The 57,189-nt window shown below is 63.4% G+C and carries 44 protein-coding genes, 3 tRNA genes and 1 CRISPR repeat array (1 of these 48 only partly in view); of the genes, 11 read left to right on the forward strand and 36 right to left on the reverse strand.

Annotated features, from left to right (window positions below; genetic code table 11):
* From ACE3QM_RS03170 to fdnG, 12 genes are all read right to left on the reverse strand, one after another.
* Positions 1-405: the 5' portion of a chemotaxis protein CheD gene (locus ACE3QM_RS03170; RefSeq protein WP_374420153.1), read on the reverse strand. 117 nt of this gene lie to the left of the window's left edge; only the first 405 of its 522 coding nucleotides appear in the window; its start codon is at positions 403-405; the stop codon falls past the left edge of the window.
* A 77-nt stretch (positions 406-482) separates the two neighbouring features.
* Positions 483-2,048 (reverse strand): methyl-accepting chemotaxis protein, encoded by a 1,566-nt coding sequence (locus tag ACE3QM_RS03175; RefSeq protein ID WP_374420155.1) that lies wholly within the window; start codon positions 2,046-2,048, stop codon positions 483-485.
* A gap of 6 nt (positions 2,049-2,054) precedes the next feature.
* Entirely contained in the window at positions 2,055-2,609 is a 555-nt protein-coding gene (locus ACE3QM_RS03180) for a chemotaxis protein CheW (protein ID WP_374420157.1), read from the reverse strand.
* 13 nt (positions 2,610-2,622) lie between these two features.
* Entirely contained in the window at positions 2,623-4,266 is a 1,644-nt protein-coding gene (locus ACE3QM_RS03185) for a methyl-accepting chemotaxis protein (RefSeq protein WP_374420159.1), read from the reverse strand.
* Positions 4,263-6,527, reverse strand: a complete 2,265-nt coding sequence (locus ACE3QM_RS03190) for a chemotaxis protein CheA (RefSeq protein ID WP_374420163.1) — start codon at positions 6,525-6,527, stop codon at positions 4,263-4,265. The genes ACE3QM_RS03185 and ACE3QM_RS03190 overlap by 4 nt, the downstream gene beginning before the upstream one ends.
* Entirely contained in the window at positions 6,517-6,867 is a 351-nt protein-coding gene (locus tag ACE3QM_RS03195; protein ID WP_374420167.1) for an STAS domain-containing protein, read from the reverse strand. The genes ACE3QM_RS03190 and ACE3QM_RS03195 overlap by 11 nt, the downstream gene beginning before the upstream one ends.
* A 13-nt stretch (positions 6,868-6,880) precedes the next feature.
* Positions 6,881-7,249 (reverse strand): response regulator, encoded by a 369-nt coding sequence (locus ACE3QM_RS03200; RefSeq protein WP_048409685.1) that lies wholly within the window; start codon positions 7,247-7,249, stop codon positions 6,881-6,883.
* Between the two features lie 17 nt (positions 7,250-7,266).
* Positions 7,267-8,250 (reverse strand): hypothetical protein, encoded by a 984-nt coding sequence (locus tag ACE3QM_RS03205; protein WP_374420174.1) that lies wholly within the window; start codon positions 8,248-8,250, stop codon positions 7,267-7,269.
* 149 nt (positions 8,251-8,399) lie between these two features.
* Positions 8,400-9,326, reverse strand: coding sequence for a formate dehydrogenase accessory protein FdhE (gene fdhE, locus ACE3QM_RS03210; protein ID WP_374420178.1), 927 nt, complete (start codon positions 9,324-9,326; stop codon positions 8,400-8,402).
* Positions 9,323-9,952, reverse strand: a complete 630-nt coding sequence (locus ACE3QM_RS03215) for a formate dehydrogenase subunit gamma (RefSeq protein ID WP_048409639.1) — start codon at positions 9,950-9,952, stop codon at positions 9,323-9,325. The genes fdhE and ACE3QM_RS03215 overlap by 4 nt, the downstream gene beginning before the upstream one ends.
* Complete coding sequence (fdxH, locus tag ACE3QM_RS03220) at positions 9,949-10,824, reverse strand: formate dehydrogenase subunit beta (protein ID WP_048409640.1); 876 nt, start codon at positions 10,822-10,824, stop codon at positions 9,949-9,951. Before fdxH ends, ACE3QM_RS03215 begins: the two co-directional genes overlap by 4 nt.
* Before the next feature lie 9 nt (positions 10,825-10,833).
* A complete protein-coding gene (gene fdnG / locus ACE3QM_RS03225; protein ID WP_156183832.1) occupies positions 10,834-13,890 on the reverse strand; it encodes a formate dehydrogenase-N subunit alpha in 3,057 nt (1,018 codons plus the stop codon).
* A 133-nt stretch (positions 13,891-14,023) separates the two neighbouring features.
* Between fdnG and fdhD the strand changes: the two genes are divergently transcribed.
* The 5 genes from fdhD to ACE3QM_RS03250 all read left to right on the forward strand — a co-directional run bounded on the left by fdhD (position 14,024) and on the right by ACE3QM_RS03250 (position 16,600).
* Positions 14,024-14,833 (forward strand): formate dehydrogenase accessory sulfurtransferase FdhD, encoded by an 810-nt coding sequence (fdhD, locus tag ACE3QM_RS03230; RefSeq protein ID WP_374420186.1) that lies wholly within the window; start codon positions 14,024-14,026, stop codon positions 14,831-14,833.
* 217 nt (positions 14,834-15,050) lie between these two features.
* Entirely contained in the window at positions 15,051-16,277 is a 1,227-nt protein-coding gene (locus ACE3QM_RS03235) for an aspartate kinase (protein ID WP_019103005.1), read from the forward strand.
* Between the two features lie 61 nt (positions 16,278-16,338).
* A tRNA-Ser gene (locus ACE3QM_RS03240) sits at positions 16,339-16,432 on the forward strand.
* Between the two features lie 7 nt (positions 16,433-16,439).
* Positions 16,440-16,516 (forward strand) — tRNA-Arg (locus tag ACE3QM_RS03245).
* A 9-nt stretch (positions 16,517-16,525) separates the two neighbouring features.
* Positions 16,526-16,600, forward strand: a tRNA-Glu gene (locus tag ACE3QM_RS03250).
* A 381-nt stretch (positions 16,601-16,981) separates the two neighbouring features.
* Here ACE3QM_RS03250 and ACE3QM_RS03255 read toward each other — a convergent pair.
* The 4 genes from ACE3QM_RS03255 to ACE3QM_RS03270 form a co-directional block, all read right to left on the reverse strand.
* Positions 16,982-17,941, reverse strand: a complete 960-nt coding sequence (locus tag ACE3QM_RS03255) for a GNAT family N-acetyltransferase (RefSeq protein ID WP_374420193.1) — start codon at positions 17,939-17,941, stop codon at positions 16,982-16,984.
* A 79-nt stretch (positions 17,942-18,020) separates the two neighbouring features.
* On the reverse strand, positions 18,021-20,699 hold the full coding sequence (locus tag ACE3QM_RS03260; RefSeq protein WP_374420199.1) for a TonB-dependent receptor plug domain-containing protein: 2,679 nt from the start codon (positions 20,697-20,699) through the stop codon (positions 18,021-18,023).
* Between the two features lie 239 nt (positions 20,700-20,938).
* On the reverse strand, positions 20,939-21,226 hold the full coding sequence (locus ACE3QM_RS03265; protein WP_231461033.1) for a type II toxin-antitoxin system RelE/ParE family toxin: 288 nt from the start codon (positions 21,224-21,226) through the stop codon (positions 20,939-20,941).
* Entirely contained in the window at positions 21,216-21,461 is a 246-nt protein-coding gene (locus tag ACE3QM_RS03270; protein WP_019103002.1) for a type II toxin-antitoxin system Phd/YefM family antitoxin, read from the reverse strand. The genes ACE3QM_RS03265 and ACE3QM_RS03270 overlap by 11 nt, the downstream gene beginning before the upstream one ends.
* Positions 21,462-21,515: 54 nt before the next feature.
* Positions 21,516-25,504: direct repeats of the CRISPR family, unit length 28 nt; unit sequence TTTCTAAGCTGCCTATCCGGCAGTGAAC.
* A gap of 206 nt (positions 25,505-25,710) precedes the next feature.
* On the opposite strand from ACE3QM_RS03270, the gene cas1f reads away from it, so the two are divergent.
* Together cas1f and cas3f are read left to right on the forward strand one after the other, a co-directional pair.
* A complete protein-coding gene (gene cas1f / locus ACE3QM_RS03275; protein WP_374420206.1) occupies positions 25,711-26,685 on the forward strand; it encodes a type I-F CRISPR-associated endonuclease Cas1f in 975 nt (324 codons plus the stop codon).
* Positions 26,682-30,026, forward strand: coding sequence for a type I-F CRISPR-associated helicase Cas3f (gene cas3f, locus ACE3QM_RS03280; protein ID WP_374420209.1), 3,345 nt, complete (start codon positions 26,682-26,684; stop codon positions 30,024-30,026). Before cas1f ends, cas3f begins: the two co-directional genes overlap by 4 nt.
* A gap of 226 nt (positions 30,027-30,252) precedes the next feature.
* Here the strand turns inward: cas3f and ACE3QM_RS03285 are convergent, their stop codons facing one another.
* The 5 genes from ACE3QM_RS03285 to ACE3QM_RS03305 all read right to left on the reverse strand — a co-directional run bounded on the left by ACE3QM_RS03285 (position 30,253) and on the right by ACE3QM_RS03305 (position 35,857).
* On the reverse strand, positions 30,253-31,026 hold the full coding sequence (locus ACE3QM_RS03285; protein ID WP_374420211.1) for an ABC transporter ATP-binding protein: 774 nt from the start codon (positions 31,024-31,026) through the stop codon (positions 30,253-30,255).
* A complete protein-coding gene (locus ACE3QM_RS03290) occupies positions 31,023-32,087 on the reverse strand; it encodes a FecCD family ABC transporter permease (protein WP_374420213.1) in 1,065 nt (354 codons plus the stop codon). Before ACE3QM_RS03290 ends, ACE3QM_RS03285 begins: the two co-directional genes overlap by 4 nt.
* Positions 32,084-33,193, reverse strand: coding sequence for an ABC transporter substrate-binding protein (locus ACE3QM_RS03295; RefSeq protein ID WP_048408875.1), 1,110 nt, complete (start codon positions 33,191-33,193; stop codon positions 32,084-32,086). The genes ACE3QM_RS03290 and ACE3QM_RS03295 overlap by 4 nt, the downstream gene beginning before the upstream one ends.
* Before the next feature lie 158 nt (positions 33,194-33,351).
* Entirely contained in the window at positions 33,352-33,642 is a 291-nt protein-coding gene (locus ACE3QM_RS03300; protein ID WP_227104831.1) for a DUF2218 domain-containing protein, read from the reverse strand.
* 109 nt (positions 33,643-33,751) lie between these two features.
* On the reverse strand, positions 33,752-35,857 hold the full coding sequence (locus ACE3QM_RS03305) for a TonB-dependent receptor domain-containing protein (protein WP_374420216.1): 2,106 nt from the start codon (positions 35,855-35,857) through the stop codon (positions 33,752-33,754).
* 323 nt (positions 35,858-36,180) lie between these two features.
* On the opposite strand from ACE3QM_RS03305, the gene ACE3QM_RS03310 reads away from it, so the two are divergent.
* Positions 36,181-36,492 carry a hypothetical protein gene (locus tag ACE3QM_RS03310; protein ID WP_048408873.1) on the forward strand — a complete coding sequence of 104 codons (312 nt, stop codon included), beginning with the start codon at positions 36,181-36,183 and terminating at the stop codon, positions 36,490-36,492.
* A 75-nt stretch (positions 36,493-36,567) separates the two neighbouring features.
* The gene (locus ACE3QM_RS03315) at positions 36,568-37,002 is read left to right on the forward strand and encodes a DUF411 domain-containing protein (RefSeq protein ID WP_048408872.1); all 435 of its coding nucleotides are present in this window, start codon (positions 36,568-36,570) and stop codon (positions 37,000-37,002) included.
* Positions 37,003-37,085: 83 nt separating this feature from the next.
* Here the strand turns inward: ACE3QM_RS03315 and ACE3QM_RS03320 are convergent, their stop codons facing one another.
* The 7 genes from ACE3QM_RS03320 to ACE3QM_RS03350 form a co-directional block, all read right to left on the reverse strand.
* Entirely contained in the window at positions 37,086-38,369 is a 1,284-nt protein-coding gene (locus ACE3QM_RS03320; protein WP_374420219.1) for a ferric reductase-like transmembrane domain-containing protein, read from the reverse strand.
* A gap of 87 nt (positions 38,370-38,456) precedes the next feature.
* Positions 38,457-39,872: an efflux transporter outer membrane subunit gene (locus ACE3QM_RS03325; RefSeq protein ID WP_374420221.1), complete on the reverse strand. Its 1,416-nt coding sequence runs from the start codon at positions 39,870-39,872 to the stop codon at positions 38,457-38,459.
* A complete protein-coding gene (locus ACE3QM_RS03330) occupies positions 39,869-40,969 on the reverse strand; it encodes an ABC transporter permease (protein WP_374420223.1) in 1,101 nt (366 codons plus the stop codon). The genes ACE3QM_RS03325 and ACE3QM_RS03330 overlap by 4 nt, the downstream gene beginning before the upstream one ends.
* Before the next feature lie 11 nt (positions 40,970-40,980).
* Positions 40,981-42,114, reverse strand: coding sequence for an ABC transporter permease (locus tag ACE3QM_RS03335; RefSeq protein ID WP_374420225.1), 1,134 nt, complete (start codon positions 42,112-42,114; stop codon positions 40,981-40,983).
* Positions 42,111-43,850: an ATP-binding cassette domain-containing protein gene (locus tag ACE3QM_RS03340; protein WP_374420228.1), complete on the reverse strand. Its 1,740-nt coding sequence runs from the start codon at positions 43,848-43,850 to the stop codon at positions 42,111-42,113. Before ACE3QM_RS03340 ends, ACE3QM_RS03335 begins: the two co-directional genes overlap by 4 nt.
* 1 nt (position 43,851) lies before the next feature.
* A complete protein-coding gene (gene hlyD, locus ACE3QM_RS03345; RefSeq protein ID WP_374420229.1) occupies positions 43,852-44,835 on the reverse strand; it encodes a secretion protein HlyD in 984 nt (327 codons plus the stop codon).
* A complete protein-coding gene (locus tag ACE3QM_RS03350; RefSeq protein ID WP_374420231.1) occupies positions 44,832-45,470 on the reverse strand; it encodes a TetR/AcrR family transcriptional regulator in 639 nt (212 codons plus the stop codon). Before ACE3QM_RS03350 ends, hlyD begins: the two co-directional genes overlap by 4 nt.
* A 284-nt stretch (positions 45,471-45,754) precedes the next feature.
* Here ACE3QM_RS03350 and ACE3QM_RS03355 point away from each other — a divergent pair, with 284 nt between their 5' ends.
* Together ACE3QM_RS03355 and ACE3QM_RS03360 are read left to right on the forward strand one after the other, a co-directional pair.
* Positions 45,755-46,489, forward strand: a complete 735-nt coding sequence (locus tag ACE3QM_RS03355; RefSeq protein WP_048408866.1) for an S-methyl-5'-thioinosine phosphorylase — start codon at positions 45,755-45,757, stop codon at positions 46,487-46,489.
* Positions 46,490-46,754: 265 nt separating this feature from the next.
* Complete coding sequence (locus ACE3QM_RS03360) at positions 46,755-47,336, forward strand: class I SAM-dependent methyltransferase (RefSeq protein WP_374420234.1); 582 nt, start codon at positions 46,755-46,757, stop codon at positions 47,334-47,336.
* 57 nt (positions 47,337-47,393) lie between these two features.
* Here the strand turns inward: ACE3QM_RS03360 and ACE3QM_RS03365 are convergent, their stop codons facing one another.
* The 8 genes from ACE3QM_RS03365 to ACE3QM_RS03400 form a co-directional block, all read right to left on the reverse strand.
* On the reverse strand, positions 47,394-49,175 hold the full coding sequence (locus tag ACE3QM_RS03365) for a glycosyltransferase (protein WP_048408864.1): 1,782 nt from the start codon (positions 49,173-49,175) through the stop codon (positions 47,394-47,396).
* A 66-nt stretch (positions 49,176-49,241) separates the two neighbouring features.
* Positions 49,242-50,636 carry a radical SAM protein gene (locus tag ACE3QM_RS03370; protein ID WP_374420237.1) on the reverse strand — a complete coding sequence of 465 codons (1,395 nt, stop codon included), beginning with the start codon at positions 50,634-50,636 and terminating at the stop codon, positions 49,242-49,244.
* A gap of 20 nt (positions 50,637-50,656) precedes the next feature.
* Positions 50,657-51,712, reverse strand: coding sequence for an alpha-ketoacid dehydrogenase subunit beta (locus ACE3QM_RS03375; RefSeq protein WP_048408863.1), 1,056 nt, complete (start codon positions 51,710-51,712; stop codon positions 50,657-50,659).
* The gene (locus ACE3QM_RS03380; RefSeq protein ID WP_374420241.1) at positions 51,709-52,677 is read right to left on the reverse strand and encodes a thiamine pyrophosphate-dependent dehydrogenase E1 component subunit alpha; all 969 of its coding nucleotides are present in this window, start codon (positions 52,675-52,677) and stop codon (positions 51,709-51,711) included. Before ACE3QM_RS03380 ends, ACE3QM_RS03375 begins: the two co-directional genes overlap by 4 nt.
* Positions 52,678-52,685: 8 nt before the next feature.
* A complete protein-coding gene (locus ACE3QM_RS03385; RefSeq protein ID WP_048408861.1) occupies positions 52,686-53,786 on the reverse strand; it encodes a radical SAM protein in 1,101 nt (366 codons plus the stop codon).
* Positions 53,787-53,799: 13 nt separating this feature from the next.
* Positions 53,800-55,317 (reverse strand): PfkB family carbohydrate kinase, encoded by a 1,518-nt coding sequence (locus tag ACE3QM_RS03390; RefSeq protein ID WP_374420246.1) that lies wholly within the window; start codon positions 55,315-55,317, stop codon positions 53,800-53,802.
* 1 nt (position 55,318) lies between these two features.
* The gene (locus ACE3QM_RS03395; RefSeq protein ID WP_374420250.1) at positions 55,319-55,888 is read right to left on the reverse strand and encodes an SIS domain-containing protein; all 570 of its coding nucleotides are present in this window, start codon (positions 55,886-55,888) and stop codon (positions 55,319-55,321) included.
* Positions 55,885-56,877, reverse strand: coding sequence for an SDR family oxidoreductase (locus ACE3QM_RS03400; protein ID WP_048408858.1), 993 nt, complete (start codon positions 56,875-56,877; stop codon positions 55,885-55,887). The genes ACE3QM_RS03395 and ACE3QM_RS03400 overlap by 4 nt, the downstream gene beginning before the upstream one ends.
* Positions 56,878-57,189: the final 312 nt, after the last annotated feature.

Here is a 57,189-nt window from a genome sequence, read left to right on the forward strand (position 1 = left end):
GCCCAAATCCTCCGCCTGCACCGATAGCCCGAGTTGCTTGACCAGTTGGTAGGCCATGTCGATATTGCGCGACGGCACATCATGCGGCTGGTCGCGCTCCACGCCGGCCAGCACCGCGGCGCCGCCCACCAGCTTGGCCTGGAATTCCTGCAACGGCAGCCCGGACGCCAGCACCTCGTGCAGCATCAGCAGCATCGCCTCGTCGCCGTAGCGCCCGGACAGCGCGGCCGAGCGGCGATCGGTGCGGCGCGCCAGCAGGTAGTGGCACATGCCGCCTAGCTTGGCCTTGGGATGCCACAGCGTGATGGAGACGCAAGAGCCGAGCAGGGTGCGGACCTTGTGGTGTTTGTCGCCGAAGTACCAATCGCCGGGGTGCAGGAATATTTCATTGTCTTGTTTTGTCATTTCCTGGGTCCTTGTGCCGGAGAGTCAGCCAGACGACCGCTTCGTTCGTTTCAATGTAGAACAGTTGCCGCGTCGTTTCAGGGCGGATTCGGCGCGCCGGCGTCCGGCCGTTCGATGGCGAAGTAGGCGATTTGCCGCCGCAGCCGCTCCGCCTGCTTGTCCACTTCGGCGGCGGTGGCCGCCAGCGCCTCGCTGCTGGAGGTGTTGCGCTGGGACACGGAGCCCAGGCTGCCCATCGTGTCGCTGACCTGGGCCACGCCGCGCGCCTGTTCCTGGCTGGCGGAGCTGATGCCGGCCACCAGTTCCGCCGTGGCCGCGCTGCGTTCCAGGATGCCGCACAGCGCGCGCGCCGCCTGGCTGGCCTCGCGCTGGCCGTGGCGGGTCAAGTCGCCGATGTCGCGGGCGGCGTGCTGGCTGCGCTCGGCCAGCTTGCGCACATCGCCGGCCACCACGGCGAAGCCGCGGCCGTGCGGCCCGGCGGTGGCGGCTTCGATGGCGGCGTTGAGCGCCAGCAGATTGGTCTGGTAGGCGATGTCCTCGACGATTTGAATGCGGGCGGAGATCTGCTCCAGCGCCTGCTCCAGGGTCTGCACCGCCTGCTTGCCGTCGGCCACCTGGCTCGCTGCCTGATGAGCGGCGGCATTGGTCTGCTCCGCCTGCGCCAGATTGCGCTGGCTGACCGCGTTCATCTGGGCGCAGCCATTGGCGGTGGTATCGACGCTGAGCGCGGCCTCCCAGCTGTTTTGCGCCAGCGCTTCGGCGGTGGCGCGGATTTCGCGCGCGCTGTCGGCCAATTGACCGGCGCTGTGGCTCACTTCGTGAAGGATGGCGCTCAGGTGGCGGCAGCTGTGGCGTAGGATGCCGTCCACGCTGCGGCGCGCGCCCGGCGCCGGTTCGCTTTCTTGCCATAGCCGGCCGGCGGCCATGTCGCGCATGCGCTGCGCCAGCGCTTCCGGTTCCGCGCCCAGCACGCGCCATAGCTGGCGGTGTATCGCCCAGGCCAGCAGCAGTCCGCTCAGCAGGCAGCCGCCGGCGAGCGCGCGCAGCAGCGCCGTCAGTTCCCGGCAGCGTTGTTCCGCGCGCTGCGCCGCCTGCTGTCGCAGCGCGTGGGTTTCGGTCTGCAGTTGGCGCAAGGCGGCGAGGAAGTCCGGCGTGGCGCGGCCCAGCACCTTGCGCGCCTCGTATTTCTGGTTGGCGGAGGCCAGGCGCATCGCCAGGTCCAGTTGGACGAAGGCTTCGACGCGACGGTTTTGCAGCCGCCGCAACGCCTGTTGCAGCCCGGCCCGGCCCGGCGCCTGCTGCCGCGCGATGCCGTCGGCCAGCCGCTGTTCCAGTTCCAGATAGCGTCCGCGCGCGCTCTGGTAGCGCTCGCGCCAGGCGTCGATGTCGCGGCGGGTGGAGACGATGATCAAGGAACGGTAGCCGATGCGCATTTCCTGGATTTGGCCGTACATCCGGTCGCTGATCCGCGCGTGACGGCCATAGACCTGGGTGATGTCGTCCAGTTGGCGGTGATATGCCTCCAGCCCGTACAGGCCGGCGCCGATCAGGCTCAGCAACAGCAGCAGCAGCATGCCGAAGCCCAGCTTCAGTTGCCGCGACACGGTCAGGCCGAAGGAGGGCTGCGCGTGAGGGGAGGACATTGCGGCTCAGGCCTTTTCCGGCAGGCTCTCGACGGCGGCTTCCTGCTGGCCCAGGCTGGAGATCAGCGCCATTTCATCGACGGACAGCACTTTGTTGACGTTGAGCAGCACGATGAAATGGCTGTCCAGCTTGGCCATGCCGGCGATGAAATCGACGCGGATCTTGCTGCCGAATTGCGGCGGCGGTTCGATGTCGGCGTCGGGGATGGCCAGTACTTCGTGCACCGCGTCCACCAGGATGCCGATCAGCTGCAATTGTTCCTCGCCCTCCACCTCGATGATGACGACGCAGGTGCGGCGGTTGATTTCGGTTTCGCCGCGCGCGAAGCGCAGCGACAGATCGATCACCGGCACCACCGAGCCGCGCAGATTCATCACGCCGCGGATGAAGGGCGGCATCAGCGGCACATGGGTGGGTTTCAGGTATTCCAGGATTTCGCGTATCGCCAGGATGCCGATGGCGAACACGTCGTCGCCCAGCTGGAAGGTCAGGTATTGGCTGACGTCGGCCTGCGGCTCGGCGCTGTGCTCGTGCTTGCGCTGCAAATGGAGCGGTTTCATGGCGGGCTCCGGTTCAGAAGCGGATGAAGTCAGACTCTTCCGCCAGCGGCGCGTGCAGCGGCGCGGGGAAGTGGCTGGATTCGTGCCGCGCGCGCTGGCGCGGCGCCGGGCGGAAGTCCTCGTTGGCGCTCAGCTGGAAGTAGCCCATCAGCTCATGCAGGTGTTCGGCCTGATCGTTCATCTCCTCGGCGGTGGAGGCCAGCTCTTCGCTGGCGGAGGCGTTTTGCTGGGTGGTCAGGCTCAGTTGCTGGATGGCGGAATTGATCTGGCTGACGCCGCTGGCCTGCTCGTTGGAGGCGGCGGCGATTTCCTGCACCAGGTCGGCGGTGCGGCTGCTGGAGCGCACGATTTCTTCCAGGAACTGGCCGGCCTGTTCCGCCAGCTTGACGCTGCTGCCGGCCACGCCGCTGATTTCCTGGGCGGCGATCTGGCTGCGTTCGGCCAGTTTGCGCACCTCGGCCGCCACCACGGCGAAGCCCTTGCCGTGCTCGCCGGCGCGCGCGGCTTCGATGGCGGCGTTGAGCGCCAGCAGATTGGTCTGGTAGGCGATGTCGTCGACGATGCCGATCTTGTCGGCGATCTGGCGCATCGCGTCCACGGTGCGGCGCACCGCCTCGCCGCCTTCGGCCGCTTCGCGCGAGGCCTTGGTGGCGATGCTTTCGGTAACGCGGGCATTGTCGTTGGTCTGGCTGATGGAGGAGGACATCTCTTCCACCGAGGCCGAGGTTTCCTCAATGCCGGCCGCCTGTTCGCTGGCGGCCTGGGATAGTGATTGCGAGGTGGAGTTGATCTGCTGCGCGGCGCTGGACAAGGCTTCGGAGCCGCTCTTGACCTCGGCGATGATGGTGCGCAGCCGTTCTATGGTGGCGGCGATGGCGGCGCACAAGCTGGTCTGATCGCCCGGACGCAGCCGGATCTCGGTGTCCAGCTTGCCGTCGGCCACCTGGCGCATCACTTCGGATACATAGTGAGGTTCTCCGCCCAGGGTGCGCAGCAGATTGCGGGTGATCAAGGTGGCCAGGCCGGCGCTGATGACGACGGCGAACAACGAGAGGCCTATCATCACCCAGTGCGCCTGTTGATAACTGCCGTTGGCGTCGGCGGCGAGTTGGTCGTTGAGTTTGTCTTCCAGGTCGGCCAGCGCGTTCAATTGCAGATTGAACGCCTGCATCTGCGGCGCGATTTCGTTCTGCATGATTTTCTTGGCGTCTTCCTGGCGGCCCTGGTTGGCCAGGTCCACCGCCTTGTCCACCTGTCCCAGGGTGGCGGGGCGCATGTTCTGGATGCGGCCCAGCAATTCCAGCTCCTGCGGGGTGTTGTTGTCAGCCTGGCGGAAGATATCGGCCAGCTTTTTCTCGCGTTCCATATAGGTTTGCTTGGAGGCTTGATAGGCTTGCAGCGCCGCGCTGATGTCGGACGGCCCTTCCGCCAGCATCACATTGCGGTAGGCGATGCGGATGTCCTGGTTGTCGCTGACCAGCAGCCGCGCTTGCCGGCTTTCCTGGTTGTTGAACGTGGTGATGTTGCGCAGGGCGCTGTTGCTGACTTCCAGGCCGTACAGTGCGCAGCTGACGCAGATCAGCATCAGCACGATGATCAGGCCGAAGCCCAGGCCGAGCTTCTGCGCTATGGTCATGCCGTTTTTCGATTGGCTCATTGGGCGCTCCTATCCGTTTTCGCCGCCGGGTTGCTAGTGCCAGGTTCCCATTCCCGAGCGAGCGAGGGCAGGGTGTAGCGTTCCGCCTCTTTTTGGGTGGCATGGTGGATCAAGGCGGGCACGTCGAGAATCAGCGCGACTTCGCCGGTGCCCAGAATGGTGGAGCCGCTGATGGCCTTCAAATGGCGGAACAGGCTGCCCAGCGGCTTGATCACGGTCTGGAATTCCCCCAGCAGCGCGTCCACCACCAGGCCGGCCTTGCGCTCGCCGTAGTGGACCACCACCACGTTGCGGCGCTTGGCCGCGACGGCGGGCAAGTCCAGGAAGTTGTCCAGCCGCAGCAGCGGCAACAGCTCGCCGCGCAGGTTCAGGCAGTCGTGCACGCTGTCCCTGTCCAGCGCGGCCGGCAGTTCTATGCATTCGATCACCGCTTCCAGCGGCACCACGAAGGTGGCGGCGCCCACTTCCACCAGGAAGCCGTCGATGATGGCCAGGGTCAGCGGCAGCCGGATGCGGAAGGTGGTGCCCAGGCCGAGTTCGGATTCGATGTCTATGGTGCCGCGCAACTGCTCTATGCTTTTTCTCACCACATCCATGCCCACGCCGCGGCCGGAGATGCTGGTCACCTGGTCCGCGGTGGAGAAGCCGGCCTCGAAGATCAGCCGGAACACATCCTGCTCCGGCAGCGCCATGTCGGCCGGCAGCAGGCCGCGCTCCACCGCCTTGGCCAGAATGCGCGCCTGGTTGAGCCCGCCGCCGTCGTCGGCCACTTCGATGACGATGCTGCCGGATTCGTGGTAGGCGTTGAGCCAGACATGGCCTTCGGCCGGCTTGCCGGCGGCCAGCCGTTGCGCGGTGGTTTCGATGCCGTGGTCGATGGCGTTGCGCACGATGTGCATCAGCGGATCGCCCAGCTTTTCCACCATGGATTTGTCCAGCTCGGTTTCCGCGCCGGAGATATGCAGCTGGATGTCCTTGCCCAGTTCGCGCGAGACATCGCGCGCCACGCGCGGGAAGCGGCTGAAGATTTCGCCTATCTGTATCATGCGCATCGACAGCGTGCCGGCGCGGATCTGTTCGATCAGATTGGCGATGGCCTGGGTGGATTCCACCAGCGCGCTTTGTTGCGAGCGGCGCGCCACCAGATTGGCGGCGGCGCCGGCGATCACCAGCTCGCCGATCAGATTGATCAGGCTATCCAGCTTGCCGGCTTCCACCTTGATGAACTTGCTTTCCGCCTGTTTGGCGCTCTTGGCTTCGCCGCCGCCCTTGGCGCGGCCGGGCGCGGCTTCCGTTGGCTGGGCGGGTTCGGATGATGTCGCGTTCGCTTCCGGTTCCGGCATTGCCGTCTCGGCCGGCGTGTCGGCATCGGCGTAGGTCCAGGCCGTGTCCGCGTCGACGCCGACGGCAGCCGTCGGCGCATCGGCATCCAGTCCAAGGCGCAGCCATACCGCGCGCACCGCGGCGGCCTCGGCCGCGTCGGCGCTGGCCAGCGCCGCGGCCTGCTGCGCCGGCGTGGCCGGCCATGGCCAGATGTGGACTTCGCTGTCTTCGCGGGCGAACTCGAACACATCGGCCAGGGTTTGTTGTTCCGCCGGGCTGCGGTAGCGCGCCTCCAGGCGCAGGTAATTGGTTTCCGGATTGAAGTCCGCGCCAGCCGGTAATTGGGTGGCCACCGCCTCGATCTGTTCGATTTCGCCTATGGTGGCGAGGTAGCGGATGAAGGAGGAGGGGTCCATGCCGTTGCGCAGCATGTCCGGGCCGAAGCGCAGCGACAGCAGCCATAGCCCGGACCTGGGCTCATCGGGCTCAGGCTCGGCCGGCATGGCGGGTTCCGCCGCCGCGGGCGGCGCGGCGGCTTCCGGCTCCGGAGCCGCGCCGGTTTGGGTATAGGCGGCCAGCTCGGCCAGCAGCTCGGGCTGGGCGAAGCGGTCCAGGCTGTCCTTGGCCGCCAGCGCGGCCAGCATTTCCTTGACGTGATCGTGACAGCGCAGCAGCAGGCCGGTCAGCATATCGTCCAGGCGCAGCTTGCCGTCGCGCAGCTGGTCCAGCGCGTTTTCCACTTCATGGGTGAAGGCGACGATGATGTCGAGGCCGAACAAGCCGGCCGAGCCCTTGATGGTGTGCATCGCGCGGAACAGCGCGTTCAGCTGTTCGCTGGTGGTGTTGTCCGCTTCCACGTCCAGCAGGATGCGTTCCATCTCGCCCAGCAGCTCGTTGGACTCCTCGAAGAAGGTTTGCAGCGCCAGTTCAAGATCCATGCGCCAGTTCCTCCAGCGGCAACATCGCTTGCAAGCCGATCAGGCGGATGAAGTCCTGCACCGGCTGGCTGGGCGCGATGAATTGCAGCGCGACGCCGCGCGCGCCGGCTTCGCCGCGCAGCCAGATCAGCACCTGGGCGATGGCGCAGTCCAGTTCGCTGACGCAGGACAGTTCCAGCTGGATGGCGGTGTGCTTGCCCAGCGCCTCGGCCAACTGCTGGTGCAGTTCCGCCGCCTGGTAAATGGTCTGTTCGCCGCTCAGCGTCAACTGGAACGGCGTGGTGGACAGCGCGGCGGGCGCGCTGTGCTGGGCGTCTGATTTTTTGCGGGCGCGCGCCATGTCGGGCTCCCGGTCAGGGCAGGATCAATTTGGAAACGGCGGTCAGCAGCACCGGAGGCTGAAACGGCTTGACCACCCAGGCCTTGGCCCCGGCGGCCTTGCCTTCCTGCTTCTTTTCCTCGGACGATTCCGTGGTCAGCATGATCACCGGGGTGAATTTGTAATTGGGGTGGACCTTGATATTGCGCAGCAGAGCGATGCCGTCCATCAGCGGCATGTTCACGTCGGAAACGATCAGATGGACCTTGCGCCCATCCAGCACGTCCAGCGCTTCCTGGCCGTTGGCGGCCTCCAGCACCTCATAGCCCGCGCCGGCGAGCGTCATGCGCACCACCTGCCGCAGGCTGGCCGAATCATCGACGATGAGTATGGTCTTGGCCATCTGGAACATTCCCCGAATCAAAAAAATGTGATGTTGTTTTGCTTATCGCCGGATTCCGCCTGGTCGCTGCTGTGCAGGACACGCTGCTCATGGGTGGTATAGCTGTTTTTCAGCGCTTCCAGCCAGGCGGCGGTGTCCGGCGGCTCCGGCCGGTGCTCGGCCGCCGCCAGCGCCAGGGTGATCACGTTCTCCAGCCGGCGCATATCGTTTTGCACGCCGCTGAGGATCTGATCGACGCGATCCTGGAATTGCAACTGCACCAGGATGTCTTCCAATGCCTGCGGCAAGCTCTGCGCAAACGCCGCTTCCTCGTCCCGGGGCGCGGCGGCGTCCGGGTTCAGCGGCGCCTGCGCCCGCACCGGTTCGTGCGCCATCTGCGCCAGGCTGCCCATCGCCTTGTCGATCTGGGTTTGCAGCCGGGCCAGCTGCTCCAGCGTGTCGTTGCCCAGCTGTTCCATATTCTGCTCGCTGTCCAGCTGGCGGCCGTTGACCAGGCTGCGCACCAGGTTTTGCAAGGTGTTGGCGGACTGGCCCAGCGTGTGCAGGTGGATGGCGAGATCGGTCTGCTGCCGGGTGGCGTTCTGCAGCAATTCCAGCATGTGTTTGAGCCGGCTTTCCGCTTGCGCCAGCGCCGTCTTGTCGGTGTGCTCGCCGGCTTGCCGCACCGAGCCGCCCACCTGGCGCAGAATGCCGTCGAAGCGCATGGTCAGCCGATTGGCGGCGTCGTCCATCTGTTCCTTGCCCAGCGCGATGTGGCCGGTCCACAGCGGCAGCAGCGCGCAGATGTGGTTGGCGAAACCCTGCCAGTAATCGTCGGCGCGCGGCGTGGCCAGCGTCGGCGCGGTGGCGGGCCAGAGCAACGCCAGCGCCAATGCCGCGCTGCTGAGCGCCAGCCCCGCCCAGAGCCAGGGATGGCCGTGGAACAGCCAAAACAGGACTCCGCCGTTGATGGCCAGGCCCAGCAGCAGGCGATGTCTTGGCGTCAGGGGCGGGAGAGCCATGTCGATTAACCGGGATAGAAAAAAGTCATACCTTTTTTGTAGTTGTTGGTTTTTTCTTATGCAAACGGACGGCGTGGCCAAGATGTTTGCCGACGCAATGAAAAAAGCCTCCGTGATGGAGGCTTGGGGGGCAGACTTGGAACCGTTGCTCAGCCGGGGAACAGCAAGGGATTGACCCCGCTGCGGGCGAAGCCGCGCTGCTCCAACTGTTGATCCAGCGCCAGCGTGGCGAGGTCGTCGGCCGCCGGTTCGGCATTCAGATCCTTGTCCAGAGCCAGGATCTTCAGATAGCTGCCGCAGTCGCCGCAGCTTTCGCCGCGCACCGCGGCCTGCTGGCTGTCGCCTTGCTCCAGCGACCAGTAGCCGATGTCGCGCGTGGCTTCGCAATTGCTGCACTTGGCGCGCACCAGATGCCATTCGCTCTCGCACAGGCTGCAATGAAGATAGCGCAGGCCGGACTCGTTGCCGAGGCGCACCACGCTGGCCACCGGCGGCATCGCGCACACCGGGCACAGGTGGTGGGCGTCGTCGGGTTCGGCCACCGCCGTCACCTGCAATTGCGCGGCCAACTGGCTGAAGTAGACCGACAGCGCCGCCCACAGCAGCGGCGCCCGCGCCGAGCCTACGGCGGCGAAGTCGCCGTCCAACAGCGCGCGCGCGGCGCTTTCCAGCGCGGCGTCGTCAGTCTGTTCCAGTTCGCGCGCCATCTGGCCGGCGGGGCCGGGCAGGGCGGCGAGCTCCGCGCACAGCGCGCGCAGCAGATCGCGCCACACCGGGTCGCGCGGCCAGGCGGCGGCGCCCAGCGGCGGCAGGCCGTGTTCGGCGCAATGATGGAAGTAATCGCCGCGCTGCGGCAGCGTCACCGGCTGTTCGCGCACCAGGCGGTGCTGAGCCGCGGCGATGCGGGCGGCGAAGGCCAGATAGGCCGCCATCGGGTGGCCGTCGGCCAGCGCCGTGAGGCGCTGGCTGCGGGCCAGATAGCGTTCGGCGGGCTGGGGCAGCAACAACGGCGGGATCTCTCCCGCCGCGGTTTGCAGCCGGCCAGCCTCGTCCAGGGGGACGATGCGTATGCTCATGGCTTGTTCTTGTCTCCGGTCATTTCACGATACCAGCGCGGATGATGCTTCTTGGCCCAGGCATGGGTGACCACGCCTTCCACCATCGCCCGTATCGTGCCGCGCACCCAGATGGCGGCGTAGACGTGGACGATGATGCCGGCGATCAGGATCAGCGCGCTCCAGGCGTGCAGTAGCAGCGCCACGCGGATCACCGGGATGGGGAAGTACAGCGCGAAGTACGGCCGCCACATGATGAAGCCGGTGCACACCAGCATCAGCATGCAGCCGGTCATCAGCCAGAACATGCCTTTCTGGCCGCCGTTGTACTTGCCGATGTCGCCGACCTCGTGGCCGGACAGCACCGACTTCACCGCCATCATCCACTTCACGTCTTCCTTGTCCAGGAAGTTGTGATGCCAGTAGCGCAGGAACTGACGCGCGAAGCCGAGGAACATCAGCACCCCGACGAAGGGGTGGATGATGCGCGCCAGCTGCGGCGTGCCGAACACGCCGGTCAGCCAGAAGAAGGCCGGGTAGAAGAAGGCCAGGCCGGAAATCGCCAACAGCACGAAGCACACCGCCACGATCCAGTGGTTGACGCGCTCCGCCGCGCTGTAGCGCTTGATCAGCTTTTCCTTGCTCATGCCTGTTCCTCCTCTTCCTCTTCCGCCTTATTGGGGCCGACGCCGATGTAGTGGAAGAAGCCGAACAACACCGAAGCCGCCAGGCCTATGGTGGACAGCGGCTTGAGGATGCCCTTCCACAGGCTGACCACCGGGCTGATCTTGGGATCCTTGGCCAGGCCGGAATACAGCTCCGGCTTGTCGGCGTGGTGCAGCACGTACATCACGTGGGTGCCGCCCACGCCTTCCGGATCGTACAGCCCGGCGTTGGCGTAGCCGCGGGTCTTCAGCTCTTCCACCCGGTCGTGGGCGTAGGCCTGCATATCGGACTTGGTGCCGAAGCGGATGGCTCCGGTGGGACAGGTCTTCACGCAGGCCGGCTCCTGGCCCACCATCACCCGGTCGGAACACAAGGTGCATTTATACGCCTTGTTGTCCTTCTGGTTGATGCGCGGCACATTGAACGGACAGCCGGAGATGCAATAGCCGCAGCCTATGCAGTGCTCGGACTGGAAGTCCACGATGCCGTTGGCGTACTGGATGATGGCGCCCGGCGACGGGCAGGCCTTCAGACAGCCCGGATCGGCGCAGTGCATGCAGCCGTCCTTGCGGATCAGCCATTCCAGCTTGCCGCTTTCCTCCACCTCGCTGTAGCGCATCACCGTCCAGCTGTGGGCGGTGAGGTCGGCCGGGTTGTCGTAGACGCCGACGTTGTGGCCCACTTCGTCGCGGATGTCGTTCCACTCCGAGCAGGCCACCTGACAGGCCTTGCAGCCGATGCAGGTGGACACGTCGATCAGCTTGGCCACCTCGGCCTTGTAATCGCGCACCACCGGCGGCTGAGTGGGACTGGCGGAGCGGCGCAGGATATCTTGCGATTGCAGTGATGACATGGTCGCTCCTTACACTTTCTCGACGTTGACCAGGAAGGACTTGAATTCCGGCGTCTGGGTGTTGGCGTCGCCTACGAAGGGCGTCAGCGTGTTGGCGCTGAAGCCTTTCTGGGCCACCCCTTCATAACCCCAGTGAATCGGAATCCCGACCTGGTGCACCGTCTTGCCGTTGACCTGCAGCGCGCGGATGCGCTTGGTCACCACCGCCTTGGCCTTGATATAGCCGCGCTTGGACGACACTTTCACCGTGTCGCCGTGGGCGATGCCTTTCTCCTTGGCCAGCGCCTCGCCGATTTCCACGAACTGCTCCGGCTGGGCGATCGCGTTCAGGCGCGCGTGCTTGGTCCAGCCGTGGAAGTGCTCGGTCAGACGGTAAGTGGTGGCCGCGTACGGGAAGGCGTCGTGCTTGCCCATCTGTTCGCGGTCCGCCGGGAACACCCGCGCCGCCGGATTGGACACCACCTTGGGATGCAGCGGGTTGGTGCCCAGCGGCGTTTCGAACGGCTCGTAGTGCTCGGGGAACGGGCCTTCCGCCATCTTGTCGAGCGCGAACAGCCGCCCCAGGCCCTCGGCCTGCATGATGAACGGCGCCATGGCGCTGCCGGGCGGCTCGTCGGCCTTGAAGTCCGGCACGTCCACGCCCACCCATTTTTCGCCGTTCCACTTGATCAGCGTCCGTTTCTTGTCCCACGGCGTGCCGTCCGGCTTACAGGAAGCGCGGTTGTACAGCACGCGGCGGTTGGCCGGCCACGCCCAGGCCCAGCCCAGGGTATTGCCCAGCCCGGACGGATCGCTGTTGTCGCGGCGCGCCATCTGGTTGCCGGCCTGGGTCCAGCTGCCGGCGAAGATCCAACAGCCGGAAGCGGTGCTGCCGTCGGCCTGCAATAGCGCGAAGCCGGACAACTGCTCGCCTTTCTTGGCCAGGAACTGCCCCGGGTTCTTGGGGTCCGGGATGTCCGCCAGCGCCTTGCCGTTGAGCTCCTTGGCCAGTTCCTCCGGCTTGGGCTCGTGCGGATCGCCGTAAGCCCAGGACAGATTCATGATGGCCTCGGCGTTCTTGCCGCCGTCCTTGGCGTACTGAGCCTTCAGACGAGTAAAGATGCCGGCCAGGATTTCCGCGTCGGTGATGGCTTCGCCCGGCGCGTCCGCGCCTTTCCAGTGCCATTGCAGCCAGCGGCCGGAGTTGACCACCGCGCCGTCTTCTTCGGCGAAACAGGTGGTGGGCAGGCGGAACACCTCGGTCTGGATCTCCGCGCTCTTCACATCGTTCTGCTCGCCGTGATTCTTCCAGAAAGTGGAAGTGTCGGTGGCCAGCGGGTCCATGATCACCAGGTATTTCAGCTTGGAAAGCGAGGCCACCACCTTGTTCTTGTCCGGGAAGGCCAGGATGGGGTTGAAGCCTTGGCAGAAATAGCCGTTGATCTTGCCCTGATGCATCAGCTCGAAGTACTGCAGCACGTCGTAGCTCTTGTCCCACTTGGGCAGCCAGTCATAGCCCCACTGGTTGTCGGCGGTGGCCTTGTCGCCCCACATCGCCTTCATCAGCGAAACGAAGAACTTGGGATAGTTCTGCCAGTAGTTCATCTGCCCGTCGGCCAGCGGCTTGCTGGTGTACTTGCCCAGATAGGACTCCAGCGTGGGCTCCTTCTCCGAGGGCATGTTCAGATAACCCGGCAAGCTGGTGGACAGCAGGCCGATATCGGTCAGACCCTGGATGTTGGAGTGGCCGCGCAGCGCGTTGACCCCGCCGCCGGCCATGCCCATATTGCCCAGCAGCAGCTGGATCATCGCCATGGTGCGGATGTTCTGCGAACCGATGGAGTGCTGAGTCCAGCCCAGCGCGTACAGGAAGGAGGTGGTCTTGTCGTGGGCGCCGGTTTCCGCCAGGTATTCGCAGACCTTGAGGAAGGCGTCCTTGGGCGTGCCGCAGACGGTTTCCACCATTTCCGGCGTGTAGCGGGCCACGTGCTCGCGCATCAGATTGATCACGCAGCGCGGGTCGGACAGGCTGTCGTCGCGCTTGGCCATGCCCTTGTCGTCCAGCTGGTAGGACCAGGTGGATTTGTCGTAGCTGTGCTTGTCGGCGTTGTAGCCGGAGAACAGGCCGTCGTCGAACTTGAAGTCCGGGTTCACCAATAGCGCGGCATTGGTGTAGGCCAGCGTGTATTCCTTGTTGTACTTGCCGGTTTGCAGCAGGTAGCGGATCACGCCGGACAGGAACGCAATGTCCGTGCCGGTGCGGATGGGGGCGTAATAATCCGCCACAGACGCCGTGCGGGTGAAGCGCGGGTCGATGACGATCAGTTTCGCCTTGTTGCGGGTCTTGGCCTCAATCGCCCAGCGGAAGCCCACCGGGTGCGCCTCTGCCGCATTGCCGCCCATGACGACGATGAGGTTGGCGTTCTTGATGTCGACCCAATGGTTTGTCATGGCACCGCGACCAAATGTTGGGGCAAGACTTGCCACCGTTGGTCCGTGTCATACACGCGCCTGGTTGTCGACCGCCAGCAGCCCCAGGCTGCGGGTGAATTTGTGCGTCAGCCAGCCCGCCTCGTTGCTGGACGCGGAAGCGGCCAGGAAACCGGTGGTCAGCCAGCGATTGACGGTGACGCCGTCGGCGTTCTTCTCGACGAAGTTGGCGTCGCGGTCGCGTTTCATATGGGCGGCGATGCGCTCGAAAGCCTCGTCCCAGCTGATGCGCTTGTATTCGTTGGAGCCCGCTTCGCGCACTTCCGGGTAGCGCAGGCGGTTGGGGCTGTGGATGAAGTCGATCAGGCCCGCGCCCTTGGGACAGAGCGCGCCGCGATTGACCGGGTGATCCGGATCGCCTTCAATGTGGAAAATATCGGCTTTGGCGTTCTTGGCGCCGTCGCCCAGGCTGTACATCAAGATGCCACAGCCCACCGAACAGTATGGACAGGTATTCCGGGTTTCCGTCGCGCGCAGCAATTTATAGCTGCGGGTGTCGGCCAGCGCGGTTTCGGGCATGAAGCCCAGCGTCGCGATGGTGGTGCCTGCCATGCCGCCGGCGCAGAGCTTGAAAAACTGCCGTCTGCTGACTTGCATGGGTTTGTCTCCTTGGTATGAACCTGGCGCCCCTGACCCACCAAGGGCGCATTGCTCACTCACAGCGGAAAATCTATTATCGCCGTAGGTATCAATTAGTACAAACTATTGCGGTGGATCACAGGTTAATTCTATGACAATAAATGACGCGCTGACGGGCGCGGCGCTGGGCTTGGACATCGTCGACTGCCGCGACGGCCTTGCCCGCTCCCGCCAGGACTGGGTGGCGGTGGAGGCCCCGGTGGCGCTGGTGTACAACGGCTTGTCCCACGTGGTGATGATGGCCAGCCCGCGGGAACTGGAAGACTTCGCGCTGGGCTTCAGCCTGGCCGAGGGCATCATCGCCCATCCGGGCGAAATCTACGGCATCGACATCATCCCCGGCGAGCGCGGCGTGGAAGCGCGCATCGATCTGGCCTCGGCCCGCTTCATGGCCTTGAAGGAGCGCCGCCGCCAGCTGGCCGGGCGCACCGGCTGCGGCCTGTGCGGCGTGGAGCAGCTGGCCGAAATCCACCGGCCGCTGCCGCTCCTGCCGCGGACCCAAAGCTTTAGCCTGGACGCGCTGGCGCGCGCCTTGCCGGCGCTGCAGCAGGCGCAAAGCCTGTCCCAGGCCACCGCCTGCGCCCATGCCGCCGCCTGGGTGGGGCAGGACGGCGCGCTGCTGCATGTCAGCGAGGACGTGGGCCGCCATGTGGCGCTGGACAAGCTGATCGGCGCGCGCGCGCGCCAGGGCTGGCGCGACGGCGCCGCCATCGTCACCAGCCGCGCCAGCTATGAAATGGCGCAGAAGGCCGCCGCCGCCGGCATCGAGATCCTGATCGCGCTGTCCGCGCCCACCTCGCTGGCGGTGGAGATGGCCGCGCGCTACGGCCTGACCCTGATTGGCTTCGCCGGTCACGGCCGCGCCAATCTGTACAGCTGCCCCGAGCGTTTGCGCATGTAATCCAACAGAAATAATCTGCCAGCAAACGGCATCTCAGCCATGGATTGATGCCGGCAAGCGCCGCTGTGCCGGCAGCTTGCGCCGCGGCGCGCCGGGCGCGGCCGGCAGTGGGTTTTGCGTTGCAGCATGCGCGGAGAATTCCGCCTTGCAATTCTGGCCAGGATAGGGTCAGAATCGAAGCTCGACATTTCAACCCTTTCGAATATAAGAAACAAGCATGGCACTCATCGTACAAAAGTACGGCGGCACTTCGGTTGGAACCACCGAACGGATCAAGAACGTTGCCCGCCGTGTCGCCAAGTGGAAGTCGCAGGGACATGATGTCGTGGTGGTGGTGTCCGCCATGAGCGGCGAAACCAACCGCCTCATCGCCCTGGCAAAGGAGATTCAGGACTATCCGGACCCGCGCGAGCTGGACGTGGTGGTATCCACCGGCGAGCAAGTCACCATCGGCCTGCTGGCGATGGCGCTGAAGGAAATCGGCGTGCCGGCCAAGAGCTACTGTGGCTGGCAGGTGAAGCTGGTTACCGACAACGCCCACACCAAGGCCCGCATCCAGGAGATAGACGACGCCGCGATGCGCTCCGACCTCAATGAAGGCCGCGTCGTCATTGTCGCAGGCTTCCAGGGCGTGGACGAGGACGGCGACATCACCACGCTGGGCCGTGGCGGCTCGGACACCTCCGCCGTGGCGCTGGCCGCCGCGCTGAAGGCCGACGAATGCCAGATCTACACCGACGTGGACGGCGTTTACACCACCGATCCGCGCGTGGTGCCGGAAGCGCGCCGCCTGAAGACCGTCACGTTCGAGGAAATGATCGAAATGGCGTCGCTGGGCTCCAAGGTGCTGCAGATCCGCTCGGTGGAATTCGCCGGCAAGTACAAGGTTCGTTTGCGCGTGCTCTCCAGCTTCGAAGACGAAGGCGAAGGCACCCTGATTACGTATGAGGAAGATGAAAGCATGGAAAAGGCCGTTGTCGCAGGCATCGCATTTGACCGTAACGAAGCGCGCATCAACGTCAAGGGCGTGCCGGACAAGCCTGGCATCGCCTACCAGATTCTGGGGCCGATCGCCGATGCCAATATCGAAGTGGACATGATCATCCAGAACGTGGGCGAAAACGGCGCGACCGATTTCTCCTTCACCGTGCCGCGCGGCGAATTCCAGCGCGCGCTGACCATTCTGCGCGAAGTGCAGACCCATATCGGCGCCGCCAAGATCGACGCCGACGACAAGGTGGCCAAGATCTCCATCGTGGGCGTGGGCATGCGTTCGCATTGCGGCATTGCCTCCACCATGTTCCGCACCCTGGCGGAAGAGGGCATCAATATCCAGATGATCTCCACCTCGGAAATCAAGGTATCGGTGCTGGTGGACGAGAAGTATCTGGAACTGGCGGTTCGCGTTTTGCATAAAGTTTTCGGACTGGACCAGCCGGCGTAAATAATTTCGGATACACGCTTGACAGAGGGCGCAGCGCTAATTAATATGGCGCTCTCTGAACGGAGAAATGGCCGAGTGGTCGAAGGCACTTCCCTGCTAAGGAAGCATACGGGCTTAAACCTGTATCGAGGGTTCGAATCCCTCTTTCTCCGCCAGTTCAGCGCACCCGTAGCTCAGTTGGATAGAGTATCTGGCTACGAACCAGAGGGTCGGGCGTTCGAATCGCTCCGGGTGCGCCACAACTTAGTGTCCCTATAGTTTAGCGGTTAGAACACCGCCCTTTCACGGCGGTAGCCGGGGTTCGATTCCCCGTGGGGACGCCAGATTTAGAAAAACCCATCGCGCAAGCGGTGGGTTTTTTGCATTTCTAATGCCGTTTATCCGGCGGAGCACTGCCTGGTTGGACAGATCTCCCTTCGTCTCCCATTTCTAAGCTGCCTATCCGGCAGAGAACGAGCTGTTTTTCATCAGCAACCCGGCGGAGCTTTTCTAAGCTGCCCATCCGGCAGAGAACTTCAGCACATCGCGACCGAGCCGGCCTTTTGATTTCTAAGCTGCCCATCCGGCAGAGAACACTTTCGGTTCTGCAGGGCAATCATCACGACCTTTCTAAGCTGCCCATCCGACAGAGAATGAGCGCGCGCCCGAGGAGTAACCCGCTTTCGCTTTCTAAGCTGCCCATCCGGCAGCAGCACGGCGCGCGGCTAGCTTTTGGCGGGCCGTGTAAAACACTGCTCCACCACCTGTTCGCCCCAGCGCGCTCCGGGCCGCTCCTCGCTCAAGACAAAGCCGAAGGCCTCGTACAAATGCCGCGCCGCCAGCAGGCCCTGGAAGGTCCACAGCCGGACGGCGAGGCGCTGCTGATCGCAAAACGCCATTGCCTGTTCCATCATGCGGCGGCCAAGACCGCTGCCGCGCGCCTCCTCGTCCAGAATGAACCAGCGCAGCTGCGCCTGCCCCGGCGCGTCCGGCTCCGCCGCAATCACCAAGGAACCGATGATGCGTCCGTCGCGCAAGGCCAGCCACAGCTGATTGCCGGGCTGGCTCAGGCGGCCGAGGAAGTCGGCCAGGCCGGTGGCCACTTGCCGTTCGAAAAAAGCGCCGAAGCCGGCGTGGGCGTGGTAATAGCGCGCATGCATGGCGACAATGCTGCCCAGCGCGCCGCAACGGTAACCGGTTTCAACGGCGATGGGCGCCGCGGCCGGCGGCGTGTGCTCGGCGTGCCTGGCTTCCAGCGCCGCCGCGTAGCAATTCAGGCCCTGTTCCACCTGGCGCTGCTGCTCCGCCGACAGGTGGACGAGGGCGCCGCCCACCTGGCCGCGGCCGTAGTCCTGCAACTGCGCGAACAGCTGCTGGCCGGACGGGCTCAAGGCCAGCAGCTTGGTCCGGCCGTCGCTGGGGCTGGCCTGCTCCAGCAGCTCGCCGCCCTGCGTCAGTTTGCGCACCAGCCGGCTCACCGTGGATTTTTCCAGCTGCAGCTTGTCCGCCAACTGGCTGGCGGACAAGCTGCCGGCCAGGCCGATCTCCACCACCGCATGCACGGCGGAAGCGGAGTGCCGGCTCATGGCCAGGGTGCTGCGCATGAAACCCAGCTCGCGCACGATGCGCCGCGAGGCGGAGCGGATCTGGTCGATGACAAGCTGCTGCGGCTGTGTAGGGTTCATGCGCGCTCTCCTGTGATAATGGTTGTAACATACAACTAAATAGTTGCTTGTTACAACAAATCGTGAGCGCGCCAGCCGTTCAGAACTTGTGGTTCACCTCCACCCACCACTGGCGGCCATAGGGCAGATAGCTGCCCACCGGGTAGTAGGGCCAGTTGCTGGTATCGTCGCGCTTGATGGTGTCCAGCACATTGTTGACGATGAGCCCCACCGAAGTCTGCTTGCTCCATTGATACTGAGTGCTGAAATTGGCCAGCACCGTGGGCGTCAGATTGCCATTGCCGCTGGCCTTGGGAATCTTGCCATAGCGGGTCAGCAGCACGGTGGACGACCAAGGGCCGATGTCCCAGCTCAGGCTGGTGTCCAGCTTGTCCGGCCAATCGGTGTTTTCCGGGTCGTTCAACATATTCTTTTCCACATCGCCGGCAAACTGCTGGTAAGTGTGTTTCAGCACCTTGGTGTAATTGGCTTTCAGCAGGAAGCTGCCCCAGCTGGCGGTTTTCCAGCGCAGCTTGCCGGCGATGTCGAAACCGCTGGTGCGCTCGCTGGCGGCGTTGATCGGGTTGACCACGATCTGCTTGATCGCGCCCGGATTGATCAAGGCATTGGCCGGATTGCGCTGCACTCGGCGCAGCGTGTCCTGGCACAGCTGGGACGACGCATCCAGCACGCCGGCGCGGCACTGCGCCTCGTCGCGCAACAGCTTGTCGCCGCTCAGGTCGGTGACCAGATCATTGATGGCGATGTCCCAGTAATCCACCGAAATATCCGCGCTGCTGCTGGGCGACCACACAAAGCCGAAGCCGTAGGACTTGCCGTTTTCCGGTTTCAGTTCGGCGTTGCCGTTCTTCACGTAGTCCGCGCCCGGCGACATGCTTTTGTAGTCGCAGCTGGCCAAGGGCTGGCCGGCCTGGGCGCAACGCCAGTAATCAGTGCTGGATGAGTAATAGCCGCGGCTCTGGGTCAGGAACAGATAATTCATGTCCGGCGCGCGGAAGCTGGTGGCGTAACTGCCGCGCAGCAGCAAGCTGTTCAGCGGTCGGAACGCCAGGCCGGCGCCGTAAGTGAACTTGCCGGCGCTGCTGTCCGGCAGTTGGTAGCGGTCGTAACGGCCGGATAGCGTCAGGTCCAGCCGCTTCAACACCGGGATGAACAACTCACCGCCCAGCGCCTGGCGCGAGCGGGTGCCGCCGGCGTGCACGGCCGGCGAGGTGTTGTAGAACGCGCCCTGATTGATCAGCGGGTCCGGATCGTTGCTGAAGCCCTGGCTGCCCCATTCCAGCGTGCCGGCCAGTTTCACCGCGCCGGCCGGCAGCTTGAACAACTCGCCGCTGCCGCTCAGGCTGAGCGCCTGCAGCCAGGACTTGTTCTGGCTCACCGAGCGCCCGGCGATGCTGTCGAACTCCGCCTGCGTCAGCCGGCGGTTGAACGGCCCGGCCGACGGCGCGTAAATCGGCACCCCCTTGGCGTCCACGCCCTGCTGCTGGCCCAGGAAGAAACTGTCCGCATTGGCCAGCAGCCGCGGCGCGATGTTCTGGCTGGTATAGATGGACGCGTTGTAAGCGGCTTCGTAACTCCAGCTGCTGTCCGGCACCGTGCCGCGCAGGCCGAAAGTCAGGTTGGCCGCCACATCGTCCCACTTGCGGTTGTAGCGGCTGGCGCCGCCCATCTCCTCCGGCGACAGCAAGCGGCTCCAGACCTCGTAGCGGCCGCTGTTCTGGTTCAGGAAATAGCCGCCGTTGCCGGCGGCCGAGGTCCAGCTGGGGCCGCGGGTGTTGTTCTCGCTGTGGTTGAAGGCCAGCAGCGCGTCGCTGAACAACTCCAGGTGATCGTTGAGCGCGTAATTCAGGCTCAGATAACCGTTCTGGCTCTGGTTGGCGGTCTGCACCGTCCAGTAGGAGGCCTTGGCCAGCGGGCTGGCGCAGACATTGCTCTTGCTGCTGCGGTAAGCGCGCACGCTGCCGGCGTACAGGCCGCCCAGCGCGCCGCAAGCCGCGCCGGGGTCGATGAACTTGCCGCTGCTCACATCCTTCTGCGACCACACCGTGGTGGGCGCCGCGCCGTTGACGGTGTTGTCCGCCATGAAGCCGCGCTGGCGCGACCAGATCGGGTTGCGCTGGCTCAACTCCAGCGCGTAGACCAGGTTCAGCTTGTCCCAGCTCTTGCCGCCGCTCAGCTGCAGGCGCAGGTTTTCGCCGCCGTGGTGCTCGCTGCCGCCGGCCTTGACGTTGACCGTGGTGCCGTCAGCCTTTTTCTTCAGAATCACATTGACCACGCCGGCGATGGCGTCCGAGCCGTAAATCGCCGACGCGCCGCCGTTGAGCACCTCGATGCGCTCAATCATCGCCGCCGGGATATTGGCCAGATTGACGAAGTTGACCGAACCCTCGTAAGCCACCGGGTAATCGGCGATGCGGCGGCCGTTGAGCAAGGTCAGCGTATGATTGGGCCCCAGCCCGCGCAGGCTGATGGCGTTGGCGGCCGGGGTGAAGGTATTGCCGAAATCCGCGCCCTGGGTGAAGCCGGTGTTCTGCGCCAGATTGTTCAGCGCGTCGTAGACATTGGTGTAACCCTGTTTTTCGATATCGGCGCCGCTCAGCACCGTGACCCCGGTGGGGCCTTCCTTGCCGGCGCGCGCAATGCGCGACCCGGTGATGGTGACGCTGTCCAGCGTGTTGCCGTCGGCGGCCAGCGCCGGCAAGGCTTGCCCTGCCAAGGCCAGCGCCAGCGCGGAGAGAGTGAAATGGGGGTATGCCATCGTGGAACGCCGGCTGTGCCGGCCCTTTATTGATTTTGGAAAACAAAATCTAGCACGATTGCATATATGTTAAAAATCTGGAAAATTAGATTGTTATTCAAATTGAGAATAATGTGATTGGAAGCATTGCGGGAGGCGGGATTTGGGGAGGAGGGGCAGGATGCGGGGCTTATCGGGGTGCTTGGGCTAGGGGGGGGCTATGAGGACAGCGGGTGCAACTGTCGCGGGCTTGCGTCGGCTCAGCCCTGGCGCGCTTTGGCTTTTTGGTAGGCTTGGTTCTTGTCGCGATGTCCGATAGCCACCACGATGATGATGATTTTGCCGTCGTCCACCTCATAGACCAGCCGGTAACCGGTCTGACGTAGCTTGATTTTGTAGCAGCCTTCCAGGCCATGCAGCTTGGCGGAAGGGTTGTGCGGATGCTCGGCTCGTTCTCTCAGTTTCTTGGCAAACTGCTGTCGGATTGATGGGTCCAACTTTCGCCATTCCTTCTCCGCATCCACCCGGAAAACAATTTCATAGCTCATCCAGGTCCACCTTGACGGTGGGCTGCTGCCGACGTTCCAGCACCAACTTTGCGTCCTCGATGTCTTCAAGCAGGTTCATCATGCGTTCGTATTGGGCGGCAGGAACAAGATAGGCCTCCGGGCGGTTGTGATTCAGGATCACCACCGGATGCCCTGCGGCCTCGCGCATGATGCCGGCAAAATTGCGTTTGAGCTCGGTGACGCTGACAGCCACATCGGCAAGTACCAAGTCCATAACTTCTCCCTAATTAAAATCAATTTAGATGCCTAATATAGCATTGATTTTGTTGTGGTGAGCTGCCTGTCCGGCAGTGAAGCCGCCTTTCGGACACCAGATCAAGTTGTGGATTTTCTAAGCTGCCTACCCGGCAGTGAACGCGTCCAGATCCGCTTCGACGTTCTTCAGCAATTTCTAAGCTGCCTACCCGGCAGTGAACTGTTGCACTCTACGTAATACCAGATGGCAGGATTTCTAAGCGGCCCATCCGGCAGAGAACAACAGGCGGGAGCAGATCGCAACGCACACCACTTTCTAAGCTGCCCATCCGGCAGAGAGCTCTTGGTTGTGCTGCACTCACGTATAGGCACATTTCTAAGCTACCCATCCGGCAGAGAACGACGATGGCGGTAAGGGCGTCGCATACCAGTTTTTCTAAGCTACCCATCCGGCAGAGAACCAGATCACGGTTACCGCTACCTGCACCAAGCATTTCTAAGCTGCCCATCCGGCAGAGAACACCATCACCATCAGTTGGGCGTGGTTCTTCTGTTTCTAAGCTGCCCATCCGGCAGAGAACACCGCCAGCACCGGCGAGGCGACCTCCCTTAATTTCTAAGCTGCCCATCCGGCAGAGAACCCGTCAGCCGCAACCCCAAGCCCAGCAAGAAATTTCTAAGCTGCCCATCCGGCAGAGAACACAGCCGGTGCGGGATTGTGCGCTAGAAGCACTTTCTAAGCTGCCCATCCGGCAGAGAACTTCTCGCCCCTATAAACACCCCTCGCAGTTCATTTCTAAGCTGCCCATCCGGCAGAGAACAATGTCAACGTATTTTTCCGGTTCGTCGTTCTTTTCTAAGCTGCCCATCCGGCAGAGAACGACTACGAAGAGCGCGGGCTGATGGTCCGCAATTTCTAAGCTGCCCATCCGGCAGAGAACGCTGCAATACTCCATTATCGCATTTTCAACGGTTTCTAAGCTGCCCATCCGGCAGAGAACCACTGCACCGCTGATGCGCTGTTTGTTGTCCATTTCTAAGCTGCCCATCCGGCAGAGAACGTATCGACGTAAGTCAACGAATTTACATTGCATTTCTAAGCTGCCTATCCGGCAGTGAACAGCACATGTACAACAGCAATCACGTCCTGCAATTTCTAAGCTGCCTATCCGGCAGTGAACCCGTTCAATTGCGTGGTTACAGCTTCGATGGTTTTCTAAGCTGCCTATCCGGCAGTGAACCCACTACCGGCCTGCAAGCCTACGATCTGGAATTTCTAAGCTGCCTATCCGGCAGTGAACTTGCTGGTGTTGTCGACATAGCCCATCAGGCTTTTCTAAGCTGCCTATCCGGCAGTGAACGCCACGATAGGCGGCAAAGTAGTCGGCGGACTTTTCTAAGCTGCCTATCCGGCAGTGAACGGGTAGGCCGGTTGGGCATGCTCTGCCGTTTCTTTCTAAGCTGCCTATCCGGCAGTGAACGACCATTCCAGGGCTTCCAGCTCGACGACCGATTTCTAAGCTGCCTATCCGGCAGTGAACAGCGGCGCGCCGCCGTTGGCAATGATCTTCTTTTTCTAAGCTGCCTATCCGGCAGTGAACCGGTAGTGTGGGGCACCGCAAGATACGTGGGCTTTCTAAGCTGCCTATCCGGCAGTGAACATCGTCAGTAAAGCCCCCGGCACCATAGAGCCTTTCTAAGCTGCCTATCCGGCAGTGAACCTGGAGGCGCTGGCGCGCGGCAAGCTGATCCATTTCTAAGCTGCCTATCCGGCAGTGAACTGTCAGCAAAGTCCCAATAGTAGGGCGGTAAATTTCTAAGCTGCCTATCCGGCAGTGAACCTGTATTCATCCGGGGCTGGCTGGATCACTTCTTTCTAAGCTGCCTATCCGGCAGTGAACGACAATCATGATTTCCTCCTAGGAACTTGCATTTTCTAAGCTGCCTATCCGGCAGTGAACATCTCAAACTACATGAACGGCAAGAGCCAAATTTTCTAAGCTGCCTATCCGGCAGTGAACGTTTCAGATACAGCCAGACAAGCTTGGGGACATTTCTAAGCTGCCTATCCGGCAGTGAACGTTTCAGATACAGCCAGACAAGCTTGGGGACATTTCTAAGCTGCCTATCCGGCAGTGAACCCGCACTGGAGCAGCGTCCCTTCACTCAGCCGTTTCTAAGCTGCCTATCCGGCAGTGAACGCGTCACGGCAGGCGTTCCAGCCGTACATGTATTTCTAAGCTGCCTATCCGGCAGTGAACGAGCCATTGTCCATTTTCCGGTAGATTGTTGTTTTCTAAGCTGCCTATCCGGCAGTGAACGCGATCATAGAGCGCGTTGCGGTCAGCAGCGATTTCTAAGCTGCCTATCCGGCAGTGAACCAGTGGCTGGCCGAGCCGCCATTCCTGCGTTGTTTCTAAGCTGCCTATCCGGCAGTGAACCGGCGAACGCTTAGCATGGATTTGTTCCGTTTTTTCTAAGCTGCCTATCCGGCAGTGAACCAATTAAGCTCACTTATCGCGCATAGCTCAATTTTCTAAGCTGCCTATCCGGCAGTGAACCTCGTTCCAATGCTTCTGCTGTTGTTTCCGGTTTTCTAAGCTGCCTATCCGGCAGTGAACGGCAGATGCAGCAGCGGCGGCGCAAGGCGCTGTTTCTAAGCTGCCTATCCGGCAGTGAACGCGTTCATAACGTCGGCCACGGTGGACAAAGTTTTCTAAGCTGCCTATCCGGCAGTGAACAGTCCATGGACGCGCTTTGCGTGCGACGGCATTTTCTAAGCTGCCTATCCGGCAGTGAACCCAGAAACAACATCTCCTGGTTCATGCCCCAATTTCTAAGCTGCCTATCCGGCAGTGAACTTGCTTCGGCTGATAGCGTTCAGTCGTGCAATTTTCTAAGCTGCCTATCCGGCAGTGAACAACGCCAACAACAACTACAGAGAGGCCCGCAATTTCTAAGCTGCCTATCCGGCAGTGAACCGTGCTCGTTTCTGGCGCTATTCTCGCGCTCTTTTCTAAGCTGCCTATCCGGCAGTGAACTAGCTTCATGTCATCTCCGTTGTGCTTACCTGTTTCTAAGCTGCCTATCCGGCAGTGAACCCCGGACGGTAATCAAGGTCCGACGACTGAAATTTCTAAGCTGCCTATCCGGCAGTGAACCGGCCATCTCTCTGCGATCATGCTGCTCATTCTTTCTAAGCTGCCTATCCGGCAGTGAACCTGCGGTTGGTGGCGCCAAGATGGGCGTCAATTTTCTAAGCTGCCTATCCGGCAGTGAACAAATCGAAGTTGTCGTCGGTTGTGTCGCTGATTTTCTAAGCTGCCTATCCGGCAGTGAACTGGTATTGGCAGCACCAGGAACGCTTGTTTGTTTTCTAAGCTGCCTATCCGGCAGTGAACAACAGCGCCGCCAGCTTCCTCGCGGTCTTTCTTTTCTAAGCTGCCTATCCGGCAGTGAACTCGCTGGCGGTGTTGCGGTTGTCGCTGCGGTTGTTTCTAAGCTGCCTATCCGGCAGTGAACTAAGAAGCGCCGTTATAACGCCCCAAATAATATTTCTAAGCTGCCTATCCGGCAGTGAACGCACTAGGATTGAATGGGCGCGCAACGCGGTATTTCTAAGCTGCCTATCCGGCAGTGAACTTTCTTCTATCAAATTCAGTGGCTTCGGGGGTTTTCTAAGCTGCCTATCCGGCAGTGAACCCGAAACCACGTCCCCTGGTTCTTGCCCTAAATTTCTAAGCTGCCTATCCGGCAGTGAACCATTAAGCGTTCAATCAGATCGGCCTGTTCCTTTTCTAAGCTGCCTATCCGGCAGTGAACCAAGCGTTGTCATGTTTATTCCCGTCTCTTGATTTCTAAGCTGCCTATCCGGCAGTGAACAGCCGAATTTCCTTGTGTTCGTTTCGTACTCGTTTCTAAGCTGCCTATCCGGCAGTGAACTCCTGCACATGAGCGGCATTGCCAAGGCGTCTTTTCTAAGCTGCCTATCCGGCAGTGAACAGTCCAGAACTTTCTTGCCTTCATCAGTAAGCTTTCTAAGCTGCCTATCCGGCAGTGAACTAGAGTCTACACCGCCCACAGTCCTTATGGCGTGGGCATTTGCAGCGATTCTTTCGGCTTTGACCCAAATTTTCAGCTTATCGCTAAGTCATTGTTTTTAAATGTCGCTCCCAGGGGGCAGAAAAAAAGGGTAGTCCGCGCTGGCTGTCCCTGCGCTCATGCCCATGGCAAGATGCGCTGTCGCGTTCCATCCCGAAGGTATCGCCATGTCCGATTTTTCCCCGTCTGATCTCAAGACCATTCTGCATTCCAAGCGCGCCAATCTTTACTATCTGCAGCACTGCCGGGTGCTGGTCAATGGCGGGCGGGTGGAGTACGTCACCGACGCCGGCAAGGCTTCGCTGTACTGGAATATCCCCATCGCCAACACTAGTTGCATCCTGCTGGGCACTGGCACCTCGGTGACGCAGGCGGCGATGCGGGAGCTGGCCAAGGCCGGGGTGATGGTGGGGTTTTGCGGCGGGGGCGGCACGCCCTTGTTCAGCGCCAATGAGCTGGAGCAGGAGGCGGCGTGGTTTGCGCCGCAAAGCGAGTACCGGCCCACCGAGTATCTGCAGTACTGGGTGCGTTTCTGGTTTGACGACGCGCAGCGGCTGGCTGCGGCCAAGGATGTGCAGCTGGCGCGGCTGGGCTGCTTGCAGCGGCATTGGCTGGGCAGCCGCGCCTTGCGCGAAGCCGGTTTCGTGGTGGAGGAGGCCGGCCTGGAGGCGGCCTTGCAGGCTTCGCGCCAGGCGATCGCCAAGGCGCCGGACCACGCGCATTTGCTGACCGAGGAGGCGCGGCTGACCAAGCTGTTGTTCCGCTTGGCGGCGCAGGCCACCGGTTATGGCGATTTCAGCCGCGCCAAGCGCGGCGCCGGCACGGACCCGGCCAATGCTTTTCTGGATCACGGCAATTACCTGGCTTACGGCCTGGGCGCCACCGCGGCCTGGGTGCTGGGTTTGCCGCACGGCCTGGCGGTGTTGCACGGCAAGACCCGGCGCGGCGGGCTGGTGTTCGACGCGGCGGATCTGGTCAAGGACGCGTTGATCCTGCCGCAGGCCTTTGTTTCCGCGATGCGCGGCGACGATGAGCAGACTTTCCGCCAGGCCTGCATCGAGGCGCTGACCCGCGGCGAGGCGCTGGATTTCATCATCGACACCTTGAAGGACATTGCCGAGCGGCGGGGGCGGGCGGCATGAATATCCTGCTGATTTCGCAATGCGACAAGAAGGCGCTGACGCGCAGCCGGCAGATTTTGGACCAGTTCGCCGAGCGCCGCGGCGACCGCGTTTGGCAAACGCCCATCACCCAGGCCGGGCTGGACACGCTGCGGCGCTTGCTGCGCCAGAGCGCGCGCAAGAACACCGCTGTGGCCTGCCACTGGATACGCGGCCAGGACCATAGCGAGCTGCTGTGGATCGTCGGCGACGCCAGCCGTTTCAATGCCGACGGCGCCACGCCCACGCACAGCACCCGCCGCAATGTGCTGCGCAGTGCGGACGAGAACGATTGGCACAGCGGCGAGGACATCCAGCTGCTGGCCGGCCTGGCGGCCTTGTTGCACGACCTGGGCAAGGCCAGCCAGGCGTTTCAGCAACGGCTGCGCGGCGAGCGGAGCGAGCGCAATCTCTATCGCCACGAGTGGGTGTCGCTACGCTTGTTTCAGGCCTTTGTCGGCGATGACGACGACGCCGGCTGGCTGGCGCGCTTGCGGCAGCCGACGGAGCAGGACCATGCCAGCTGGCTGGCGCGTTTGCAGGCGGACGGCATGGGGGAGGCGTGCGAACCACCGTTTTCCCGTCTGCCGCCGCTGGCCGCCGCGGTGGGCTGGCTGGTGCTGACGCATCACCGGCTGCCGCTGATGCCGGAGTTCGAGCAGGAGCGGCAATGCCGCTTGGGCGGTAAGCTGCAGGGTTTTCAAAGCCGCATGCTGTTGAATATTCCGGCTCATATCGACGCGCGCTGGAACGAATGGCGGGAGACGGAGGCCGAGCCGGCGCAGCTGGCGCCGTATTGGCGTTTCCCGCAGGGCCTGCCGGTGAACACGCCGGCCTGGAGCCGCCGCGCCGCGCGGCTGGCGGACAAGCTGGCGGCGCGCCTGACCGCGCGCGGCGAGACGCGCTGGCTGGACAATCTTTACGCGATGCACGTGGCGCGGCTGAGCCTGATGCTGGCGGATCACCATTTTTCCAGCCTGGATTACGGCCAGCTGCGGCACAAGCGCGGCCAGGCCGGCTATCCGCTGTGGGCGAATACCCATGGCCGGTCCGGCGATTTCAATCAGCCGCTGGACGAGCATTTGCTGGGCGTGGCGGAGCAGAGCGCCCTGGTATGCCGCGCCTTGCCCGGTTTCGAGCGCGAGCTGCCGCGGCTGTCGCGGCGCAAGCGCTTGCTGCAGCGCAGCGCCGATGGGCGCTTCCACTGGCAGGACCGCGTCGCGGACCTGGCCGCGGGAATGCGCGCGCGGGCGGCGGAGCAGGGCGCTTTCATCGTCAATATGGCGTCCACCGGCTGTGGCAAGACGCTGGGCAATGCGCGGATCATGTACGCCTTGGCGGACCCGGTGCTGGGCCTGCGTTGCGCGTTTGCGCTGGGCTTGCGCGCGCTGACGCTGCAAACCGGTCAGGCCTTCCGCCAGCGGCTGCGCCTGAACGAGGACGATCTGGCCATCTGCGTGGGCGGCAGCGCCAACACCCAGTTGTTCAAACACTATCAACAGCAGGCGGAGGCCAGCGGCTCCGCCTCGCGCCAAGCCTTGTGGGACGAGGGCGGCGAGGTGCGTTACGAGGCCGGCGGCGAGCACCCGTTGTTGTCGCGCGCGCTGCGCGATCCGCAAACGGCCAAGCTGCTGCAAGCGCCGCTGCTGGTGTGCACCATAGACCATCTGACGCCGGCGACGGAAAGCCAGCGCGGCGGGCGGCAGATCGCGCCCATGCTGCGGCTGATGAGCGGGGACCTGGTGCTGGACGAGCCGGACGATTTCGACCTGGCGGACTTGCCGGCGCTGACTCGGCTGGCGCATTGGGCCGGCTTGCTGGGCAGCCGACTGCTGTTGTCGTCCGCCACCTTGCCGCCGGCGCTGATCGAAGGCTTGTTCGAGGCCTATCTGGCTGGCCGCCGTCAGTTCCAGGCCAATCGCGGCCAGCCGGGGCGGCCGCTGGCGGTGTGCTGCGCCTGGGTGGATGAACAGGACCGGGCCCAGGAAGACTGCGCCGATGTCGACGCTTTCCGCCGGCGGCAGCGTCAGTTTGCCGGCCGGCGCGCCGATTGGCTGGCCACGCAGCCGGCGCGGCGCCATGCCGAGCTGCTGCCGTTGAGCTTCGGCCAGGGGCAGGCGCCGGCCTTGCGTCGGGAGTTCGCCGCTCAGTTGCAGCCGGCTATCGAGCGCTTGCACCGGCTCAATCAGCAGCGGGACCCGATCAGCGGCCAGGCGGTCAGTTTCGGCCTGGTGCGCATGGCCAATATCCAGCCCTTGTTCGAGGTGGCGCTGGCCTTGTACGCGCTGCCGTGGCCGGCGCACTGGCAGCTGCATTTATGTGTCTACCACTCGCAATACCCCTTGCTGCTGCGTTCCGCCATCGAACGCCAGCTGGACCAGGCGCTGAACCGTGAACAAGCGGAAGCGGTGTTCACACTGCCGGCCATCCGTCGCGAGCTGGACGCTGAGCCGGAGCGCGAGCATGTGTTCATCGTGCTGGGTTCGCCGGTGACCGAGGTGGGGCGGGATCACGATTACGACTGGGCGATCGTCGAGCCCTCGTCGATGCGTTCGCTGATCCAGCTGGCCGGTCGGCTGCGCCGCCACCGTCCGGACCCTTGGGACAAGGTGAATGTGCTGATTGCCGAGCGCAATCTGCGCAGCGTGGAACAGCCCAGCCAGCCGGCCTTCCGCAGGCCGGGCTTCGAGAACGAGGCGTTTGCCTTGGACAGCCATCTATTGAGCGAACTGCTGGAGGAAGACGAGTACCGGCATCTGGACGCGCGGCCGCGCATCGTGCAGCCGGAGCCCTTGCGGCCGAAGCGGCGTTTGTCGCACCTGGAGCATGCGCGGCTGGCGCAGATAATGTCGCCGGCCGGCCAGGCCAAGGCCGCCAGCAGCCGGCCGGGGCGGGAGGGTCAGGCCATCGCGCCCTTGGGCGCGTATAGCTGTTGGCAACAGCCGCAGGCGCTGCTCAGCGGAGTGTTGGCGCAGCAGCAGCCTTTCCGCGCCGGCGGGGAGCCGGAGCTGGACTTGCTGTTATTGCCCACCGAGGATGGGGACGATTACGCGCTGCACCGGGTGGAAAGCCGGCCGTGGCCGGAGCCGCCGCATTTCACGCCGGTGGAGGCCAGCCTGAACCAGCGGGTGCCGGACGCGGCGTTGACACAGCCGAATATCCGGCCCTGGGGCGTCAGCGATTATCCGGCGGCCTTGGCCGAGCTGGCGGCGGAACTGGGCATGGAGCTGGAGGCCTGCGCGCGGCGCTTTGGCGGGCTGAGCTTGCCGCAATCGGACAATGGCTGGCGCTTCCATCCGGCGCTGGGGTTTTGCAAGGCTTGAGGCGCGCCAGCAATGAAAACGGCCGAGGCGGCGAGCGTATCGTCGGGGGCCTCGGCCGTTCGCAGCAGACATCTGACAGACTCTCAGAGCCTGTTCAAAATCTCGCGAGCAAGAGCGAGACAAGGCGAAAACAGCTGAGAAAGCGGAATGTACAAGTGGTACATGAGCATTTCGAAGCTGTTTTCAACGCCGTATCGCCGCAGCGCAGCAGATTATGAACAGGTTCTCAGCGCAAACCGCTGTGCAGCCCGTCCACCAGCACATGCGCCACGCCCTGGGAGCAGCGCTCCACCCGGCCGCTGACGCCGTAGACGCGGCGCAGGCTTTGGCTGTCTATCACCTCGTCCGGCGCGCCGTTGGCTTGCAGCGCGCCGTCCTTCAGCATCAGCACCCGGTCGCAATGGCGCAGCGCCACATTCAGGTCGTGCAGCACGATGACGGTGACCATGCCGCGGCGGCGGGTTTCGCGGCGCAGCAGGTCCATCACGTGGAACTGGTAGTTGAGGTCCAGCGCCGACAGCGGCTCGTCCAGCAGCAGCACCACCGGTTCGCGGATCAGCGCCTGGGCGATGCCCACCAGCTGGCGTTGGCCGCCGGACAACTGGTCCAGGTAGCGCAGCGCCAGTTGCTCGATGCCCAGCGATTGCAGCAGCGCGAACACTTGCTGGTCGTCGTGGCGGCGCGACAGGCCGGCGGCGGTGGCCTGGCCGGCCACCATCAGCGATTCGAACACCGACAGATGCACGCTGGGCGGCAGGGTCTGCGGCAGATAGGCCACTTCGCCGCGCTGGCGGCTGAGCGCGCGCTGGTCCAGGCGGACGTCGCCACTGCTGTGCTGCAGGCCGGCCAAGGCGCGCAGCAAGGTGGACTTGCCGCTGCCGTTGGGGCCGAGCAAGGCCGTGATGTCGCCCGCCCGCAGACAGGGCACGTCCAGCGCGCGTATCACCTGGCGCTTGCCGTAGCTGACCGAGAGTTGATGGATTGACAGGGCGGAGCTCATTGGCGGCCTCCGTTGCGCAGCACGATGGCGATGAAGAAGGGGATGCCCACCAGCGAGGTGACGATGCCCACCGGCACGATGACGCCGGGCACCAGATTCTTGGTCACCACCGAGGCCATGGACAGGATGGCGGCGCCGGTCAGCGCGCTTACCGGCAGGTAGAAGCGGTGATCCTCGCCCACCAGCCGGCGCGCGATATGCGGCGCGATCAGGCCGATGAAGCCTATGGTGCCGACGAAGGCCACCGCCAGCGCGGTGAGCAGGCTGGCGCGCAGCAGCGAGCTGAGGCGCAGCCGGCGCACATTGATGCCGAAGCTGGCGGCGCGGTCTTCGCCCAGCCGCAGCGCGGTCAGCCGCCAGGACTGGCTCAGCGACCAGGGCAGGATCAGCGCGAAAGCGCCGAACAGCAAAGCGATCTTGGGCCAGTCCGCGCGCGACAGGCTGCCCATCAGCCAGAACACCAGGTCTTGCAGCGAGTCCGCGGTGGAAACGAATTGCAGCAGGGACACCAGGGCGTTGAAGCTGAAGAACAGCGCGATGCCGAACAGCACCACGCCGCTGGTGGGCATATTGCTCCAGCGCGCCACCACGTCCAGCAGCAGCGCGGAGCCGAGCGCGAACACGAAGGCGTTGACCGGCAGCATCCACGGGCCGGGGATGCCGGGGAGGCTGACGTCCAGCAGGATGGCCAGCGCCGCGCCGAAGGCGGCCGCCGGCTGCAGGCCCAGGGTGAACGGGTCCGCCAGCGGGTTGTGCAGCACGGTTTGCATCTCGGCACCGGCCAGGCCCAGCGCCAGACCGGCGGCGATGGCGATCAGCGCATAGGGCAGTCGGATCTGCCAGACGATGACTTCGGTGGCCGGATCGGCGGCGGCCGGGTGCCACAGCGTCTGCCAGAATTCAGCCAGCGGCATGCCGCTGGCGCCGGTGGTGACGTCCAGCGTTAGCGAGACGGCGAGCAGGCTCAGCAGCACGGCCACCAGCAGCAGCCGGCGCAGCAGGGTGCGGCGGTAGTCCGCCGCCACCATGGCGGCGGAAAGCGTTAGGGTTTCGCTGCTCATTTAACGCCCTTGACCCAGTAAGTGCCTTGCGGCTCTATGGCCAGGAAGTCGCGGTGCAGCTGTTTCCAGCTGGCGTCCGGGTCCAGCTTGGCGAAGCGCGCCGGCTGCAGCTCCTTGGCGAAGGCTTCCAGCAGCACGATGTGGTAAGGCGTGTTGTAGAAGTGGTGCCAGGCGCCGAAGGTGCGGCCTTCGCGCACCGCGCGCAAGGCGCCCACCGGGCTGCGCGCGGCGGTGCGCTTGAGCGAGGCCTGCGCTTGCGCCGCGCTGATGTTGGCACCGAACTGGATGCCGGTCTTGTCGGCGGCGTCGGCGGTGCCGGTGCCGATGTACAGGTCCGGATTGCTGGCCAGCACATGCTCCATATTCACTTCGCCCACCGCGCCGGGAATCAGCTTGTCGGCGATATTGACGCCGCCGGCGGCGTCCACCAGCTCGCCCAGGCTGCCGCGGCCGGCGCTGGTGACATTGCTGAAGGCGCCGGCGCGCAGGTCCAGGAAGGCCTTGGGCTTTTGCTGCGCCGGGATGGCGGCGACGACTTTGCGGATGGCGTCCATCTTGCCCTGGTAGAAGCGGATGAAGCGCTCGGCCTCGGCCTCGCGCTGCAGCGCCTTGCCCATGATGCGCAGGCTGGGCACGGTGTGTTCCAGCGGCGCGTTGCGGAAATCGACGAACACCACCGGCACCTTGGCTGCTTGCAACTGCTGCACGATGGGGTTGTTCAGGCCCGGGCCGTGGCCAGAGATGCTGAACACGGCGATGTCGGGGCGCAGCGTCAAGACTTTTTCGGCGCTGACCGAGTTCTCGCTGGTCTTGCCGATCAGCGGAATCTGGTCGATGGCGGGGAAGCGCTGCTTGTACTGGGCGTAGGTTTGCGGGTCCAGCTGGCGGAAGTCGCCCTGCCAGCCGGCGATGCGGGCGATGGGCTGCTTGCCTTCCAGCAGGGCCAGCGCGTAGAACAGCCGGCCTTCGCCCAGGAGGATGCGGTTGACCTTGGCCGGCACTTCCACTTTACGGCCGGCGATGTCGGTGACGGTGGCGGCTTGGGCCGCCAGCGTGGCCGCGGCCAGCGCGCCGGCCAGCAGCAGACGGGAGAACAGTGTTTTCATTGTGATTCCTTGAGCGATACGGCTCCGCTGTCAAAGCCCGCCGTAGGGGCGGGGCGACAGGCTTTGGCAGTGGAGCGGGTGGCAAGCATCATACAGAAACGGGAGCGGCCGGGCAGGCCCGGCGCGCCCTGGAAAACGCCGCTGGGCGGGCTGGCGTCTTATTCGGTTTTGGCCCAGTCCAGTTTCAAGTCCGGCGTCTTGGCCATCAGGCCCAGATGCTCGTCCATGATGAATTCGATCTTGGCCAGCTTGTCGGCGGCGTCGGCGGCACAGATCATGTCCAGGGTGTCGTCCTGACGCTGAATCCGGCATTCGCCGATCGGAAAGTGCACATGGGCCTGGTGGCTGTCGAACTCGACGGGCACTTTCAGCGCGTAGTGCTTGCACAGCTTGTACAGCACCTTGTCGGCATTGGGCGTGGTCAATTGGGCGCGGCTGCTCAACATCATCAATTCTCCAATCGTAAAAACGGGAACAGGCAGTTGGCGAATCCGGCGGATTCGGCAACTGCCGTGCGGTGTTTCCGGCCCGTCCGAGGACGGGCCGTCAGGGTGCGGCTTAGAACTTGCCGGTCAAGGTCAGCCAATAGCGGCGGCCCTCGTCGACCATCCAGTTGCCGTCCAGGCCATCGTAGCGGCCGCGATTGTCGATCGCGACGGTGCGGTCGGCCAGGTTGTACACGGCGAAGTTGACGTCAAAGCTCTTGTTCAGCTTGTAGCTGCCGCCAAAGTCCCAAGTGCTGGAACCGCCGCGGGTGCGGGCCACGTTGGCGCCATTGCGGAAGCCGGTGTAGTACTGCTTGCCTTCGAAGTTCAGGCGAGTGTACAGGTCCAGTTTCTCCATCGGCGCCCAGGCCAGCTTCACATTGCCGGCGTGTTCCGGTGTCTTGTCCAGCGGCATGCCATTCAGCGACTGGCCGAGGAAACTGGTTTCCTTACCTCCATCGCGCTTGGACTTGGTGTAGGTGTAGTTGCCGGACAGCGTCCACTTCGGCATGAAGGTCCAGCTGCTGGACAGTTCCAGGCCGCGGATGTTGACCGAGTCCACATTGTCGTAAATGTAGATGCGGACTGGGTCTGTGCCAGGTGCGTACTGGTTGGAGAACTTGTCTGTGCCGTAGCTGACCACCTTGTTCTTGAAGTCGTTATTGAACAGGGTGGCGTTGGCGCTCAGGCCTCTCTCATTGTCAAAGTGCAGACTCACTTCGTAAGAAGTACTTTCCTCCGGCTTCAACTTGGAGTTGCCGCACAGAATACCAGCCTCGTTACCGGCGCCGGTACGCATGCAATAGCCGTCAGTGCTCTGGCGGATAGTCGGCGCTTTAAAACCTTTGCCGATACCGCCCTTCAGCGTCCATTGCGGACTTAGGTGTTCAACCAGATAAACACGCGGGGTGAAGTGGGTGCCGAACACGCTGTGGTGGTCGACGCGGCCGCCGGCGGTGATGGTCAGACTGTCGGTGGCTTCAAAGCTATCCTCGGCGAACAGTGCCCAAGTGTTGACGGTGATTTTGTCCGGGTTGGCTGGGCCGATGAAGCCCACAATCGCTTCTTGAGCACGCATGCCGGAACCGACTTGTTGGCCAACTTGGGTGCCAATTTTTACGGTGTTGCGATCCAGCAGGAAGGTCAGTTGGCCGTCCAGCGTGGTATTGCTCAGCTTCAGGCCTGTGCCGTCGTCCACGTTATTAAGCGAGTGGCTGGGCTTGTCGATTTCCTGATACAGGGAGACATTGGAGCGCACATTGCCGTATTTGCCGTTGTGGCTCAGGCTCCAGTGGTCACGGACGTCAAAATAGTCATTTTTCTTGTTTGGTTTGCCGCGCGAAATTACTGCGTCGCTCTTACCCGGTGTCGTGGTTTTGCGCAGCTCATTATGGCCAGCCTCGAAGGTGATCTCGTGATCCTGGTTCGGGGTGAAGCTGAGCTTGGCATTGATGTCGGCCACATGGCTGGCGACTTTGCCGCCGTCGCCGCTCTTGCTGTAGTAGATATTGTCTTCGGCCTGATTATTCATCGCGCCGTAGACTTGCAGCGACAGCAGGTCCTTCATCAGCGGACCGCCCAGCCAGAAGCTGCTCTGGCCGGTATTGCCTTCGTTCGAATGTTCGGCGATGGTGCCGCCCAGCGTCATCGAGCCATGCCATTCCTTGGGCGCTTTGCGGGTGATGATGTTGACCACGCCGCCCATCGCGTCGGAGCCGTATAGCGAGGACATCGGGCCGCGCACCACTTCGATGCGCTCAATCGCTTCCATCGGCGGGATTTGGTATTGCTGGAAACCGCCAGTGCCGCGGCTGCGAGTTTCGCGGGTGTTTTGACGGCGGCCGTCCACCAGGATCAGCGAGTATTCACCGGGCATGCCGCGGATGGCGATGTCCTTGTCGCCAGGGCCGGAGCCATTGATGCTGACGCCTTCCAGATCGGTCAGCGCATCGGCCAGATTGGTGAACGGTTTCTTCGCCAGATCTTCGCGGGTAATTACCGAGATGCTGGCCGGAGCCTGCTTGATTTTTTGCTCATAGCCGGTGGCGGTCACCACTACCGAGGGCAGGGTGGCTTCGGCTTCCGCCGCGTGGGCGGCGGGCAGGTAGAGCGCGGAGACGGCGGCGGAGAGCAGGGCGAGGCGCACACCGTGACGGGCGGCGGAGTCAAAGGTTTTCATTGTCGTGGATACCAGAAAATCATCACATGAACGAGGCCCATTTGATCCGCGTTCCGGCTGGGTCGGCGCTCCGTGCATGCCGTTGGCTTTTTGTTTGCGCAAGGAATGTCAAATGGGACCACAAGTATCCCACCGAATTAATGAGAACGCAAATGCGAATCGTTATTGATTGTGGCGTTTTTGGGGGTGAGGGCCGCGATCCGGCAGAAACATGATGTGGCTCAAACTTTGTGCGGGACGCAAGAAATACCGCAAGCATTTGGGAACCAAGGTGTTAGCGGCCAGTCCCACGCCTGTTCCGGCTCACGCGTGTCTCTGAATCAATGTCTCTCCGCCTGCCCTTGCTGCTGTTGCTAACGTGTCTGCTGCTCTTGCCGCAGGCCGGCTGGAGCATGGGCGGACGCGTGGCTGCCAGCGCGCCTTGCGTGTGGATGGCGGATGATGGCGCGGCTTGCCATACCCAGCCGGCCAGCGCCGCCCAGGCCGCCGCTTGCTGCCAGTTGCCGGCCGCGCCGTGGCCGGCGGTGCCCAGCCTGCCCTTGCAGGCGATCCGCCCGGTGCTGCAGGCCAAGGCCGAGGCGGTATGGTCCGGTTTCATCCCCGCCCCGCCGGAGCGCCCGCCGCAAATGTTTTGAGTGATCCTGTCTTGTCCGCTGCCCGCGCCCTGAGGCGCGGCGGTTCATATCATTCGATGCATTGGAAGGTGTTTCATGAACAAACGTCTGCACTGGGCCGCCGCCGCGCTGGCCATTTCCCTGATCTCCCCGCTTGCCGCCGCCGCCGATGGGCTGATGCATAAAGACCCGTATTGCGGCTGCTGCACCGCCTGGGCCGAGCATATGCAGAAGAACGGCGTGGCGCTGCAAAGCCGCAACGAGGCGGATATGTCCACCGTCAAGGCCAAACTGAAAGTGCCGGCGGATCTGCGTTCCTGCCATACCGCCGAGATCGGCGGCTATGTGTTTGAAGGCCATGTGCCGGCGGATCTGGTGAAGAAGGTGCTGAAGGACAAGCCCAAGATCGTCGGCCTGGCGGTGCCGGGCATGCCGATGGGCAGCCCTGGGATGGAGGGGCCGAGCAAGCAGTCCTATCAGGTGTTGAGTTTTGATGAGCAGGGGAGGCGCAGCGTCTACGCCACGCGTTAAAGTTGGTGATGCCCCAGCGGCCTTGCAGCGGCTTGCTTGAGTGCATGACGGGCGTTCCGGCAGGTTGGAGCGCCCGTTTTGCGTCAGCGCATCGCGAAGGCCTCGTGATGGAAAACCGGCGCCTGCGCGCCGCGTTGTTTCAGGCCGCGCCGCAGCGCCTCGCCCAAGCCTTGCGGGCCGCAGAACCAGACCTCGTCCACTTCCGGCAGCATGCCAGCTTCCAGCCGCGCGCCGGCCTCGCTCTCGATCAGATGCAGCCGCACGCCGTGTTGATGGCAGGCTTGCCGCACTTCTTCCAGCCGCGCCGCCTCACCGCGGCTGCGCACGCAGTAGTAGAAATCCACGTCCAGTTGGCTGTCGGCCAATTCCTGGCTTTGCAGCCAGGCCAGGAAGGGGGTGACGCCGATGCCGCCGGCCACCCAGGCCTGGCGCGCGCCGCCGCGCGGCTGGAAGCGGCCGTAAGGGCCTTCCACGGTGACGGCCTGGCCGATCTGGAGTTCGGCCGGCAGGCGGCGGGTGTAATCGCCCAGCGCCTTGATGATGAAACGCAGCTGGCCGTCGCCATGGTCGGCGCTGGCGATGGTGAAGGGGTGGGCGCCTTCATGGGCGGCGAAGTTGACCAGCGCGAATTGTCCAGCGCGGTGGCCAGGCCAGGCCTTCATCTGGCAGATCACTTCCAACTGCCCGGCTGGCAGCGCTTCGATGCTCTGCACCCGGCCGGCGTATTGTTGTCGCTTGCCGATGCGGCCGGCCAGCGAGTAGAGCGCGCAGCCGGAGCCGATCAGCATCAGCGCGGCCAGCAGCCAGCCCACCGGCTGCGCCCACATCTCGGCCGGCATCAGGATCAGGCCGTGGAAGGCGCCTGCCAAGTAGAGCGGGGCGAACAGCTGGTGCAGCTTGCGCCAGAAGCGATAGGGCACGGCGCGCAGCAACGCCAGGATCACCATGGCCAGCACCGCCCAGGCAGCCCATTCGCCCACGTCCTTGGCCAGCGAAACCAGCGGGTCTTTGCCGCCGCCGCCGCTCTTGATGCGCGGGGCGACCCAGGCCAGAGCGAGCATCAGCTTGGGCGACAGCTTGATCAGCCAGTGAGCCGCCAGCAGCAGGCCGGCGGCGATGCCCAGCTGCTTGTGCAACGCGTAAAGCCGGTCCAGGCCGCCCAGCAGCGGTTCCAGCCAGCGCGGGCGCGTGGCCAGCAGCATGGCGGCGCTCATCACGGCCATCAATTGCACGCCGCTGAGCAGCACCAGTTCGTGTCGCCATTGCCAGTAGTTGGCGGGCAGGCCGTTTTGCCACAGGCTGGCGGCGGCGTACAAGGCGCCGCTGGCGAACAGCAGCAGGCTGAGCACGGGAAGTCTAGGGTTCATCGCCTTAGTCCTTTCTTGTGATAGGGGATTAAGGTGATTGGAACACCGCAAACTTAAGCGCAGCTTAAACGCGGCGCGGGGGCGGGTTTAGCGTGGTGGCTCGGCGGATGGTGTGTCGCCGCCCAGAGCCTTGTATAGCGCGATCAGGTCGGCGGACAGCGTTTGCCGCGCGGCCAGCCGCTGTTCGCGCAGCACAGCGAGCTGCAACTGCGCTTCCAATACGTGGCTTTGCGCGGCCTCGCCGACGGCGACGCGCTGGCGGGCGTGGCCAAGCTGGCGTTGCAGCGCGGCTTCTCCCTCGGCCAGCCGCGCGTCCTGGATGCGGCCGGCCTGGTTGCGCAGCAGCGCGGTTTCCACATCGGCCAGCGCTTGCAGCACCGCCTTGCGGTATTGCGCCAGCGCGGCGTCGTAGCTGGCCTCGCGCGCCCTGACCTGGGCTTGCAGCCGGCCGCCGGCGAACAACGGCAGGCTCAGTTGCGGTCCCAAACTCCAGTAGCGGCTGGCCTGGGTGGCGAAGTCGCCGGGGCGGACGCTGTCCCAACCACCGCTGGCCAGCAGGCTGAAGCGCGGATACTGCTCGGCCGTGGCCACGCCGATGTCGGCGCTGGCGGCGGCCAGCTGTCGTTCCGCTGCGCGCAGGTCCGGCCGGCGCAGCAGCAATTCCGACGGCAGGCCGGCTGCGGGCGCGGCTGGCAGTGGAGGCTCCGGCGCGGCGGCGTCCAGCAGCGCGCGCAGTTGTTCCATCGGCAGCGCGGTCAGCGGGCCCAGCGCGGCGAGCGCGGCCTGGCGGGCGGCGAGCAGCGGCTGCAGCTGCGCGTCGGCGCGCAGCCTTTCGGTTTCCGCCTGATCCAGTTCACCGGCGCCAGCCAGGCCGGCCTGGACTTGCAGCCGGCTCAGCCGCGCCAGCTCCGCGCGCCAGCCGACCTGGGCGGCGGCGTTGTCGGCGCGCAGGCTCCAGTAGCGGTAGTCCAGCGTCAGCCGCGCGGTTTCTGCGGCCACGCGCAAGGCGGCGTCGGCGGCTTGTTCCCGGCTGGCGTCCAGCCGGGCGCGGCCGGCTTCCACGCTGCGGGCGGTGTGGCCGAACAAATCTAGCTCCCAACTGGCGTCGAAGCCGGCGCGGTAGTCGGTGAACAGGGTTTGCGGATTGGCGAAGGGGATATTGGCCAAGGCTTCGCCACGGCGGCTCAGTTGGTCGCGGCTGACGCGGCCGCTGGCGTTGAGCTGCGGCCATTGCGCGCCGGTGTTGATCTCCAGCGCGGCGCGAGCCTGACGGATATTGGCGTCGGCGCTGGCCAGATCCGGACTGCGGCGCAGCGCGGCGCCAACCAGGCGGTTCAGCGCCGGGTCCTGGAAGGCTTGCCACCAGCCGGCGGCTTCCGGCTCGTTTTCCGCGCTGGCGGCGGGCAGCAGTTGCGCCGGGGGAGGCGGCCGGTAGTCGGGGCCGACGGCGCAGCCTGCGAGCAGGACGAGCGACAGAGAAACGGCAAGGTGGGATGAATTCATTGTCCGCTCCTTTGACGGAAGATCAGGTAGGCGAGGCCAAGGCTGACGGCGGCGATCAGCAGCAGCGGCCAGAGATGAGGCCAGGCCTCGGCCGCGCCGTAGCCTTTGAGAAACAGGCCCTTGATCACGATGATGAAATGGCTGAGCGGGTCCGCGGCGCTGAGCGCGCGCAGCGGCCAGGGCATGTTTTCCACCGGCGCCATATAGCCGGACAGAATCACCGCCGGGGCCATGAAGCCGAACACGCCGAGAAAGGCCTGCTGCTGGTTGGCGCACAGCGCCGAGATCAGCAGGCCGCAGCCGGCCAGGGCCAGGCCGTAGCACAGCATGGAAAGATAGAGCAGGGCGATGCCGCCGCCGAAGGGTACTTGGTAGATCCATACCGCGGCGGCGGAAATGACGCTGCCTTGCAGCGCGGCCACCAGCATACCGGGCACGGCCTTGCCGGCCATGATGTAGCCGGGCGTCAGCGGAGTGACCAGCAATTGGTCGAAAGTGCCTTCCTCGCGTTCGCGCGCCAATGACAGCGCGGTGACCATCAGACAGCCTATGGTGGTGATGATGGCCACCAGGCTGGGCAGCACGAACCAGCGGTATTCCAGATTGGGGTTGTACAGATGGCGAACCAGCAACTGGGCCGGCGAAGGCGCGGGGCTGAGTTCGCGCGCGTACTGGGCGACGATTTGCTGGGCGTAGCCGAAGGCGATCTGCGCGCTATTGGAGCGGCGGCCGTCGATGACGGCCTGCAGCGGCGGCGGGCTGCCTTGAGCCAGCCGCCGGGAGAAATCCGGCGGAATGCGGATGGCGAGTAGCGCTTGCTGGCGGTCTATGGCGTCACGTAGCTGGGCTTCGCTGCGGATATTGAGCAGACGCGGAAACGCGTGGGCGGCGGCCAGGCGTTGGGACAGTTCGATGGAGGCGGCGCCGCCATCCTGGTTGTAGATGGCCAGCGTGCTGTTCTTGACCTCCAGCGTGGCGGCGAACGGAAACAGCAGTAGTTGCAGCAGCACCGGCATGATCAATAGCCGGCGGTTCTGCGGGCTGGACAGCAGGGCTCGCAGTTCTTTGTGGATCAGGGTTAGCAGCGAGTGCCACATGAGAGCCCTTTCTAACCGTCCAGCCGACGGCGGAATTTAAGCGCGGTCAGCCCCAGCCAGAAGCCCGCGGACAGCAGCAGCCAGCCGGTGTTGAGCAGCAGCACCGGCCAGATGTCGCCAGCCTGGAACAGGGTTTGCAGCGCGCTGACGAAATAGCGCGCCGGCACCAGATAGGTGGCGGCCTGCACCGGCGGCGGCATGCTGTTGATCTCGAACACGAAGCCGGACAGCATGGTGGCCGGCAGGAAGGCGGCGGTGAGCGCGCCCTGGGCGGCGACGAACTGGTTGCGGGTGACGGTGGAGAGCAGCAAGCCCAGGCCCAGGGCACTGCCGAGGAACAGGCTGCTGACGATGAACAGCAGCCACCAGGAGCCGCGCAGCGGCACGCCCATCAGCAAGGTGGCCGCCAGCACGCAGATCAGCATCGCGGCCATGCCCAGCAGATAGTAGGGCAGGATTTTGGACAGCAGCAGTTCGGCGCGGGTCACCGGGGTGGACAGCAGCGCCTCCATGGTGCCGCGTTCCCATTCGCGCGCCACCACCAGCGAGGTGAGCAGCGCGCCGATGATGGTCATGATCACCGAGATGGAGCCAGGCACCAGATAGTTGCGGCTGACGGTGTCGGGGTTGAACCAGTAGCGCGGTTCCAGCCGCAGCTGGGCCGGCGGCGGCTGGCCGCGATCCTGCGCGCGCTGGGCCTGCCAGACCTGCCAGGCGCCTTGCAGGTAATTGGCCAGGAAGTTGGCGGTATTGGGTTCGGCGCCGTCGGTGAGCAGCTGCGCCGCGGCGGTGCCGCGGCCTTGGGCGGTCTTGGCGGAGAAGTCGGCGGGAATCACCACCATGCCGCGCACTTCGCCGGCGGCGAGCCGTGCGCGCATCTCGACGCGGGAGGATCCGGGATGGACTTCCAGATAGGGCGAGCCCGCCAGCGTGTCGGCGAAACGGCGGGCCTCGGCGCCGCTGTCTTCCAGCACCACGCCGATGCGCACTTTGTTGGCGTCCAGATTGATGCCGTAGCCGAAGATGAACAGCAGCACCATCGGCAGCACGAAGGCGATCAGGATGCTGCTGGGATCGCGCACGATCTGCATGGCTTCCTTGCGGCACAGCGCCAGCAGGCGCGCGGGTTTGACTGCGGTGCTCATGTGCTGGCTCCGGCGCGGTCGTCGGCCGCCACCAGGCGGATGAAGGCCTCTTCCATCGTGATGTCCTCGTCCTGCGTCGAGGCCTGGCGCTTGAGCTGGTCCGGCGTGCCGCTGGCGATCAAGCGGCCGCGATAGACCAGGCCGATGCGGTCGCAGTACTCGGCCTCGTCCATGAAGTGGGTGGTGACCATCACGGTGACGCCCTTGTCCACCAGGCCGTTGATGTGGCTCCAGAATTCACGGCGGGTGATGGGGTCGACGCCGGAGGTGGGTTCGTCGAGAAACAGCAGCGGCGGCCGGTGCATCAGCGCGCAGGCCAATGCCAGCCGTTGTTTGAAGCCCAGGGGCAGCGCGCCGGCGAGCATGTCCAGATAGGGCGCGAGCGCGAACACGCGGACCATTTCGGCGACGGTGTCGCGCCGCGACTGGCCGCTCAGACCGTAGATGCCGGAGAAGAAGTCCAGATTGTGGGCGACGCTGAGGTTGCCGTAGAGCGCGAATTTCTGCGCCATATAGCCCAGCTGCCGGCGCGCGCGGCTGGCGCTGCGCTTCAGGTCTATGCCCATCACGCTGGCCTCGCCGGCGCTGGGTCGCAGCAGGCCGCACAACATTTTGAAGGTGGTGGACTTGCCGGCGCCGTTGGGACCTAGCAGGCCGTAGATCTCGCCGCGGCGCACCTGGAAGTCGATATTGTCGGCGGCGATGAAATCGCCAAAGCGGCGGGTGAGCTGTTTGGCGCGGATCACCGCGTCCGGGTCCACGCCGGCCGGCAGTTGCGCCGGCTGCATCCGCTCGGCCAGTTCCGAATCGCCGCCGGGGCCGCCGCCCAGCAGTTCGATGAAAGCGTCCTCCAGCCGCGGCGGGACCACGATGAAGCGGGCGTCCGGCCCGGCCTGCAAGGCGCTCAGCTCTGGCGGCTGGCCGGCCTGACGCAGCACCAGACGCAGCGCCTGGCCCTGGATCACGCCGTCCAGCACTTGCGGTTGACGCAGCGCGCGCCGCAGCGCCTGGCGATGGTTGCCGGCAATGCCGCGCAGCTGCACGCTGCGGCCTTCCATGCGCCGGATCAGCTCGCCGGGCGTGCCGGCATAGGCGAGCTGGCCGGCGTTCATCAGCAGCACCTCGTCACAGCGCTCGGCTTCGTCCAGATAGGACGTGCTCCACAGCACGGTCATGCCGTCGGCGGCCAGTTCGCTCACCATCTTCCACAGTTCGCGCCGGGAAATCGGATCGACGCCGACGCTGGGTTCGTCCAGCAGCAAGATGCGAGGCTCGCCCAGCAGCGCGCAGGCCAGGCCCAGCTTCTGCTTCATGCCGCCGGACAGCTTGCCGGCTGGCCGCGCGGTGAAGCGGGCCAGGTCGGTGAAGGCCAGCAGGCGTTCGAAGCTGTGCCGGCGTCGCTCGCCGACGACGCCGCGCAGATCGGCGTACAGCTCCAGGTTTTCCAGCACCGTCAGGTCTTCGTACAGGCCGAATTGCTGCGGCATATAGCCGATCAGCGCGCGTAGCGCGTCGCCGTCGGCGATCGGGGCCAGCCCTTCGACGCGGACGGCGCCGTTGCTGGCTTGCAGCAGGCCGGCCAGAAGCCGCAGCAAGGTGGTCTTGCCGGCGCCGTCCGGCCCGGCCAGGCCGGTGATCGCGCCGCGGCGTATCGTCGCGTCTATGCCGGCCAGCGCCTCGTGCGCGTCGAAGCGCTGGCGCAGCCCGCGCAGGACGATGGCGTTCTGCGCGTCCATCTCAGCCGCCGTCCGCCAGCGTCACCGTCACCGGCATGCCCTGGCGCAGCGCGGCGTCCGGGTTTTGCACCACCACGCGCAGCCGGTAGACCAGGGCGGTGCGCAGATCCTGGGTTTCCACGTTCTTGGGAGTGAATTCGGCGCTGGGGGAGACGAAGCCGACCACGCCGTCGTAAGGCTGGGCGCGGCCGTCGCTACGGACCTTGACCTTGGTTCCGGGGGCCACCCGGCCCAGATCGGGCTCGGCGACATAGGCGCGCACCCACACCGGCCGAGTCAGCGACAGGGTGAACACCGCGCCGCCGGCGGACAGCATGCCGCCGGGTTCGACCGCGCGGGTGAGTATGACGCCGTCGGCCGGAGCCAGCAGCCGGGTGTCGCTCAGCTGCAGCTTGGCCTGGGCCAATTGCGCCGTTGCGCGCTCGGCGTTGGCGTCGGCCTCGGCGATCTCCTCCTTGCGGTAGCCGCGCTTGAGCGCCTGCCATTGCTGGCGCGCCGCCTCGGTCTGCGCCGCGGCCTGGTCGCGCTGCGCGCGGGCATCGTCCAGCGCGCGCTGGGCGGAGGCGCCGGTGTCGGCCAGTTGGCGCTGGCGCTGGTAGGTCTGCTCGGCGTTGAGTTGTGCGGCGCGGCGCGCGTCCAGATTGGCCTTCGCTTGCTCGATGTCTTCGCGGCGCGGGCCGGAGCGGTACAAGGCCTGCCGCGCTTGCGCGGCGGCCAGGGCGGCTTCGGCATCGCGCAAGGCGTTGCGGTAGGGCGCGGCGTCCAGCTCGCCCAGCACCGTGCCGGCGCGCACGCTGGCGCCCTCGTCCACGTTCAGGCTGCTCAAGCGACCGGCCACCCGGAAGGACAGGCTGACTTCGCGGATGTCGACATTGCCGGACAGGCTCAGGCGTTCCTGGCTCAATTGCCGCTGCCGCCAGGCGTAGCCGCCGCCGGTGAGCAGGGCGGCGATGAGCAGGCCGATGATTAGAGCTTGGCGCTTCATGGTTGTGACTCCATTGGACGCAGGCCGCGCAACGCCCATTGCAGCCGTTGTTCGGTGTGGCGTGGATCGATGGCGTAGGTATCGAAAGCTTGCTGGATCAGGCCGGGCAGCATGGGCTTGCCGGCGATGATGTGCTGCGTCAGCGCCGGCAGGCCAAGCGCCGACATCAGGAACAGCGCCTGGTGCAGCGGATCGCCGCGTTCCAGCTCTCCGGCCTGCTGCGCGTCGACAATGCTTTGCAGCAGCAGCTTGGGATGGCGCGGCGCCAACGTGGACAGGAAGCCCTGCGCGGCGGTTTCGCCGGCGGCGGCGTCCAGCAGCATGTGCGCGATGAAGCCGCCATGCTCGGAGATGAATTCCAGCAATTGACGCAGCATGGCTTGCAGCCGCGGCAGCGCCGCCGGCTGTTGCTGCTGTTGCCATTGCATCTGGCGCAGCAGCGGCGCGTACCAGCTTTCCAGCAGCTCGGCCAGGTAGCGTTCGCGGCTGCCGAAGTGGTAGACAAAACTGCCCGGATTGACGCCGGCGTGCAGGCACAGGCCGCGCACGGTGAGCGCGCGCAGACCGGTTTCCTTGGCGAGTTCCAGGCCGCAGTCCAGCAGTTGCTGGCGGGTGGCGTTGATCGGTTTGTTCATGAACTGGTTTTATACGAATGTATAAGCGTATGCAAGTAGTATTTGTACGCTTGTATAAATCAGGCGCAATTACACAAGTGCTTGTTTTTGCAATATCGCCGGCAAACGCCGCGTGGGCTCGGGCAAATTCACTGTGCGGCGGCATGTGCCGGAGGGAAATAATCGGCCATAATTGGAGCGCCGGCGTCAGCCGGCACCAAGAATCCCGCAGCCGCGCCAGGCTCCTTGAGCCGTGGCCGTGGCGAAAACAGCGATTCATCGCACCATCTCAAAGGGGACACATCATGTTGGCCATCATCGGCGGCAGCGGCCTGGCCCAGCTGCCCGTACTGGAAGTCACCCATCGTCAAGTTGTGCGCACCCCCTATGGCGACCCTTCTTGCGCGCTGACCTTCGGCCTGCTGAACGGGCAGAACGTGGTGTTCATCGCACGCCATGGCTATGGCCACTCGCTGGCGCCGCATGAGATCAATTACCGCGCCAATATCTGGGCCTTGCATGATCAGGGCGTCAAAGGCGTGATCGCCATCGGCACCGTGGGCGGCATCCGTCCCGACATGCCGCCGGGCCGCCTGGTGGTGCCGGACAACATCATCGACTACAGCTGGGGCCGCAAGCACACCTTCTTCGAGGGCTTGGACCGGCCAGTTGTGCACGCGGAATTTTCCTCGCCCTATGACGACGCACTGCGCCAGCGGCTGATCCGCGCGATGGCGGACAGCGGCCACAGCGGGGTGGTGGGCGGCGTTTATGCCTGCACTCAGGGCCCGCGGCTGGAAAGCGCCGCGGAAATATTGAAGTTGGAGCGGGATGGTGCCGATATAGTCGGCATGACCGGCATGCCGGAGGCGGCCTTGGCGCGGGAGATGAACCTGCCTTATGCGCATCTGTGCCTGGTCAGCAACTGGGCGGCCGGCAAGGGCGGCGCGGCGACGGTGGAGTTCGACGCCACCACCGGCGCGATGGGGGTGGAAATGTGTACTGGGGTGTTACAGGCGCTGTTGCAAACCGGGGCCTAGCATATCAAGACCTAATCCGGCCTGATTGGCTGCGAGCTTTATTTATTGAGGGGGTGTGTGTGCTTGTAATTCGGGATCGAGAGTCATGAGACAGTGTCCGGTGTGTGCCGAGGAGGGGGGGCGCTACGCGGTTGATGTTGGGAGCCATCAGGTAGTCAAGTGCGGCGCCTGCGGTTTGGAATATACCTTGCCGATCCCTACGGACCAGGAGTTGAGCGCGTTTTACGCGCAATACCAGGATATTAGAGCTCGGCAGGATGTTGTGATGCGCAATGCCGCACGCAATTTGTCGACATTGGGTGGGCTGGGCTGCGATGAGGCTTCCGAAATTCTGGATTTTGGCGCCGGGCACGGAGATTTTGTCCGCGTAGCCGGCGCCAGGTGCCAGGGGGTCGAATTGGGTTCGCCTGGTGCGGAGCGAGTCCATGGCTCCTTGCAGGCGTTCAGGCCGCAGCAGTTTGATTTTGTAACGCTGTGGGGGGTGCTGGAGCATCTGAATCATCCGCTGGAAATCCTGCGTGAATTGATGCCCTTGTTGAAGCCGAATGGTTATCTGGTGCTGACTACGGTGGACGCCGAAGGCTTGATCCCCTATTACTACAAGCCGGTCGAGCATTTGACTTATTGGACGAAACCATCGTTTCAAGCGCTATTCCGGCAATTGGGGCTGGAGATGTGTTGGCACAAGCCATACCGGATGGAGCAGGCGAAAGAAGTCTATGTGGATCGCCTGCTGAGCCGCACGCCTGAGGGCTACCGGGCGGCATTCGCCGCCGCTTTGCCCGCCTTGCCAGACTATGTTGAAGTGCCCACCAATGAAGTCCTGGTTGCGGCCAGGAAAGTTTGAGCGGACAGCCGCGCGTCTGGCGGCTATCCGCGGTAAGCTCACGTGCTGGCCGCGGACTTAGTTGAAGTTCAGACCCGCCTTGGTGGGATGGTCTGCAGCCAATACTTTTGCACGCGCTTTCTTGATTTCCTCTATCCCCATATCGTCGTAGCGGCTGTAAATCTCAATGAAGTCCTGTTTCATGCTTTGCCAGGCGCGTACGGTCCTGGAGTCGAATTCCTGACCATTGCCAAGACGACGTCTGACCTGGACGGTGATGTCGTTGAAGTGGGCGAAGGGGATTTTGCGCGACAGGCGAATCAGCAGATCCCAGTCTTCGTGCGACGGCAGGTCTTCATCGAAACCGCCGACTTCGTCGATGACCAGCAGCGGATGAGCCAGCGCGTTGATGGGGATGTAGTTGGAGATTTGCAGGCGGTTGAAGTCGAATTGCTTGCATGCCATCAGTGCGCGGCCTTGTTCCTCGCGCATACCGCATTGCACCTGTTCGGTGATGAAGTGGGCGTTGCCGAAAACCAATGCGCCAGGGTGGCGGCTGGCTTCATGGTGCAGACGTGCCAGGTGATGGCTGTACATGATGTCGTCGTCGTCCAGATAGACGACGTAATGGCCACGACACAGACGTAAGGCCAGATTGCGCGCGGCGGCTACGCCGCGGTTGGGTTGGCGCACATAAGTAACGTTGATGTCCTTGCCCAGCCATTCCAGCAGGCTTTCCTGTGGCAGGCCACCATCGTTGACCAGGATGACTTCGAAGTCCTTGAAGCTTTGCTCTGCAATACTTTGCAATGCGTTGACCGCCAGGTGTGGACGATCATAAGTGGTGAAAATGATGCTGAAAAACGGCTGCTCTGGATTGAGTTCAGTAGGGCCGACTTCGGGGAGCTGCGATTCGGTGAAATCGTGGGGGCCTTGTTGGGCGTGCTGGGACAGCACGCTTTCCACTTTCGACAACACCTCGTTGGCGCGGGCTTCCGCCAGTTCACGTCTATGTGCAAATTCCGGCAGCGCCTGGCTGTGAAAGTATTCGAACTTGGACTGGAACAGGCGGATGATATCGGCCAGATGGGGCAAGAGCCGGTCAAGGTTGGCTGTGGTGAAGTATCTTTCGAGCAGAAGCGCATGTTCGAACAACGCCAAGCCGGAGCGGCCGTATTTATCTCCGGACGAGGCCTGCTGCTGATGCACCCGGAAGATGGAGATGTTCTTGTTGACGAAGCCGATCTTGATGCCTTGCGCCGCTAGCTGCAGGCTTTTGTCCCAATCGGTAGCCCGGAAAAATGGCTCATCGTCGAAGGCCTGCAGGCTGGTGTCGAAAAAGTCGCTGTCCAGAACTATTTCGCGCCGGAACATGGAGGCGACGATATTGATATAGCAGTCGAATTTCAGCAGGTTGGGGAGCTCGTCCCGCTCTCCGAAGTAATCGTGGTCCAGCCAGCCCGGATGTTGCAGGGGGAAATGCTGGTTGTCTTCGTTGATCAGGGTATAGCGGCCATAGACGAAGCCGCACTCGGGGTGCTGGTCCAGCGCGTCTTTCAGGGTCTTGAGGCTATTGGGGGCCAGTAGATCGTCGGCGCCGACCAGCACGATGTAGTCGCCGCTGGTTTTCTTGACGGCTTGATTGATATTGAGCGTCGCGCCCAGATTTTTGTCGTTCAGGAAATACTTGACCCGCTTATCCTTGGCGGCGAATCCTTGGATGACTTCCGCGGTATTGTCGGTTGAGCAGTCGTCGCAGACGATGATTTCAAGGTCATCGATTCCTTGCCGCAATATGCTGTTGAGCGCATCCGGCAGGTATTTTGCGTAATTGTAGGCAGGGATGACGACGGAGATCATAAGACGGGCTACCCAGGGTATGTTGAAAAACGGGGCGTTTTCCAGCGCCCCGATTTGAAGATCGAATCAAATAAAATTGATGTGTTCGGGGGGATTCTTGAGATCCCACAAGAACTTGTTCACATAATCTTGTCGGCAGCCAATGGCGCAGTCTTTGTGTACGTCAACCGATTCGGTGACGTCCTTGTGCACCGCCCAGTAACGGTCTCCCATTACCATATCGTAGAACGATTGCTCATGCAGGTCACCGATGTAAAAACGTTCCTTGTTGAAGAAGGGGCCGCAGGGGTAGACCTTGCCGTTGCCGGAGATTTGCAGCAGGAAGGGCGTGCCGTGGCAGACGTCGTATTTGCGGAAGCCGTTCTTGTACAGGGCGGATTCAGAGGCGGCGTTGATTTTGTTCCATTTCGCCTGCACCACGTAGTCGGTGGTGGAATAGCCTTCCGCTTCCTTGAGCATATCGCCTATCGTCAGATATTCATCGTAGTTGATGCCGATTTCCTTGTACTCGGAGTCGGAGCAGTGCTTGATGACGAAGTAGTCAACACCGAGTTCGGCTCCTAGCTTGGCTTCGGGGATGACTTCGTCGAAGCACTCCGGGATCAGCACCATCTGCAAGCCCAGCGTGCACTTGTAGCCATATTCCTTCTTGATCTGCACCAGCGCGCGGATCTTCTCCACCAGCAGATCGAAGTTGGCTTCCTTGGACTGATGCACGCGGCGGAAGCCCTCGCGGGTGCCGGCGGACAGGTTGAAGCGGATCCAGCTCATGTTCTTGAGTAGGTCGTGAGCGCGGTCCATGTCCAGCAGCAAGCCGTTGGTGGCCATCGAGGTATCCACGCCCAGTTCGCCGGCCAGCACGGTGGCGTCGTACAGCGCCGGGTTGAGCGTGGGCTCGCCGTCGCCGATGAAGCCGATGGAGCGCACGCCAAGGCGACCGCAATCGCGGATATAGGACAGCAGCGCCTCGCGGCCTATCATGGTGCCCTTGGTCATGTTCTGCACCACCGCGTAGCAATAGATACAAGCGGTGTTGCAGAACTTGGTCAGGCCCATGTCGATATGGATGGGCGCGAAGCGCTCGCCGCGCTGCCAGGCCAGTACGCGGTCCAAGTGATGCATCATCTTATGGCCGTCGAAGCGGAAACGCTGCGGCGGGTTGCGGAAGCTGGGGCCGGTGAACTGGTTGGGCACATGCTCTTCGCCGTCGCCCTCAGACATGCGGATCACGCCAATCTGGTTGCCTTCGCTGTAAAACTGGATTTTCTGGCCGCTGCTCTTGTCCAGTTGGTAGCTGTCCAGCAGTGCTTCCGCGTCGGTCAGCGCCTTGCGATTGACGATGACATTGGAGGTGCGCAGCTTGTGGCCTGGGTTGCGGGCCAGCGGCGCTTCCTCCGGAATCATGGTGGTGGTCTTTTGACCGAAGCGGTTGACGCCTTCCTTGGGTTTGTTCTCGCTCATGGCAAGCTCCTTGCAGTCTTTCAGAATGGCCCGGTGAACCAGTCCCCCGGTACATCGTGGTGGGGACGGGCGGGGGGGAGGGCATCCAGGGGAAGGGTTGCCAATCCCAACATGTCGCCGACGGCTGTGATGATGTCGGCTGCTTCTGTGTAAAACGCCTTGCTCAAGCCATAGCTGGTGGGTTCCGGGCAGTCCGGCGCGCAAAGCCGGCGCGGCGGGCAGCGGAACGACGACCAATGGCTGATGCTGAGCCGGGCAATGATTTCCCCGGCGACCGAGCCGGTGGTGGCGCCGGTGTCCAGCACCAGCAAGCGGCCAGTCTTGGCCAGCGAACGCTCCAGCGCGGGCATGTCCAGTGGCTTGATGCTGCGCAAGTCGATCAGATCGCAGTGCACGCCTGCCTGGGCCAAGGCCTGGCAGGCGTGGCGCGCTTCCGCCACCAGATAGGACATGGCGACGATGGTGATGGCATCGCCTTCCATTACGGTCTTGGCTTTGCCGATGGGAACGCGGACATCGCCTTTGGGTACTTCGTCGGTGGCCGGATGCACCCAGCGGTGCTCCAGAAAGACCACAGGGTCGTCGTCGAAGATCGCCGACAACAGCAGGCCTTTCGCATCGGCGGCGCTGGCTGGCATCACCACTTTCAAGCCCGGCACATGGGCGAACCAGGCTTGCAGGTTTTGCGAATGGGTGGGGCCTTGGCCCCAGCCGCGCCCTAGGATCAGCCGCAGCGTGAAGGGCACCCGGTGCTGCGCGCCGAAGGTGTAGCGCCATTTGGCCGCGTTGTTGACCAGTTGATCCATGGCCAGCAGGAAGAAGTCCAGCCGCTGGTGACACATCACCGGCCGCAGTCCGCCCAGCGCCGCGCCGACGCCGATGCCGGTCATCGCGTTTTCCGAGGTGGGCATGTCGAACACCCGCTGCGGGCCGAACTGCTGTTGCAGGCCGGCGGTGGTGCCGAAGATGGTTTTGGGGTCGTCTACGCCCAGGCCATAGCAGATGACCGCCGGGTCTTGCTCCATGGCCAGGCGCAACGCCTGGTTGATGGCCTGGGCGGCGTTGATCGTGCTCATGCTCGCTCTCCCAGTGGCGTGGCGTAGATGTCGTCTTGCGCGCTGTCCGCGTCAGGAAACGGCGCGGCCTCGGCCTTGGCGAAGGCCGTATCTACGCGGGCGGCGATGCGCGCCTCGCAGGCGGCCAGCCATTCGCGGCTGACGTCGGCGCGCTCGATCTGGCGTGGAATCGGGTCGCGCTCCTTCCAGACCTGCAATTCGCCCTCCGGCCGGTAGTTCAGGTGGTCGTCGTCAAACGCGCCGCAATGCTCAAGCCAGCGATAGGTCGGCATCTCGATGAAACAAGGGCCGGCGCCGTTGCGGATTGTCACAATGGCTTCGCATGCCGCGGCGTAGACGGCCTCCGCGTCATTGCCGTCCACGGTGATGGCGCGCAGGCCGATGGCTTCGGCGAAGCCCGCCAACGAACGGCCGGCGGGCTGGCGTTTGGACAGCGGGCTGTAAACTGAGTAAAGGTTGTTCTCACAGGCAAACAGCACCGGCAGCTTGCGCACGACAGCGAAGTTGGCGCTTTCAAAGAACACGCCTTCTTCGGTTGCGCCGTCGCCTAGAAAGACGCAGCTGATCTGGCGCGAGCCTTGCTGCTGTTGTGCCAGCGCCATGCCGACGCCAATGGGTATGCTGTTGCCGACGATGGCGGTGCTGGCCAGGAAGCCGGCTTGCGGGTCGGACAAATGCATAGAGCCGCCACGACCGCCGCAGCATCCGCTGGCCTTGCCGTACAGCTCGGCGATCATCGCGTCGAGGTCGCCGCCCTTGGCCAGGTAGTGGGCGTGGGCACGGTGGGTGCTGACCGCCTGATCCTGACGTTCCAGCGCCAGGCCGATGCCGGCTGCAGCGGCCTCCTGGCCTATGGACAGGTGAACCGGGCAGCGCATCCGTTGTTCCGGATAGCGGCGGGCAATGGCCTCTTCCGTGCGCCGGATCAGCAGCATGTTTTCCAATAATGCGTGAGCGGAGTTCATGGCGGCGCTCAGATGAAGTTGATGTGCGGCACCGACTGGTTCACCAGGCGGTCCAGATAGCGGTTGATTTCATCCATCCGGCAGTTGCGGCGGCAATCCTTGATGTCCAAGTGATTGCGGATGAAATGGAAGCTTTCCTTGCGGCGTTCACCCTCCCAGATTTCCTGGAAGCCGGCCTGGTTCAGGTTGCCGTATTCGAAGCGCTTGTCCAGCAAATAGGCGCTGCAGCCGTAGACGCTGCCGTCGGCCATCACATAGCCCCAGACAAAGGGGGTGGCATGACACTTCTGATAACGGGCTTCAGGCTTTTCCAGGTACTTCTGCATGGTGTGGCTGCGGAAGATCAACTGGAAATCGGGGCTGTTGAACGCCGCCAGTTCCTCTTCCATCGCCAGATAGGGATGGTAGTTGATGTCTTCGTACTGATGGGTCTCGCTGTACAGGTGCTGGGAGTAGGGCTTGATCACTAGGTAGTCGGCGCCGATTTCGTCGCGGCAGATGCGCGCCAGCTCCGGCATGTCCGCGGCGTTTTCCGGCAGCAGCACCGCTTGCACGCCTATGGTGCAGGCAATATTGTGCTGGCGCTTATAGGCGGCGGCGTATTTCAGATTGTCCACCACGCGCTGGAAGTCGCGCTCCCGGGTCTGATGCACTGCGGCGTAGGAGGCGGCGGTACCGGCGTTCAGCGAAACCTTGATCCAGGAGGTTTTGTCCAGTGAGCGTTCGACAAACTCGGTGTTCAGCAGCACGCCATTGGTGGTGAAGGACACATCGATGCCGGAGGCCTTGGTCAAGGCGACGATCTCGTTGATCTTCTTGTGCAGCAGCGGCTCGCCTTCGCCGGCGTACATGATGCTTTTCACGCCGAGCCGCCCCATTTCCGGCAGCCTTTGTTCCAGCATCGCGTAATCCAGCATCACCGACTTATAGCCGATGTAGTCCACCGCGCAGAAAGTGCAGCGATGGTTGCAGGCGCCTACCGGCGACAACTCCAGATAGATCGGGTAGATGTGTTTGGCTTTTTCCCAGTCGTCGCCGGATTCGATCAAGTCGGCGACGCGGCGCGGGTGGTAGACCAACTTGTGGCTGTCGATCAGAAAGGTGTCCATGAGCGTTGCTCCTTCACTTCAACAGCGTGGTCGCATACTTGGCGAACAGGACCGGGTCGATCGGCTCGCGGTTGCAGACGATTTGCACATCCAATGCCGCGGCGATGCTGCCGGCCAGCACAGCCATTTCGGACGAAGCGCCCGAGGCCATGCACAGGCCGGCCAGCGACAGGAAGGCGTCGCCAGCTCCGATGCGGTCCACCACATGGGAGGACAAGGCCGGAATGGGTACGGCACGGTCCTGATCCACGATCAGCGCGCCCTTGGCGCCGCGGGTGATGGCCATTGCCCGAGCGTCCAGCTGGGCGCGCAGGTCGGCGGCGACTTCTTCCAGCGGGGACTGGCGGTCATGGGTGGCCAGCCGCGCTTCCGGCTCGTTCAGGCACAGGAAGTCCGCCTTCGGATAACGGGTGATGATGTGGTAGCCGCGGTTGCCGCCGTTGATTTGGGTATTGATCGCGAGGAAGGCAGCGTGCTGGGAGATGCTGTGCGCCATCTTGCGGCTAATCAGGCCGTTGCCGAAGTCGGGCACGATTACGGCGTCGAAGGCGCCGGCGTGCAGGGCGATCCAGTCGCAGAAGGATTGCTCCAGCGCGTCGTCCTCCTGTTCTTCGCCGCCAAAGTAAATCTCGAACAGACGCTGCAGCTCCTGATCGACGAAACGGCGTTTGATCAGTGTCGGGGCGGTTTTGAAGAAGCGGTGCTCTAGTTGGACATTGGCCTTTAATTTACTGCTGACGTATTCCAGCGAGTCGTCGTGCTGGCCCAGCGCGGTCAGCAAAGTGACGTTGGCGGCGAAGCCGGCGATGTGGTTGGCTACCGCGATGGCGCCACCGGCGAAGCGTTCCTCGCTTTGATAGCGCACCGCCAGCGAGGTGCCCTTACCGGTTTGGCCCAGCGTATGGACGTAATGGTATTCGTCGATGATGGCGTCGCCAATGACCAGCACCTTCATCTTCGCCAACGCGCGGACATGAGCGAGGAAATCCTCCAGTGGGCAGCTTTTCTTGAAGCTTTCCAGAAACAGGCGGGTATCCTGCGGCAGAACGTCGAAATGATCGTTCAGCAACTTGGTGGAGCTGAAGGTGATCTCATCGGTGAAATACACTTCGCCGCCGTGCTGGCGCACCGCCGCTGCCTCGCGCGCGATGTTGCCGCTGGGGTCCTGGCTGGCATCGGCGTAATCGCTGCCTTTGACATAGAGGTGGGGTTGGATGTGGTCGATGGCGTTGATCGCGGTTTCGGCGTCGCTGATTGCCAGATAGTCGACACAGGCGAGCGCAGCCAGGTTTTCGGCACGTAATAGCTCAGTGAATACGGGACGCCCCGGCCCCTTGCGCACGAAGGCGTCAGAAGTGACGGTGACCACCAGCATGTCGCCCAGAGAGCGAGCGTGCTGCAGATGTTTGATATGTCCTGCGTGCATCAGGTCGAAAGTGCCATGGCAATGGATCACTTTGCGGCCTGCCTTCCTGGCTTGTTGCGTCAGTTTGCCCAGCGCGTCCAGGGGTTTGATTTTTTCCATGCTCATGCTATTTCCCTGCTAACGCGTCCGACAGATAGTGAAGAATCAACTGATGTCCGACTTCAACCTCGCCGTAATCGTCCGATGGCAGCCAGATATTGACATGGCCGGCGCCGCGCAAAGGATTGTCCGGTGCAAAGCCGGACAGGGTGATGACCTCGGCCGAACGGGTGCTGGCGGTTTCAATCGCAGCCAGAATATTGGCTGAGCGGCCGGAACTGCTAACGGCGATCAGAATATCACCGCTTCTGAGGTAGCGTTCCAGCAATTCGGCGTAGGCGCGCGCATAGCCGTAGTCGTTGCTCATGCAAGTCATCAGCGCCGGTTCGTGCAGCACATGGGCGCGCAGCCGCGCCTTGTTGACCAGGTCGTTTTGCACATGGGCGACCAGCGCGGCGCTGCCGCCGTTGCCTATCAGGTAAACCGCACGGTCCTCTGCTCCGGCCCGGCGCAGCAGTGCTAGCGCATGGCGCAGCCCCGGCTCGGCGGCCAACTCCTGTCCCGCCGCAGTGACGCGCAGGCTGGATAGCACTTGTTGGAAACGGGCAAGCGCCGCTGCGAAGCTATCGGTGATCATGATGCCTGCCCCAGATGAGTGAACCAGCTGCGGGTGGCGGTATCGATGCTGTTTGGGGTCCACACCGGTGCATCAGCCCAGTCCTGGATGCAAGAACGCATGATGGCCACGCCCTGTTCGAAACTGACCTTAGGGCGCCAGTTCAAGCGCTCGCGGATGAGGCGGGTGTCTGCGAAGGTGCAGTCAGGCTCCCCGGGGCGCTTGGGAATGTAAGTTCGTTCACCACCCAACAGTTCAACCAGATAGTTGACGCTGTAGTGGTTGCCGCTGCCCACATTCAGCGCTTCGCCGCTGAGCGCAGAGGCCGCGGCGGTGACGAAGGCATTGGCGACATCGGTGACGAAAGTGAAGTCGCGGGTTTGGCTGCCGTCGCCGACTATGGTCAGCGGCAGGCCTTTGAGCTTTTGAGCCAGGAAGACGCCGAATACCGCGCCGTAAGCGCCATTGGTGCGAGAGCGCGGGCCGTAGACATTGAACAGGCGCAGCGACAGCGTGGGCAATTGGTAGACGCGAGCCCAGTGCAGCACCAGTTCTTCGCCCATCGCCTTGGTCAGCGCATACGGATACTCTGGCTTGATCGGCGTGTCTTCGGGTGTCGGATAAATGTCGGGAATGCCATAGCTGGATGAGGAAGCGGCGTACACCAGCTTTTTGACGCCATGTTGTTTGGCCGCTTGCAGCACGTTCAGCGTGCCGCTGACGTTGACGTCGAAGTAGTCTTCCGGCTGTTCGATGGAAGGTACGATGTCGGAGCGCCCGGCCAGGTGGATGACCCAGTCGACGCCGGCGAAATACGGCTTTATGGTTTCGCGCTCGCGAATGTCGGCGCGCACGAAACGGAAATGGGGATGCGAGGCAAAAGCAGATAAATTGCGTTCGTTGCCGGTGGACAGGTCATCCAGCGCAATGACCTGATGGCCTTCATTCAATAGCAGATCGCAGACATGGCTGCCGATGAAGCCGGCGGCTCCAGTTACCAAGACTTGCATGGAGGATTCCTTGTGATGCCAATGTGTGCGGGCTAGCATTTTATCGTCTGGTATACGCTTAACTTGAGTGGCCGTAGGCTATAGAAAGGGGGACATTGCCGCAAGGCTACTAATGGCCTTTAGCCCGGGGAGCCTGGCCGGAAGCGTTAAAGGGAGGTCGATATGGTGGCAATGCCTTGCTGCTTGCGGCATGATCCGGGCGAAGGAAAATAAGTAAATAGTCGCCATGCTCTTGCCGTTGGCTGAGGGAAGGCGACAGAATTCGATTGCCGGGCACTCTATCCGTTGTCATTCCATGTTTAAAGAAAAGAG

The organism is Chromobacterium sp. (assembly GCF_041912965.1).
In the GTDB taxonomy this organism is placed as follows: Bacteria; Pseudomonadota; Gammaproteobacteria; order Burkholderiales; family Chromobacteriaceae; genus Chromobacterium; species Chromobacterium aquaticum.

Excerpts from the sequence above, each read along its gene's own strand:
- ACE3QM_RS03175 (WP_374420155.1), bottom strand. The coding sequence starts at position 2,048 with ATGTCCTCCCCTCACGCGCAGCCCTCCTTCGGCCTGACCGTGTCGCGG.
- ACE3QM_RS03180 (WP_374420157.1), bottom strand. The coding sequence starts at position 2,609 with ATGAAACCGCTCCATTTGCAGCGCAAGCACGAGCACAGCGCCGAGCCG.
- ACE3QM_RS03185 (WP_374420159.1), bottom strand. The coding sequence starts at position 4,266 with ATGAGCCAATCGAAAAACGGCATGACCATAGCGCAGAAGCTCGGCCTG.
- ACE3QM_RS03190 (WP_374420163.1), bottom strand. The coding sequence starts at position 6,527 with ATGGATCTTGAACTGGCGCTGCAAACCTTCTTCGAGGAGTCCAACGAG.
- ACE3QM_RS03195 (WP_374420167.1), bottom strand. The coding sequence starts at position 6,867 with ATGGCGCGCGCCCGCAAAAAATCAGACGCCCAGCACAGCGCGCCCGCC.
- ACE3QM_RS03200 (WP_048409685.1), bottom strand. The coding sequence starts at position 7,249 with ATGGCCAAGACCATACTCATCGTCGATGATTCGGCCAGCCTGCGGCAG.
- ACE3QM_RS03205 (WP_374420174.1), bottom strand. The coding sequence starts at position 8,250 with ATGGCTCTCCCGCCCCTGACGCCAAGACATCGCCTGCTGCTGGGCCTG.
- fdhE (WP_374420178.1), bottom strand. The coding sequence starts at position 9,326 with ATGAGCATACGCATCGTCCCCCTGGACGAGGCTGGCCGGCTGCAAACC.
- ACE3QM_RS03215 (WP_048409639.1), bottom strand. The coding sequence starts at position 9,952 with ATGAGCAAGGAAAAGCTGATCAAGCGCTACAGCGCGGCGGAGCGCGTC.
- fdxH (WP_048409640.1), bottom strand. The coding sequence starts at position 10,824 with ATGTCATCACTGCAATCGCAAGATATCCTGCGCCGCTCCGCCAGTCCC.
- fdhD (WP_374420186.1), top strand. The coding sequence starts at position 14,024 with ATGACAATAAATGACGCGCTGACGGGCGCGGCGCTGGGCTTGGACATC.
- ACE3QM_RS03235 (WP_019103005.1), top strand. The coding sequence starts at position 15,051 with ATGGCACTCATCGTACAAAAGTACGGCGGCACTTCGGTTGGAACCACC.
- ACE3QM_RS03255 (WP_374420193.1), bottom strand. The coding sequence starts at position 17,941 with ATGAACCCTACACAGCCGCAGCAGCTTGTCATCGACCAGATCCGCTCC.
- ACE3QM_RS03260 (WP_374420199.1), bottom strand. The coding sequence starts at position 20,699 with ATGGCATACCCCCATTTCACTCTCTCCGCGCTGGCGCTGGCCTTGGCA.
- ACE3QM_RS03265 (WP_231461033.1), bottom strand. The coding sequence starts at position 21,226 with ATGAGCTATGAAATTGTTTTCCGGGTGGATGCGGAGAAGGAATGGCGA.
- ACE3QM_RS03270 (WP_019103002.1), bottom strand. The coding sequence starts at position 21,461 with ATGGACTTGGTACTTGCCGATGTGGCTGTCAGCGTCACCGAGCTCAAA.
- cas1f (WP_374420206.1), top strand. The coding sequence starts at position 25,711 with ATGTCCGATTTTTCCCCGTCTGATCTCAAGACCATTCTGCATTCCAAG.
- cas3f (WP_374420209.1), top strand. The coding sequence starts at position 26,682 with ATGAATATCCTGCTGATTTCGCAATGCGACAAGAAGGCGCTGACGCGC.
- ACE3QM_RS03285 (WP_374420211.1), bottom strand. The coding sequence starts at position 31,026 with ATGAGCTCCGCCCTGTCAATCCATCAACTCTCGGTCAGCTACGGCAAG.
- ACE3QM_RS03290 (WP_374420213.1), bottom strand. The coding sequence starts at position 32,087 with ATGAGCAGCGAAACCCTAACGCTTTCCGCCGCCATGGTGGCGGCGGAC.
- ACE3QM_RS03295 (WP_048408875.1), bottom strand. The coding sequence starts at position 33,193 with ATGAAAACACTGTTCTCCCGTCTGCTGCTGGCCGGCGCGCTGGCCGCG.
- ACE3QM_RS03300 (WP_227104831.1), bottom strand. The coding sequence starts at position 33,642 with ATGATGTTGAGCAGCCGCGCCCAATTGACCACGCCCAATGCCGACAAG.
- ACE3QM_RS03305 (WP_374420216.1), bottom strand. The coding sequence starts at position 35,857 with ATGAAAACCTTTGACTCCGCCGCCCGTCACGGTGTGCGCCTCGCCCTG.
- ACE3QM_RS03310 (WP_048408873.1), top strand. The coding sequence starts at position 36,181 with ATGTCTCTCCGCCTGCCCTTGCTGCTGTTGCTAACGTGTCTGCTGCTC.
- ACE3QM_RS03315 (WP_048408872.1), top strand. The coding sequence starts at position 36,568 with ATGAACAAACGTCTGCACTGGGCCGCCGCCGCGCTGGCCATTTCCCTG.
- ACE3QM_RS03320 (WP_374420219.1), bottom strand. The coding sequence starts at position 38,369 with ATGAACCCTAGACTTCCCGTGCTCAGCCTGCTGCTGTTCGCCAGCGGC.
- ACE3QM_RS03325 (WP_374420221.1), bottom strand. The coding sequence starts at position 39,872 with ATGAATTCATCCCACCTTGCCGTTTCTCTGTCGCTCGTCCTGCTCGCA.
- ACE3QM_RS03330 (WP_374420223.1), bottom strand. The coding sequence starts at position 40,969 with ATGTGGCACTCGCTGCTAACCCTGATCCACAAAGAACTGCGAGCCCTG.
- ACE3QM_RS03335 (WP_374420225.1), bottom strand. The coding sequence starts at position 42,114 with ATGAGCACCGCAGTCAAACCCGCGCGCCTGCTGGCGCTGTGCCGCAAG.
- ACE3QM_RS03340 (WP_374420228.1), bottom strand. The coding sequence starts at position 43,850 with ATGGACGCGCAGAACGCCATCGTCCTGCGCGGGCTGCGCCAGCGCTTC.
- hlyD (WP_374420229.1), bottom strand. The coding sequence starts at position 44,835 with ATGAAGCGCCAAGCTCTAATCATCGGCCTGCTCATCGCCGCCCTGCTC.
- ACE3QM_RS03350 (WP_374420231.1), bottom strand. The coding sequence starts at position 45,470 with ATGAACAAACCGATCAACGCCACCCGCCAGCAACTGCTGGACTGCGGC.
- ACE3QM_RS03355 (WP_048408866.1), top strand. The coding sequence starts at position 45,755 with ATGTTGGCCATCATCGGCGGCAGCGGCCTGGCCCAGCTGCCCGTACTG.
- ACE3QM_RS03360 (WP_374420234.1), top strand. The coding sequence starts at position 46,755 with ATGCGCAATGCCGCACGCAATTTGTCGACATTGGGTGGGCTGGGCTGC.
- ACE3QM_RS03365 (WP_048408864.1), bottom strand. The coding sequence starts at position 49,175 with ATGATCTCCGTCGTCATCCCTGCCTACAATTACGCAAAATACCTGCCG.
- ACE3QM_RS03370 (WP_374420237.1), bottom strand. The coding sequence starts at position 50,636 with ATGAGCGAGAACAAACCCAAGGAAGGCGTCAACCGCTTCGGTCAAAAG.
- ACE3QM_RS03375 (WP_048408863.1), bottom strand. The coding sequence starts at position 51,712 with ATGAGCACGATCAACGCCGCCCAGGCCATCAACCAGGCGTTGCGCCTG.
- ACE3QM_RS03380 (WP_374420241.1), bottom strand. The coding sequence starts at position 52,677 with ATGAACTCCGCTCACGCATTATTGGAAAACATGCTGCTGATCCGGCGC.
- ACE3QM_RS03385 (WP_048408861.1), bottom strand. The coding sequence starts at position 53,786 with ATGGACACCTTTCTGATCGACAGCCACAAGTTGGTCTACCACCCGCGC.
- ACE3QM_RS03390 (WP_374420246.1), bottom strand. The coding sequence starts at position 55,317 with ATGAGCATGGAAAAAATCAAACCCCTGGACGCGCTGGGCAAACTGACG.
- ACE3QM_RS03395 (WP_374420250.1), bottom strand. The coding sequence starts at position 55,888 with ATGATCACCGATAGCTTCGCAGCGGCGCTTGCCCGTTTCCAACAAGTG.
- ACE3QM_RS03400 (WP_048408858.1), bottom strand. The coding sequence starts at position 56,877 with ATGCAAGTCTTGGTAACTGGAGCCGCCGGCTTCATCGGCAGCCATGTC.